Below are 57,671 nucleotides of genomic sequence, written 5' to 3' on the forward strand. Positions count from 1 at the left end.
GGGCGCTACCGGGTCAAGTTCCTCTTCGACCGCGACACCTGGCCCGCCGGCCGCGAAAGCAAATGGCTGCGCCAGGCCCGCGCCTACGCCGGCGACACCTACGGCCTGCACCTGCCACTGATCGCCGGCACCGAAGTGGCCATCGCCTTCGAACAGGGCGACCCGGACCGCCCCTACATCGCCCACGCCCTGCACGACGATCAGCACCCCGACCTGGTGACCCAGCGCAACGACCACCGCAACGTGCTGCGCACGCCGGCCAACAACAAGTTGCGCCTGGATGACACGCGGGGGCAGGAGCACATCAAGCTCAGTACCGAGTATGGCGGCAAGAGTCAGCTGAATCTGGGGCATCTGGTGGATGGCCAGCGGAAGAAACGTGGTGAAGGGTTTGAGCTGCGTACGGATGATTGGGGCAGTTTGCGCGCGGGCAAAGGCCTGTTCATCAGTGCCGATGAACAGGTCAAGGCCACTGACGATGTACTCGCCATGGCGCCGGCCACCAGCCAGATCGAAGGCGCCCGGCAGCAAATGGCCGATTGGCAGGAAATTGCCCAGTCCCATCACAATCGCCCCCCCGCCATCGACGGTCTGCACCAACTACAAGCGGACGCCAAAGACTTGTCCGCCCCGGCCATCCTCCTCAGCGCACCCAAAGGCATCGGCGCGGTCACACCGGCCGGTCTGTTGCTCAACAGCGGCGATGCGATGTACCTGCAAAGCCAGGACGAAATCAATCTCGCCGCCGACCAACGCCTGTCGGCACACGCCAGGAAAAGCATTTCCCTGTTGAGCCAGGAGGAAGGCATGCGCCTGGTCTCCGGCAAGGGCCCACTGGAAATCGAATCCCACGGCGATCTACTGAATCTGATTGCTCAGCAGGACATCACGATGCAGTCGGTGCAGGGCCATCTGCTGTTGACGGCCGCTAAAGGCATCACGTTGGCCAGTGGAGACAATTTCTTCCGCATCGACCCGAGCGACGGCATCACTCAGGAAAGCTCCACCAAGCTGACGTCTCGTGGGCAGCATATCTGGGAGGGGCCTGGCGGCCAGAGTTTTCCGTTGATGGTGTTGCCGAAGTCGGTGTGTGAAGAGTGTCTGAAAATTGCTCAAGCCGAGGCTGCCGGTGCAGTTATGCGCACGGTCAGTGGGAGATGATAAATGCAAGAAATTTATGAACAGTGGATCGACCAGTTGGAAGGCCTGTGCCGTGCAGCGGACCTCGATCATGTTGATTTAATCGTCGACCAAGCGGGCTCCGATATTTCCTTGCTGCCAGCACTTGAAGCCATCGAACCAGCCATTCCCTGGTTTTCATTTTTCAGTGCCACTCCAGAAGAAACGCTGTTACCTCATGCGCCGATCCTGATGCGCATCAGCCTGAACGATTGGCACCATAAAGCCTGGCTGGAAGAAATCATTGAGCAGATGGGACACATGCCGAGGCTCATGTTGTTGATTTCCCCCATTCCGTTCGATGTTCTGACCAAGACCCTGCAAGGGCTTTCACAGCTTGAATGGGGAGGACAGTCTGGCTTGCTGCGTTTCTACGACCCGCGTGTGCTTCCGCAATTGTTCGCAAGCGTCCTGGACTCGGAACAGAAACAACGGTTTCTGAGCCTGGCGCTGTTCTGGAGTTGGCTGGATCGGGATCAACGGATCGCCTGGCAACCGGGCACTTATGGCTCGGATCAGGTGCTCGAGGAAGTAAACACTCCGGTTGTACTGACGGATACGCAATTTGATCGGTTGGGCTGCATCAGTGATGCGCAAAAGTTGATCGGTATTGCAGTGAAAGCGTTTTCACAACTATCCAGTGAGGAGTGTTTTGTTCGTTGTTACCACGTTGTGCTTCAAGCAAGTTGCGAAAATTATTTCGGGGATTTGAATGCTTATGCGGTGGACAAATTTGCTGTGTTGTCTGGTGCGATTGGAGATGAACAAGAGTGACTAAGTTTATAGCGAAATTAATATTGGTGGGGCTGCTTGTCTCATCTCTTATGGGGTGCGGAACAAATGCGGCACGGGTTGAAAACTTGGGTTTGCCAGCGATGCAGATTATTACAGGGGGGTAGTAACAGATGTTTAGGTACTAACATTTAATGCGGATCTTGCATCCGTGCTTTGTTATATAACAATTGTTTGTCCGGTTGTCGTGCTGGCCAGTATTCCAGTCGATCTGGCAGTCGATACGCTGAGCATTCCCCATGACTACGCGCGTGCAGATAGAAAAGAAGAAATGACTGATATTCAGGCGAGAATGGAGCCGAATCATGGGTATATCAAGTTTGACTTTGGTGGTTCAAAAAGCTTCCGATCTTCTGCACAATCAATTAGGTATGGGGTAAGGTATAAGAATGGCACTAAAAAAGACCTGATATTATATGTTGAGGGTGCTTCCCTTGTTGATGCTTCGATGGCAGCTTATATACCGGCCTTCAAAGGGTACTTGCCTGATTCAATGTGGATGTATTATGGAGAGCGTTATGATGATGTAAAAATTAGGTTTATTTTTCCGGATAAGTTTTCTGCGTCTTCTGCCAATAGCTCAAAAGTAAACGATTGGCTGCATTCAAATAATAATACTTTTGTTTTTTATGATGGTAGGCAAGGGGTAGAAGACAAGGAAAGTAAAGTTTCAATTTCGCCAGCTATAAAATATCTGGATGTAAGGTTTTCGGTTGAGCCGCGCTGGAGTCCAAGTTCACATACGTATTAAGTGGGCGGGTTGTCTGTGGTTTAAAGGGTGTCTGTATCTACGCGTAGCCAATGTGTTTGTTGCGGGTATATGTAGGTTTTAAGCGAAAAAAATCATTCCAGGTGTTTGTCGTACGCGATTTAATAAACAGGGAAGCGTTTAATGAGTAAAGAAAAAGGGAATGTCAGGCGGCAATGGGCTGTCGGTAGTTTGCTGTTGTTACTGGCCGGGTGCTCTCCGGGGACGCCAAAATATTTGGGCGGTAATTTGAATGCGGTTAACCATACGTCCGCAGCCATCAATAGTTTTTCGGTAAATGGTTACGGGGGGGGCAATGCCAGTCCTAATGGGTACGGGGGGGGAGTGTGTTGTGTGATGTTGCCCAGCCAATGGTCGCCGGGTTTGAAGTTCAAAGTGGAGTGGGAAACCGACCCGAATCCAAACGCAAAAATAAAACGTAAAACATCGGGTTATGGATTCGATCCAGATGCATACGCCGAACATAAGGCCAAGTACCAGCAATACACTGCGATTGTGGAACTTCCGCCTTATGAAACAGAGAGTTTGTGTTCGTTAAAAATTCATTTTTTACCCTGTAATCAGGTTAGGGCCACCACGGCATGTATGGCTTACGGCCAGCCTGGATATCCAATTAACGATCCTTTAAATATGAAGGAGCCAGCCGTATGTCCGAAGTAAAGAATCGTGATTCTGTACATGTCCCGGCCCTGTTTCCCAACGCAGGACGTTTGCCCTGCGACCCTGAAACGGTGAGGGCCAATTACCAACGGCAAACGGCTGAGGTGGAGTTGTACCGTCAAAAATTAAATGCCCAACGCGGGTTTCGCGGCGCCTCCACCTGCGCGCGCGCCTTGCACATCAGCCTGTTTTTCGATGGCACCAAAAATAACGAGCCCTACGACACCCACAAGGCCAAGCCGCCCCATCCGACCAATATTGCGCGGCTGTTTCACGCCAGTCTGGATCGACCGGAAAACGGTTATTTTGGTTACTACATCCCCGGCGTGGGCACCCCCTTTCCTGAGATTGGCGAACTGGACTTCAGTACCATGGGCATGGCGTTCGCCAACCGGGGCGAGGACCGGATCAACTGGGGACTGCTGCGCATTGCCGATGCGTTGTCCTTCAGCCTCAACAACCAGCAGCGGCTGGATCTGCCGGTCGCCCAGACCAAGCTCAAAGCCATGGCCACCACCTGGCCCATGACCGCCTTGGGCAAAAGCAGCCGTCGCCAGGCTATGGCTTCGTTGCTGGAGCCGTTGCGGGCCAAGGTCGCGACGGCGCAACCCACGGTGCTGGCGATCAAGTTGTTCGTTTATGGCTTTTCCCGGGGGGCCGCCGAGGCGCGCACCTTCGTCACTTGGTTGAGCGAGCTGTTCGACACCCCGCAAGGCGCCGAACGCCCGGAGCAAAAGCTGTTGGGCCTGCCGTTGAGCATCGAATTCCTCGGCCTGCTCGACACCGTGGCCTCGGTGGGCAGCGCCCGTGCCGCGCCCTTTGCCGAAGGGCATATGGACTGGGTCGATGGCACGCAAGCGCTGCCCGATGTCGGGCGTTTCCCCGAATGGATCAAGGACTGCCGGCACTTCGTCGCCGCCCATGAGCAGCGTTTGTGTTTCCCGTTTCAAGAAAAGGTGGTGAACGAAAGTTGCCTGTCGCAGGCATTTTTCGTGCGCAACTTAATAAACAGGGAGGATTTTAATGAGTAATGAGAAAGGGAAGGCTGGGCGGCAGTGGGCTGTCGGTAGTTTGCTGTTGTTGCTGACCGGGTGCTCTCCGGGGACGCCAAAATATTTGGGCGGTAATTTGAATGCGGTTAACCATACGTCCGCAGCCATCAATAGTTTTTCGGTAAATGGTTATGGGGGGGGCAATGCCAGTCCTAATGGATACGGGGGGGGAGTGTGTTGTGTGATGTTGCCCAGCCAATGGTCGCCGGGTTTGAAGTTCAAAGTGGAGTGGGAAACTGATCCAGCCCCCTATGAAAAAATTAAACGTAAACCCGATGGGTTTAATTTTGATGAATCTGCATTGGCTAAACATGAAGCCAATTACGGAAGACACACTGCCATCGTGGAGCTTCCACCATATGAAGCAGAGAATTTGTGTTCGTTAAAAATTCATTTTTTACCTTGTAATCAGGTTAAGGCTACCACTGCCTGCATGGCTTATGGTCAACCTGCCTATCCGATCAAGGAACCTCTGAACATGCAGGAGCCAGCCGTATGTCCGAAATAAAGAATCGTGATTCTGTATATGTCCCGGCCCTATTTCCCAAGGAGCGGCGTTTACCCAGCGATCCTGAAGCGGTAAGGGAGAATTACCAACGGCAAACGGCTGAAGTGGAGTTGTATCGCCAGGAGTTAAATGCCCAGCGCGGATTTCGTGGGGCTTCCACGTGCGCGCGCGCGTTGCACATCAGCTTGTTTTTCGATGGCACTAATAACAACGAGCACAACGACACCCGTGTGGCCGAGCCGCGACACCCGACCAATGTTGCACGGCTTTTTCACGCAAGCATTCTTCAGCCGGAAAGCGGCTACTTTCGCTATTACATCCCTGGCGTGGGCACCCCCTTTCCTGAAATCGGCGAGCTGGATTACAGCATACTCGGCATGGCAGCCGCTAACCGTGGCGAGGATCGGATCAACTGGGGATTGCTGCGCATTGCAGATGCGTTGTCCTTTAGCCTCAACAACAAGCAGCGGCTGGATTTACCAGTCGCCCAGACCAAGCTCAAAGCCATGGCCACCACTTGGCCCATGACCGCCTTGGGCAAAAGCAGCCGCCGCCAGGCCATGGCTTCGCTGCTGGAGCCGTTGCGGGCCAAGGTCGCGACGGCGCAACCCAAGGTGCTGGCGATCAAGTTGTTCGTCTATGGCTTTTCCCGGGGCGCCGCCGAGGCGCGTACTTTCGTCACCTGGTTGAGCGAGCTGTTCGATACCCCGCAAGGCGTCGAACTCCCGGAGCAAAAGCTGTTGGGCCTGCCGTTGAACATCGAATTCCTCGGCCTGCTGGACACCGTGGCCTCGGTGGGCAGCGCCCGTGCCGCGCCCTTTGCCGAAGGGCATATGGACTGGGCCTATGGCACGCAAGCGCTGCCCGATATCGGGCGTTTCCCCGAATGGATCAAGGACTGCCGGCACTTCGTCGCCGCCCATGAGCAACGTCTGTGTTTTCCGTTTCAAGAAAAGGTGGTGAACGAAAGTTGCCTGCCGCAGGCATTTTTCGTGCGCAACTTAATAAACAGGGAGGCGTTTAATGAGTAATGAGAAAGGGAAGGTTGGGCGGCAATGGGCTGTCGGGAGTTTGCTGTTGTTGCTGGCCGGGTGTTCTCCGGGGACTCCGAAATTCCTGGCCGGGGATTTGAATGGGGTTAATCACACGTCGGCGGCTATTAATTACTTCATGGTGAATGGTTATGGGGGGGGCAATGCCAGTCCTAATGGTTATGGGGGGGGGGTGTGTTGTGTGATGTTGCCCAGCCAATGGTCGCCGGGTTTGAAGTTCAAAGTGGAGTGGGAAACTGATCCAAACTCTAATGCCCGATTACCACCCTTGGGAACTGATGAGTATCGGGCTGCTTATGCCGAGCATAAAACCAAGTACCAGCAACACACTGCGATTGTGGAACTTCCGCCCTATGAAGACGAACTGTGTGCGTTGGAAGTGCATTTTCTACCTTGTCATCAGGTCAAAGTGTCCACTTCCTGCTGGCGCTACCCGTCACCCAACAGTCCGATCAAGGAACCTCTGAACATGCAGGAGCCAGCCGTATGTCCGAAGTAAAGAATCGTGATTCTGTATATGTCCCGGCCCTGTTTCCCAAAGCAGGGCGTTTACCTAGCGACTCTGAAGCGGTAAGGGCTAATTACCAACGGCAAACGGCTGAAGTGGAGTTGTACCGTCAAAAATTAAATGCCCAACGCGGGTTTCGCGGCGCCTCCACCTGCGCGCGGGCCCTGCACATCAGCCTGTTTTTCGATGGCACCAATAACAACGAACCCTATGATACCCACAAGGCAGAGCCGCCTCACCCGACCAACATCGCGCGGCTGTTTCACGCCAGTATTCTTCAACCGCAAAGCGGTTATTTCCGCTATTACATCCCCGGCGTGGGCACCCCCTTTCCTGAAATTGGCGAACTGGACTTCAGTACCATGGGGATGGCGTTTGCCAACCGGGGCGAGGACCGGATCAATTGGGGATTGCTGAGAATCGCCGATGCGTTGTCTTTTGCGCTAGATAACAAGAAGGGCTTGGCGCTGCCGGTTGCCCAGACCAAGCTCAAAGCCATGGCCACCACCTGGCCCATGACCGCATTGGGCAAAAGCAGCCGCCGCCAGGCCATGGCTTCGCTGCTGGAGCCGTTGCGGGCCAAGGTGGCGACGGCGCAACCCACGGTGCTGGCGATCAAGTTGTTCGTTTACGGCTTCTCCCGGGGGGCCGCCGAGGCGCGCACCTTCGTCACCTGGTTGAGCGAGCTGTTCGATACCCCGCAAGGCGCCGAACGCCCGGAGCAAAAGCTGCTGGGTTTGCCGTTAAGCATCGAATTCCTCGGCCTGCTGGACACCGTGGCCTCGGTGGGCAGCGCCCGTGCCGCGCCCTTCGCCGAAGGGCATATGGACTGGGCCGATGGCACTCAATCACTGCCCGATACCGGGCGTTTCCCCGAATGGATCAAGGACTGCCGGCATTTTGTCGCTGCCCATGAGCAGCGTCTGTGTTTCCCGCTGGATTCGATCCGTTATGCCGATGGCCGTTACCCGCCCTATGCCACTGAAGTGGTTTACCCCGGCATGCATTCGGACGTGGGCGGTGGTTACCCGCCGGGGGATCAGGGCAAGGCCCGTGGCGGAGCAGGCGAGTTGTTGTCGCAGATTGTCCTGCACGACTTGTATGCAGCGGCCTTCGCAGCGGGTGCGCCATTAACAGTGCCCGAGGCAATGGTTCCAGATGAGCTGCAGCAGATTCAGCCATCGCGAAAGATGGAACCCGGTACCGGTAACGAATTCGACTTCAGCCCAACGCTTGTCAACCGCTTCAACGCCTGGCGCACCACCCTGGCTCTCGACGAAGACCCTACCTCACCTCCAACCACCAGCGACCCCCTTCGCCTTGGCCACAACCTGGAAGACACCATGGCCGCGCAACTGGCCTGGCTCACCGGTTGGCGCATCGAGCGTTTCGCCCGGGGCAGTTATGCCAATCAGCCTTTTTACGGCCAGGCCGTGCAAACCAACGCGACACTGCAAGCCGAGCAGAAAGCCAAACGGCAGGAGGAAATAGACAAGGCCAAAGAGGCCCGCGCGCGCGTCCGAGGCCAACCCGTCGAAACGCAAAATCTGGCCACCATTGCCGGCCGACCGCCTTACGAACCGGTGCTGGACCAACAGCAAATCCGCGAGGCCGCCGTCGAGTTCGAGCACGACTATCAGCAGTGGCGCCGCGATCAGACCAGCTTTGGAGGATTGGTATTCGATGGCGTGCTGAGGGACACGGTGTATCTGCTCAGCGAGGATGATGAGCAGCGCGAGTACGCGCAGATCAAGGCGGCCGGAGAGTTGCGCGCCAAGGAACTGTTCACCGAACACTGGGCCAATCAGTTTGAAGTGAGTGACTCAGCGCCAATGGCTGCGTTGGTCGCCTTGTTCGACGATCAGGTACACGACTCCCGCGCCTGGTTCCTGCATGACTTCATGAGCTCGCGGGAGATGTTTGGTGATTACTTCCGTTATCGCGCGGTGTATTTCGGCGATGAATCCAACAAGCGCCTGACGCCGGTCGTGGTGGCTGGACGCATGGTGGGCATTGCCCTGGTGTTGGGCGGGGCGTACAGCATTCGTCGTTACGGCGGCAAAGCCTTTGCCGGGACGATGGTCGCGGCATCAGTGGGTTATCAGGTGATCAACGCCGCCACCGGCGAGGTGGAACCCTTCCTGCCGGGCGCGGAGCAGATCCTGAAATCGACCTTGGCCATCGGCCAGGTCGTGGCGCAGCAAAAGCAGGCCATCATCAAAGCCGAAGACGCGTTGCGCATGGAGAACATGCTCGACTATCTGACCCGCAGTGGCGGGTTGGTCGAGCGGGTGAAGGAGGTGGTGTCATGATGCCCCTGGTGCGTAGGGGCGATCCGCTGCGCCCTTATGGCGGCGAGGTGCTGGAAGGTCACTTCGAAGCCTTCGGCATGCCGGTGGCTTGTATGGGCGACAAGGTGCGCTGCGACAAACACGGCATGACGCATATCAGCGAGGGCGCCTCGGGTTTCATCATGGAAGGCAAACTGTTGGCGCTGGATGGCTACCGCTGTGACTGTGGCTGCCGGTTGGTCAGCACCCTGGCGGTCTCTTCAATCGGGGTGGTGCCATGAATCGGCCCCCGGAGTACCCCGAAGTCGTGGCGCCCAGCGCGCCACGGTGGCGGCGCTGGTGGTTGGCTTTGCTGTGGCTATGGGGCGTGCAGGCGGTCGTCTTGCTGACGCTGTGGCCTGAGGAGCACCCACGGCTGGAGCTGTGGTTATGGAGCGCCGTGCTGCCGTTGTGTTGGGCGTTGGCATTGGCCCTGCGCGTGTTGGCATGGCAAATCGACCTGTTCGGCAACGGCGTGTATCACCGTACCGTGGACGCCTCGGTTCAGCGCTGGTGGAGGCGCCGCAGTCTGGGCTTGCCGGTGCAGCGGGTGTGGTTGATTGGTCCGGCGGGCGATGTTCAGGAAAATTACCAAGGGTTGATGTCGGGCACTTCTTTGCCGAAGCCATCGAAACTGCGGGAGGCCTCACAGGTACGGCTTTGTTGCCCGCTCTCGCTGAACAAAAACGCCCTGCGTGGCCCGGCGTTGGCTCGCTACCTGGCTCGGATGACCCTTGAACTTCCTGAATTGAAAGAACGTTGGCCGACATTGCGAGGTGTTGCCTGGATGGGGGATGAGGGCAGCCAGACCGCGTTCACAACGGCACTGGGCAAGGGGGGCGTGGTGCTGCCAGAAGTGCGCTTATCTTTGGGCGATCTGACCGATTTGGACGCCCTGATCGATGCCTTTTACCACGATTGTCGTGACAAGGATGATTGGGTGCTGTGCGCTGGCGTGATGTCGGTCGAAAGTGCTGAAGGCACAGTACTGCCCGGCGAGGCGGGCTTTCTCTGGCTGGTGAGTTGGCAGGGGCGCCAGGTGTTGCACCGGGGAGAATACTTGAATGAGACGCACCAGACAGCCATCGGCCTCTGTACACAAATGCAGCGATATGCCGGGATCGACTCGGCCCCCCCAGCCTGTCTTGCAATGGATAAGGAAAGCCAGGAAGCCTTCGTGGAAGGAGGGTGGTCCGCAGGTGAACATCAATTGGCAAGACACTGGGGGTTACTGGCGCATATCGCACCATTCATTGGTATGTCCCTGGCACTGTTGCAGGCGGGGAAGGCCGGACAGCCTTGCGGTTGGCTGAGTCAGGATGGAAACAAGCGATTGGCTATTGGAGTGGCGGTGCCTCATGGCAATGAATAACGCAAAGTACAAGGGTTCTTTGATTCGCGTGGGATTGGGGTATCTGCTGATCCTGGCATTACTGGTGATACTGGGTTGTCTGTTGTATGCCTTGAGTGGCACCCACTTCGGCTGGCCGCAACTGTCGCTCAAAGACTTGGCGCTGTACGGTTTCGGCATCTGGTTTGCCATCGGCTGGACCTGCCCGGCCATTCTGCTGGCTTGGGATCGGCTGGCAGTGACTCGGTCGAATCGGATAATCGGAACGGTCGCTGAAACACCGGTTCCACCCTTGAGCAAACCGACCGATTCCCCCGACATTTCGTGGCTCCCCGAATTAAAGGAGCACCTGCGCGAGAACTACAGTTTTCTCAAACGGCCAAAGGTCCGCTTTCTGTTGGTCGTCGGCGAATCCGAGCAGGTCGAAGCCATCGCCCCTGATCTGAAAGCAAAAAAATGGCTGGCCGGCCACGACACCATCCTGCTCTGGGGCGGCAATATCCAGAGCGAATTCGATGATGATCGCTTAGCCCCGTGGCAAAGCCTGACCCGCTGGCGCCCCCTCGACGGCGTCATCTGGGCCCTCAACAAACCACAAAGCGCCGACCCTCGCGCCATGGACCACGGCATACGCCACCTGCAAACCCTGGCACGCCGGCTGCGCTGGCAGCTGCCGCTGCACCTGTGGCAGGTCTGCGACAGCAAATGGAAACAGGACAAGCGCCCGACTCAACCGGTCGGTTGCCTGCTGCCCATCCCCGTGACGCCGCAGGCGGTGGAAGGCGCTCTGGACAACCTGGTACAACCCCTGCGCAACGCCGGCTGGGGGCAGATGCAAGATTCGATGGGTAACGACTTTCTGGTGCGTCTGGCCCGTGATCTGCAGGTCGAGGGCATTGCCCGCTGGCGTCAGGCGTTGGTGCCGATGTTTCGCATCTTTGCCCGGGGCGTGCCGCTGCGCGGCGTGTGGTTCAGCCTGCCGTTGCCGGCCGACGGGAAAGATGCCGGGCGTCTGTGGCATGTCACGCCGCCTTGGGAGGGCGTGCTCGGCGACAAAGCCGTGCACCGCCGCCGTCTGGGCTGGGGCGCCGTGCGCATCGGCTACGCAACGGTGTTGGGTCTGGCAGTGATCTGGGGCGCCGGACTGCTGCTGTCGTTCGCCACCAACCGCGTGCAGATCGCGCAGGTGCAGACCGTATTGACCACCCTTGAACAATCGCAAAGCGCTGATGAACAATTCCTCGCGTTCAATGAACTGGTGCGCGAGCTCGGGCGCCTGGATTACCGCGCCGAGCACGGCGCGCCGTGGTATCAGCGTTTTGGCCTGAATCAAAACGATGCGCTGCTGGCCGCGCTGTGGCCGCGTTACGTCGAGGCCAATCAACGCTTGCTGCGCGATCCGGCGGTGGCCCACTTGCAGGCGCGGCTCGACGCGCTGGTCAAACTGCCGCCGGACAGCCCCGAGCGCAGCAAGCGTGCCGGTGTGGCCTACGCGCAACTCAAGGCCTACCTGATGCTGGCGCGCCCGGAAAAATCCGATCCGGCGTTCCTGGCCCAGGCCCTGACCGACGCCGAGCCGCAACGCGCCGGGTTCTCGCCGGGGCTCTGGCAGGGCCTGTCGCCGACCCTGTGGCAGTTCTACGCGCAGCAACTGGCGCGCCATCCGCAGTGGCGCATCGAAGCCGACCCCCGGCTGGTGGCCCAGGCCCGCCAAGTACTGCTCGGCCAACTCGGTCAGCGCAATGGCGAAGCCAGCCTGTACCGCAAAATCCTCGATGACGCGGCCAACCATTATCCGGCGCTGAGCCTGCCACAGATGGTCGGCGACACCGAGGCAGCGGCGCTATTTACCACATCGGCCGAAGTGCCCGGCGTGTTCACTCGCCAGGCCTGGGAAGGCCAGGTGCGTCCGGCCATCGCCGCCATCGCCGAGGCCCGTCGCGAAGAGATCGACTGGGTGCTCAGCGACAATCCCGCCAGCCTCGCCGTCGAATTGAGCCCGGAGCAACTGCGCGAGCGCCTGACCGAGCGCTACTTCCAGGACTACGCCAACGCCTGGCTGGATTTCCTCAACCACCTGCGCTGGCAACCGGTCGACAGCCTGGGCGAGGTGATTGATCAACTGGCGCTGATGAGCGACGTGCGCCAGTCGCCGCTGATCGCCCTGATGAACACCTTGGCCTGGCAGGGGCAGGCCGGCACGCGCGGCCAGGCCTTGGGCGATTCGTTGATCAAGTCGGCGCAGAAGCTGATCGCCCAGGACGGCGTGCCGCCGATCGAGCAGTCGCTCGGCGGTCCGGGCGGTCCGCTGGACGCCACCTTCGGGCCATTGCTGAGCCTGCTGGGCAAGGACGTCGAGCGCACCAACGACAGCGAGCGCCTGAGCCTGCAGGCCTTCCTCAACCGGGTCACGCGGGTGCGACTGAAGCTGCAACAAGTGAGCAACGCGCCGAACCCGCAGGCGATGACTCAAGCCCTGGCGCAGAGCGTGTTCCAGGGGCATAGCGTCGACCTCACCGACACCCAGGCCTACGGCAATCTGCTCGCCGCCAGCCTCGGTGCAGAGTGGGACGGGATCGGCCAGACCCTGTTCGTGCAGCCGCTGGAGCAGGCCTGGCAACGGGTGTTGCAACCGTCAACGGCGGGCCTCAACAGCCAGTGGCAACGGGCGATCGTCAAGGACTGGCACGGCGCCTTCGCCGGTCGCTACCCCTTTGCCGCCACCGGCAGCGACGCCTCGCTACCGATGCTCGGGCAGATGATCCGCGCCGACGCCGGGCGCATCGACCAGTTCCTCCAGCAGCAACTGGGCGGCGTGCTGCGCAAGGAAGGCAGTCGCTGGGTGGCCGACGCCCGGCACAGCCAGGGCCTGCACTTCAACCCCAAGTTCCTCGCGGCGATCAACCAGCTCAGCCACCTCGCCGACGTGCTCTACACCGACGGCGGCATGGGCCTGAGCTTCGAGCTGCGTGGCAAGCCGGTGCGCGACGTGGTGCAGACCACCTTCATCCTCAACGGCGAAAAACATGAGTATTTCAACCAGAAGGAACGCTGGCAGCGCTTCAGCTGGCCGGGCTTCAGCCAGCATCCGGGCACGCGTTTGCTGTGGATCAGCGTGCTGGCCAACGAGCGCCTTTACGGCGATTACGAAGGCACCTGGGGCCTGATCCGCCTGCTCGAACAGGCAAAAATCACCGCGCTGAACGACACCGACAGCCAATACCGCGTGCAGCTTCGGGCCCCGGACGGCCTCGACCTGACCTGGCACCTGCGCACTGAGCTGGGCGCAGGGCCGCTGGCGTTGCTCAAGTTGCGCGGCTTTGAGTTGCCTGCGCAGATCTTTCTGGACAAGGGGGAAAAGGCGCCGCTTTGATTTCGATTGGTGGCAGCCGGTTTACGGCGAAGTCGGTGATGTGGTGGGTAGCGATCTCATCAGTCACTGGCCGCGCGGAACGGCTGCGTGTTCTGGGGGCGAATCCAGGGAGCGGATTGACGAAATGCGACTTGTTGGCGGGTAAATACATCAAGGAGAAATGCGCGATTGCGCTCCGTAGGAGCCGGCTTGCTGGCGATAGCGGCCTCAGGGTCGTGTTGTCCTTGAGGTCGTCATCGCTGGCAAGCCAGCTCCTACAGTTTTGCGTAAGGCAGGGTGATTACACGCGCTCGAAAATCGCCGCAATCCCCTGGCCACCACCGATGCACATGGTCACCAGTGCGTAACGGCCGCCGGTGCGGTGCAGTTCGTGGATGGCCTTGGTGGCGATGATCGCGCCGGTGGCGCCCACCGGGTGGCCCAGGGCGATGCCCGAACCGTTCGGGTTGACCTTGGCCGGATCAAGATCGAGTTCCTGGCTGACGGCACAGGCCTGGGCGGCGAAGGCGATGTTGGCTTCGATCACGTCCAGGTCGGCGACGCTCAGGCCGGCGCGCTTGAGCGCCAGGCGGGTGGCCGGGATCGGGCCCAGGCCCATGAATTCCGGTTCGACGCCGGCGTGGGCGTAGCTGACCAGGCGGGCGAGGGGTTTCAGGCTGTTGGCCTGGACCGCGTTGCCGCTGGCCATGACCAGTGCGGCGGCGCCATCGTTGAGGCCCGAGGCGTTGCCGGCGGTGACCGAACCGTCCTTCTTGAACGCCGGCTTCATGGCTGCCAGTTGTTCCAGGGACGTGGCGCGCGGATGTTCGTCGACGTTGAACAGCTTGACGCCTTTGCGGTCCTGGATTTCCACGGTCGCGATCTGCTCGCTGAAGTAGCCGTTGGCAATCGCATGGGCGGCGCGTTTCTGGTCTTCCAGGGCCAGGGCATCCTGCATTTCGCGGGTGATGCCGTTGCGCGCGGCGACGTTCTCGGCGGTGATGCCCATGTGGATGCCATGGAAGGGGTCATGCAGGATGCCGAGCATGTAGTCGATGACCTGGGCGTTGCCCATGCGCGACCCCCAACGGGCGGACGGCATCAGGTACGGGCCGCGGCTCATGGATTCGGCACCGGCACCGACGACGATGTCGGCATCGCCGAGCATCAGGGTCTGGGCAGCGTTGATGATGGCTTGCAGGCCCGAACCGCACAGGCGGTTGACGTTGTAGGCCGGGGTTTCCTTCGGGATGCCGGCGTTCATCGCCGCGACGCGGGAGATGTAGGCGTCGCGGGTTTCGGTCGGGATCACGTTGCCCATCACCAGATGGCCAACGAGCGCCGGGTCCACGGCGGCCCGCTCCAGGGCGGCTTTCACGGCCGTGGTCGCCAGGTCGGCCAGTGGTACGTCCTTGAGCGAACCGCCGAAGGTACCGATGGCGGTACGGGCGGCGCTGACGACGTAGATTTCTGGAGTGTTCATGGCTGGTTTCCTTTCGGTGGATTCTTATCTGTACTGCGATTGAGCAGGGCGTTCAAGGCGGTTTTCGCCTCGTCGGTGTTCAGGCGCTGAATGAACAGCGTGTTTTCTTCGCGCAGGGTGGCTTCCAGTTCGGCCAGGGAAGCCTGTTTCATCAGCTGCCGGGACTGGCGCAAGGCTTGCTGGGGCATGGCCAGAAAGCGCTGGGCGATCTTGAGGGCCGCCGCCAGGCACTGCTCGCCGTCGTCGAACGCTTCGTTGGCAATGCCCCAATTGACCGCTTCGTTGCCGTCCAGGCCGTTGCCCAACAGCAGCAGGCTCGCAGCGCGGGCATGGCCAAGGCGGCGTGGCAGCAACAGGCTGGCGCCGAATTCGGGGCACAGGCCGATGTTGACGAACGGCATGCGCAGCTTGGCGTTGCGGGTGACCAGCACCTGGTCACAATGCAGCAGCAACGTGGTGCCGATGCCGATGGCCGCCCCGCAGACTGCCGCGATCAGCGGCTTTTGCAGGCGCGTGACGACTTTCATCAAGTGGAACGCCGGGGCGTCCAGATGAGTGGGCGGATTCTGGAGGAAGTCCACCAGGTCATTGCCGCTGGTGAAGCAGGTCGGGCCGCCAGTGATGATGATCACGCCGGTCTGCTCGTCTTCGTCGGCGGCCTGCAGCAGGTCGGCCAGTCGCGTGTACATGGCGTTGTTCAGCGCGTTGAGCTTGTCCAGGCGGTCGATGGTCAGCGTCAACACGCCGTCGCGTTGCTCGTGTTTGATCAAATCTGTCATCGCAGGCTCCGCAGGGTCGGTTCAGGCTGCCACTTTAAGCGCCGGACCCAGCCCGATCTATGGCAAAACGGTTCAACTGCGCTGCCGCTTTTTGCCATGCCGGTGTGCCAAAAACGACACACACCCATTCGGGGTATGGTTGCGCCGGGTGAATCGACCAATAGTGAGGGCATCCGCTCATCCAGAGCCGAACTCGCTATAAGGTGCATTGGCTATGGGCAAGACACTGCTTAAGGTGATTTCCAGTCTGTTTGTTGTACCGCTGACCCTGAATGCCTACGCCGCTCAAGTGGACGAGGGCAATACGCTGCGGCTTTACAACTGGGCGGACTACATCGGTGAAAAAACCATCGCCGATTTCGAAAAGGCCACCGGTATCAAGGTGGTCTACGACACTTTCGATTCCTATGAAACGGTGCAGGCCAAATTGCTCACCGGCCATTCCGGTTATGACCTGATCGTTTTGAACGCCTCCCTGGCGCCGCCGCTGATCAAGGCCAAGGTGTTCCAGCCGCTGGATAAAAAGCAGTTGCCGGGCTGGACCAACCTCGACCCGCAGATCCTCGAGGACCTGCAAGGTTATGACCCGGGCACCCAGTACTCTGCGCCCTACACCTGGGGCAGCAACGGCGTCACCTACAACGTCGACAAGATCAAGGAGCGCATGCCGGACGCGCCGATCGGCTCGCTGGCGATGATCTTCGACCCGAAGATCGTTTCGCGCTTCGCCGATTGCGGCGTGACCCTGCTTGATGCACCGACCGAAGTCATCCCGATGGCCTTGACCTATCTGGGGCGCGACCCGAGAAGCGCTGCGCCCGCGGACCTGAAAGCCGCTCAGGAATTGCTGCTGTCTGTGCGGCCGTACATCCGCAAATTCGACTCGGTCAATTACCTGACCAGCCTGCCCAACGGCGACGTGTGCATGGCCATGACCTGGTCCGGCGATTACGCGACGGCCATGGCCCGCGCGGCGGAAGCCAAGAAGCAGATCAACCTGGCGTACTTCATTCCCAAGGAAGGCTCGCTGATCTGGTTCGACAACATGTACATCCCGGCCGACGCGCCCCACGTCGCCAACGCCCACAAGTTTCTCGAGTACCTGATGCAGCCGCAGGTGATGGCCGATGTGAGTGATTTCATCAATTACGCCAACAGTAACGCGGCGGCCACGCCGTTGTTGAACGCCGATGTACGCGACAACCCGGCGATCTACCCCGATGCCCAGACCCGCGAGCGTCTGTTCCCGCAGAAAACCCAGGATGCCAAGGACATGCGGGCGATTACCCGGGTCTGGAGCACCGTGAAAAGCGGCATCTGATTTGTTCGATCGTTAGTCAATTTCGGTTAGAGGTTTATTTATGGCGACGCCAACACGCACCGTTTTTTCCCCAGCGGACGAGTCCCGGCTGGTCAAGGCCGACAAGGCTCACCATATGCACGGCTATCACGTGTTCGACGAACACGCCGAGCAGGGCTCGTTGAACATCGTCGCCGGTGATGGCGCCTACATCTACGACACTCAGGGCAACCGCTTTCTCGATGCGGTGGGTGGCATGTGGTGTACCAACATTGGCCTGGGTCGCGAGGAAATGGCCGAGGCCATCGCCGATCAGGTGCGCCAGCTGGCCTACTCCAATCCGTTCTCCGACATGTCGAACAATGTCGCCATCCAGTTGTGCGAAAAACTCGCCAGTCTGGCCCCCGGCGACCTCGACCATGTGTTCCTGACCACCGGCGGCTCCACCGCCGTGGACACCGCGTACCGGCTGATCCAGTACTATCAGAACTGCCGGGGCAAACCCGAGAAGAAGCACGTCATCGCGCGTTTCAACGCCTATCACGGCTCCACCACCCTGACCATGTCGATCGGCAACAAGGCCGCCGACCGCGTGCCGGAGTTCGACTACGCCAACCCGCTGATCCACCACGTCTCCAACCCGAACCCGTACCGCGCGCCGGACGGCATGGACGAGGCACAGTTCCTCGAGTTTCTGGTCAAGGAGTTCGAAGACAAGATCCTCTCGATTGGCGCGGACAAGGTCGCCGGCTTCTTCGCCGAGCCGATCATGGGCTCGGGCGGGGTGATCATTCCGCCCCAGGGTTACCTCAAGCGCATGTGGGACGTGTGCCAGCGCTACGACATTTTGTTCGTCGCCGACGAAGTGGTGACCTCGTTCGGTCGTTTGGGCAAATTCTTTGCCTCCTACGATGTATTCGATGTGCAGCCGGACATCATCACCACCGCCAAGGGCTTGACCTCGGCTTACCTGCCGCTGGGCGCGTGCATCTTTTCCGACCGCATCTGGAAGGTCATCGCCGAGCCGGGCAAGGGCCGCTGCTTCACCCACGGCTTCACCTACAGCGGCCATCCGGTGTGCTGCACGGCGGCGCTGAAGAACATCGAAATCATCGAACGGGAAAACCTGCTGGCCCATGTCGACACGGTGGGTGCCTATCTGGAAGAGCGCCTGGCAACCCTGCGGGATTTGCCGCTGGTGGGGGATGTGCGCTGCCAGAAACTCATGGCCTGCGTGGAGTTCGTCGCCGATAAACGCACCAAGGCGCTGTTTCCCGACGCGATCAACATCGGCGAGAAAATCCACGTGCGGGCCCAGGCCCGGGGGTTGTTGGTGCGGCCAATCATGCACCTGAACGTGATGTCGCCACCGCTGATCCTGACGTTTGCCCAGGTCGATGAAATCGTCGAGACCCTGCGCGAGTGCATTGTCGAAGTGGCAGCGGAGCTTCAGGCCAGCGGTCAGTATGGCGGCCAATGAATTCGCCACACAGGCTGTTACCAAGGGGCTGCACTCCCGCTAGACTGCGGGGCATGAGCAAACCAAACGACGATACGCTGATCGCAATGCCCTTCGGGGCATTGCACAAATGGCATGGGGGAATGCGCGAGGCATTCGCCCATATCGATGAGCCTGACGCCCTGCAATACCTGGCGTCAGCGTTGGCGCAGCTGGTGTCCGTCGAGTCGATGATGATCAGCCTGGAGCGCAAGGACCGCGCGCCACAGTTGCTGCATCAGCGCGGGATTGCGCAGGAATATCAGGTCTCGATTCTTGAACGCTATTTTGCCGGGGGCTATTTGCTCGACCCGTTCTGCCTGGCGGTGGAGCAGGGATTGGCGCAAGGCTTCTATCACCTGGAGGAAATTGCCCCGGACAATTTCTTCGACAGTGACTATTACAAATCCTATTACCTGAAGGCGGGCTGCTCGGAAGACAGCTACTACATCGTCGATACCGGCAATGACACGAAGATCTCCGTCAGCCTCTATCAGGGTTTCGGCGGTGAATGTCTCAGCGTCGAACAGTTGAATCTGTTGCGCGCCGTCGAACCGCTGGTGCGCGAATTCATCAGCGAATTCAGCCAGCGCGGGATGCTGCGCAGTCACGAGATCCAGTGCGATAAAGACCAGGGCCTGCGCGATGATCTCAAGCACCGGGTGCAGTCGGCGTTCGAGCATTTCGGCAGTGACTTGCTCACCGAGCGCGAGCGGGAAGTGGCACACATGATCCTGCGAGGGCATTCGGTGAAATCCACCGCCAGCCAGATGAACATCTCGCCGGAAACCGTACGCATGCACCGCAAGAACCTGTATTTGAAGCTGGAGGTGGGCTCGCAGTCGGAATTGTTTGCGCTGTTTATCGAGTGGTTGCGCAAGCACTGATCACAACCCAGAGCCAACGTAGGAGCAAGCTTGCTCGCGAAAAACCCAAGAGCACCGCGTTCATCCAGAAAACGCGTGCCATCGTTCACGTCCATCGCGAGCGCTCCTACAGTTGTAATTGATCGACCACAGATTTTTCAGCCATCCCGGAACCCTGTAGGAGCGAGCTTGCTCGCGAAGAACCTGAGAACAACGCGTTCATCCAGAAAGCGCGTGCCATCGTTCACGACCATCGCGAGCAAGCTCGCTCCTACAGGTGTAATTGATCGACCACAGATTTTTCAGCCAACCCGGAATTCTGTAGGAGCGAGCTTGCTCGCGAAGAACCTGAGAACAACGCGTTCATCCAGAAAGCGCGTGTCATCGTTCATGACCATCGCGAGCAGGCTCGCTCCTACAGTTGTAATTGATCGACCACAGATTTTTCAGCCAACCCGGAATTCTGTAGGAGCGAGCTTGCTCGCGAAGAACCTGAGAACAACGCGTTCATCCAGAAAGCGCGTGCCATCGTTCACGTCCATCGCGAGCAGGCGTTGCGTCAGTCTTCGCGTTTTACGACCAAGGTGAGAATGTCATAGCTCGCCACCAACTCACCCAACTGGTTGGTCACTTCCACATCCCACGCCACCACCCCTTGCGGGATGCCCTGCGGGCTCTTCTTGCCCTGGTCGATCTTGCGTTTGCAGGTCAGGCGCGCCTGGATGGTGTCGCCGATGCCTACCGGGTTGATGAAGCGCAGGGTGTCCAGGCCGTAGTTGGCCAGTACCGGGCCGACGCCAGGGGAGACGAACAGACCGGCAGCCGCCGACAGCACGAAGTAGCCGTGGGCGATGCGCTTGCCGAACTGCGATTCCTTGGCGGCGATGTCGTCGAAGTGCATGTAGAAGTGGTCGCCCGACAGGCAGCCGAAGTTCACCAGGTCCGCTTCGGTGACGGTGCGGCGGTGAGTCAGCAGCGATTCGCCGATCTGCAGGTCCTGGAAGTAGCGACGGAACGGATGCACGTCGGTCTCGATGACCTTGGCGCCGCGCACGAACTCGCCGGTGACCGCCGCCAGCATGGTCGGCGAACCTTGCACCGCCGCGCGTTGCAGGTAGTGCTTCACCGCACGCAGGCCGCCGAGTTCTTCGCCGCCGCCGGCACGACCCGGGCCACCGTGCTTGAGCTGCGGCAACGGCGAGCCGTGGCCGGTGGATTCGCCGGCGCAGTTGCGATCCAGCACCAGCAGGCGCCCGTGCAGGGCTGCCGCCACCGGAATCGCCTTGGCGGCGATTTGTGGGTCCTTGGTCACCAGGCTGGCCACCAGGCTGCCTTTGCCGCGAGCGGCCAGGGCCAGGGCTTCGTCCAGATCGTCGTAGGCCATCAGGGTGCTGACCGGGCCGAATGCTTCGATATCGTGGGCACCGCCCTCGGCATGCGGGTCGCGGGCTTGCAACAGGGTCGGGGCGAAGAACGCACCTTTGTCGACATTTTCACCACGCGGTTCAAAACCGTCACGGGCGCCGAACAGCATGTCGCTGCTCTGCAACAGGGCTTCCAGACGCTCGGCCACGTCTTTCTGCTGATCGTGGGAGGCCAGCGCGCCCATGCGCACGCCTTCCACCGACGGATCGCCAACCACCACCTTGGCCAGACGATCACGCAGGCGCGTGGCGACCGCATCAATGTGCTTGGCCGGGACGATGGCGCGGCGGATGGCGGTGCATTTTTGCCCGGCCTTGGTGGTCATTTCCCGGGCGACTTCCTTGATGAACAGCTCGAATTCTTCGTCATCCGGGGTCACGTCCGGGGCGAGGATCGCGCAGTTCAGCGAGTCGGCCTCGGCGGTGAACGGCACCGAGTTGCGGATCAGGTTCGGGTTGACCCGCAGCTTGGCCGCGGTGTCGGCGGAACCGGTGAAGGTCACCACGTCCTGGCCTTGCAGGCGGTCGAGCAGGTCGCCGGTGCCGCCGATGATCAGTTGCAGGCTACCCGCTGGCAGCAGGCCCGATTCGTCCATCAGGCGCACCACGGCTTCGGTCAGGTAGCTGGTGGCGCTGGCGGGTTTGACGATGCACGGCATGCCGGCGAGGAAGCTCGGCGCGAACTTTTCCAGCATGCCCCAGATCGGGAAGTTGAAGGCGTTGATGTGCACCGCCACGCCACCGCGCGGCACCAGAATGTGCGTGCCGGCGAAGGTGCCCATTTTGCTCAGCTGCAGGGCCGGGCCTTCGTGGACGACATTGCCCGATGGCAGTTCTCGCGAGCCGAGACTGGCGTAGGTGAACAGCGTGCTGTTGCCGCCTTCGATGTCGATCCAGCTGTCGGCGCGGGTGGCGCCGCTGTGGTGGGAAATCGCGTAGAGCTGTTCCTTGCGCTCGCTCAGGTACAGGGCCAGGGCCTTGAGACGCTGGGCGCGCTGCTGGAAGTCCAGTGCCATCAGGCCGCTGATGCCCTGGCGACGGCCGTGCTCGACTGCCTCGGCGAAGTCCGGGCGCTCCTCATGGGTGCGGGCGATTTCATGGCCGTCGATGGCGCTGCGCAGCACTTGTGCGCCGTGTTGGCCGATCCAGCGACCGGCGATGAAACTCTGCAGGGTAGGGGCATGCAGTGTAGGTGAAGAGGACATCACGATTGCTCCTGATTGTGAACGGTTGTGGCGCGGTCGCGACCGCGCCCTTTCGGAATTACCAAAGCGCCAGGGTGTAACCGACGATCAGCCGGTTTTCATCGAGGGCGGTCGTCAAGCCATCGCCGGAGCGGAAGGTCACGTTGCGCCAGCGCAGGCTGACGTTCTTCAACACACCGCTCTGGATGACGTAGCTGATATCGGTGTCGCGCTCCCATTCGCTTCCGTTGTCGACGCTGCCTGCCTTGACGTGGCGGCCGTCGGTGTAGCGGGTCATGAAGGTCAGGCCGGGAATGCCTTGCGCTGCGAAGTCATAGTCGTAACGCAGCTGCCAGGAATCTTCTTCGGCGCGGGTAAAGGTGTTGAAAGTCACCAGGTTGACCACGTACGGATCGCCGCCGTTGAGGAACGGAAAGGCGCTGTCGCCGGACAGTTGCTGGTAGGCGGCACTGACCTTGTGGGCACCGTGGGACAGGGTGAACATGCTGTTGAAGTTGCGGTTGTCGATGCGCCCGGCCCGTTCGGCACCGTCGCTCCGGCTGTCGAAGTAACGCAGGTCGCTGCGCAGGTTGAAGCCGTTGCCCAGTGGCTGCGTATGCACCAGTCCGGCGAATTGCTGGCGATAGATCTGGTCGAGCTTGCCGTAGTAGTAGCTCAGGTTCAGTTGCGGACTGAACGCGTAGCTGCCGCCACCGAAGTCGAAGTGATCGCTGCTGGCGGCGGCGTAGCCGATGTCATCATTGCTGGACGAGTCGCGCAGGTTGGCCTTGGTCAGGCGTCCGGCATTCACCGTCAGGCCGTCGATTTCCTGGCTGGTCAGCAAGCCACCTTCAAAGGTCGAGCCCAGCAGGCGTGTGTCGTTGTAAGTCGCCACTGGCAACAAGGGTTGCAGGGTGCCGAGTTTCAACACGCTCTTGGATACCCGCACTTTGCCGGTCAGGCCCAGTTCACTGTACTCGTCGTCGGGTTCGTGGCTCTGCGGGCCGAACGGCAGCAGCCCGGTGCCACGGCGATCCGGGCTGGAGTCGAGTTTCAGCCCCAGTTCGCCCAGCGCGTCGAGACCGAAACCGAAGGTGCCGTCGGTGAACCCGGATTCCACACGCGCAGTGAAGCCTTGGGCCCATTCTTCGGCCTTGGATTGTGGGGCGTTGTCCTGGCGGAAATCGCGGTTGATGTAGTGGTTACGCATTTCGATACGGGCCTTGCTGTCGCCGATGAAGTCGGCCATGGCGCTGGTGGCGACCATGGGCAGACTCAATGCGGCGGCCAGCGAAAACAGTGATTCAAAAGGTGCAGTACGAGCGGGTCTCATTATTTTTATTCCCTGCCAACTGGTCGGTCGTTGTTAGTGTTTGCTGGCGCCGGAGGCACCGATGCCGGTCATCGAACGGATGAACTGCGCCAGGTAACGGCCACGCTCAAGGGCTGCACGGGGCGAGGTGTCGGTGACGGAAAACAGCCATGCACTGAAGAACGCCAGGCTCATGGAAAACAGGGCCGGGTTGGAGTACGGGAACAGCGCCTTATCGTGATGCATTACGTTGACCCACACCGCTGGGCTCAGTACCAGCAGGACAATCGCCGAGACCAGTCCGGACAGACTGCCGATGACTGCGCCGCGGGTGGTCAGGCCTTTCCAGTACATCGAAAGGAACAGCACCGGGAAATTCACCGACGCGGCAATGGCCAGCACCAGGCCGGAGAGGAAAGCAATGTTTTGCGATTCGAACAGCAGGCCGAGGATGATCGCCAGCACACCGATGCACAGGGTGGCGATACGCGATACGCGCATCTCTTGTTGCTCGCTGGCCTGGCCCTTGCGTATCACGCAGGCATACAGGTCATGGGACACCGCCGAGGCGCCGGACAGTGCCAGCCCGGCAACCACCGCCAGGATGGTGGCGAAGGCGACCGCCGAGATGAAACCGAGGAACAGGTTGCCACCCACGGCCTGGGCCAGGTGTACAGCAATCATGTTGCCGCCGCCGATGATCGCACCGCTGGCGTCGCGGAACGTCGGGTCGGTGCCGACCATGACGATGGCGCCGAAGCCGACGATGATCAGCAGCAAGTAGAAGTAGCCGATGAAACCGGTGGCGTAGAACACGCTTTTACGCGCTTCCTTGGCATCGCTGACGGTGAAGAAACGCATCAGGATGTGCGGCAGACCAGCGGTGCCGAACATCATGCCAAGCCCTAAGGAAATCGCATCGATCGGGTTGGACAGCAAACCGCCGGGCGCCATGATCGCGTTACCCTTGGCGTGCACGGCGGTGGCGCCGGCAAACATCGCTTCAGTGCTGAAGCCGAAATGCTTGAGCACCATGAATGCCATGAAGGTGGTGCCGAACAGCAGCATCACCGCCTTGATGATCTGCACCCAGGTGGTGGCGAGCATGCCGCCGAAGGTTACGTAGAACACCATCAGCACGCCGACCAGCATCACTGCATAGAGGTAGTCGATGCCGAACAGCAATTCGATCAGCTTGCCAGCGCCGACCATCTGCGCCACCAGGTACATCAGGGCCACGGTCAGGGTGCCGAAGGCCGAGGTCAGGCGCACCGGCGTCTGTTCCAGGCGATAGGAAACCACGTCGGCGAAGGTGTATTTCCCGAGGTTGCGCAAACGCTCGGCAATCAGGAACAGGATGATCGGCCAGCCGGCCAGCACGCCCAGGGCGTAGAGCAAGCCATCGTAGCCATTGAGGAACATCATCGCGGAAATGCCCAGGAAGGACGCCGCCGAGATCATGTCGCCGGCAATCGCGAGGCCGTTCTGGAAGCCGGTCATGCCTCCACCGGCGGTGTAGAAGTCGCTGGCGGAACGGGTACGCAGTGCCGCCCAGCGCGTCACGCCGAGGGTGAACAGTACGAATACCAGGAACATGCCGATGGCGTTCCAGTTCAGTGGGCGGGACGCGCCGTCGGCGGCCAGCGCAACATCAGTGACCACCGCCAGCGGCAGCAGGAACAAGGCAAGAAGGCGGCTCATCGGGCGCACTCCTGCTTGAGTTTTTCATTCAGCGGGTCGATCACGTTGTTGGCGCGATAGACATAGAAACCCGTCAAGGCAAAGGCCAGCACCACGATCACCACACCCACCAGCATGCCTACGGTGGTCACGCCGCCGCTCAGGGATTGGCCGAGGGTGGAGGGCGAGAACGCCACCAGCAACACGAAGCCGAAGTAGATCACCAGCATGATCAGCGACAACGACCAGTAGAGTTTCTGCTTGCGTCGCACCAACTGGATGAAGTTGGGGTGTTGGTGGATGAGTTCTATGTCTTGCGGGCTCATGGTGACTCTCCTTTGTTGTTTTTGTTGTGGGTGAAACGGTGTATTCGGGTTGGAACCGGACCCCTGTAGGAGCGAGCCTGCTCGCGATGGACCCGAGATCGCCGCGGGGTATCAGGCATCCAGCGTTATCGTTGACGACCATCGCGAGCAGGCTCGCTCCTACAGGGGGTTGTGTTGTTTCAGAGCTGATCGAAATCCAGCACAACCTTGTCGCTGATCGGGAAGGCCTGGCATGACAGCACGTAGCCGGCGGCCACTTCGTAGTCTTCCAGGGCGTGGTTGCTGTCCATTTCCACTTCGCCTTCGATGACCTTGCACTTGCAGGTCGAGCACACGCCGGCCTTGCACGAGTAAGGCAATTCGGCGCCTTGGGCGTTGCCCGCGTCGAGGATGCTCTGGCTGTTGCGCGGCAGGTCGAAGGCCAGCGCGCGGCCGTCGCTGATGACGGTGATCTGGCTGACCGCTGAATCCACTTGGCGCGCCGCCTCACGGGCTTCGCGTTTTTGCTGGCTGCCGGCGGCGGCGAACAGTTCGAAATGGATGCGCTCAGGCGCCATGCCCTTGGCCTTGAGGCGGTCGCGCACGGTCTCGGTCATTTCCTGCGGGCCGCAAATGAAGGCGGCGTCGAGGGTTTTGACATCGAGCCAGCGGCTGAACAGTTGCTCGCACTTCTCGGCGTTGATCCGGCCGTTGTACAGGTCGACGTCCTGCTGCTCGCGGCTGAACACGAAGATCAGGTTCAGGCGTTGCAGGTAGCGGTTCTTCAAATCTTCAAGCTGCTCGCGGAACAGCGCGCCGGAGCTGGAACGGTTGCCGTACAGCAGGGTCACGCGGCTGTGGGGCTCGGTTTCCAGGGTGGTCTTGATGATCGACAGGATCGGCGTGATGCCACTGCCCGCCGCCACAGCCAGGTAATGACCGTGGCGTTGCGGGTCGAGTTCGACGCAGAAGTGCCCGGCGGGTGGCATCACTTCCAGGACGTGCCCGGCCTTGAGCTGATCGTTGGCAAACGCGGAAAAACGACCGCCGGCCACACGTTTGACGGCGATGCGCAATTCACCGTCGTTGACTCCGGTGCAGATCGAGTAGGAGCGGCGCACTTCTTCGCCGTCCAGTTGCGTGCGCATCACCAGGTGCTGGCCCTGGGTGAAGTGAAAGCTGTCTTGCAGGTCCTGCGGAATGTCGAAGGCGATGGACACCGCGTCACGGGTCTCGGCGCGCACGTCCTTGATGGTCAGGCTGTGAAATTTGCTCATTGTTGTTCTCCAGCTGGGACGGCCGATTCGCCGCTCAGATGCACTTGAAATAGTCGAACGGTTCCCGGCAATCGACGCAGCGGTACAGGGCCTTGCACGCGGTGGAGCCGAACTCGCTGAGCACCTCGGTGTGGGCGCTGCCGCATTGCGGGCACACAACCTGCGGGCTTTCGCCAAGCAGGCTGCGCTTGCTGGTGCTGCCTTCGGGCGGCGCAATGCCATAGGCGCGCAGGCGCTCGCGGCCGCTGTCGCTGATCCAGTCGGTGGTCCAGGCCGGGGTCAACTTGCGCTCAAGTAGCGGCGCCTTGAATCCGGCGAGTTCCAGGGCTTCGCGGATATCGCTCTCGATCACTTCGGTGGCCGGGCAACCGGAGTAGGTCGGCGTGACCACCACGTGAAGGTGACCGGCCTGCCAGTCCAGGTCGCGGACGATGCCGAGGTCGACCACGCTGACCACCGGCACTTCCGGGTCCATGACCTCTGCCAAAATCGCCCACGCGGCGGCCAGGTCGGTCGGTTGAGCCGGCCGGGCGCCGAGGTCGCTGGCGATCAGCTCACCAGGTTGCATCGGGGTACGCTCGTGGCAGGAACTGCATTTCGGCCAGCAGGATGCCCAGGTGTTCGGTGTGCAGGCCCTTGCGTGCATTGAGGTAGAAATAGCTCGGTGCGGCGGGCAGGGGCAGGGTGGCGCTGGTGAAGATCTGCTGAACCTTGGCCTGCCACTGCGCGGCGACGCTGGCGATGTCCGGCGTGATGCCGGCGTCGCACAGGCGCTGTTCGCTGTCGTCGGCGGCAATCAGTTCGACGGTGAAACGCCAGACTTCGGGAATCGCCGCGAGCATGCGCTGGTGGCTTTCCTCGGTGCCGTCGCCCATACGTTCGATCCACTCGCCGGAGCGGCGCAGGTGATAGGTCACTTCCTTCACGGCTTTGGCGGCAATCCCGGCAATGCGTTCGTCGCTGGACTGGCTCAGGCCCTGCAGCACCGGCAAATGCCAGGCGTCATAGAGGAACTGCTTGAGCATGGTCACCGCGAAGTCGCCGTTGGGTTGTTCCACCAACAGCAGGTTGCGGTAGGCGCGCTCGTCACGACGGAACGCCAGGTGATCGGCATCGCGGCCGTCGTCCAGCAGTTCGGCGGCGTATTCCAACCAGTTGCGTGCCTGGCCCACCAGGTCGAGGCCGACGTTCATCAGCGCCAGCTCTTCTTCCAGTGCCGGGGCCTTGCCGCACCATTGGCACAGGCGCTGGCCCTGGATCAGGGCGCTGTCGCCGAGGCGCAACAGGTATTCGATCAGATCAGTCTTGTTGTCCATGGTCGACCTCACATGTGCCCGACTTCGGCCGGCAGCTCGTAGAAGCTGGCGTGGCGGTAAACCTTGTCGTCCGATGGATCGAACAGCGGGTCTTTTTCATCCGGCGACGAAGCCGTGATCAGTGCCGAAGGCACCACCCACAGGCTTACGCCTTCGCTACGACGGGTGTACAACTCGCGCGCGTTCTCGATGGCCATGGTGGTATCGGCGGCATGCACGCTGCCGACATGCTTGTGGTTCAGGCCGTGCTTGCTGCGCACGAAGACTTCGAAGAGGGTCCACTCGGACATTTCAGTTACTCCACATCAGGTGGCCGGATCAGGCGGCGTTCTTGTTTTGTTTTTTGCGGGCGTGGGCGACGGCGGCTTCACGGACCCAGGCACCGTCTTCAATCGCCTTGCGGCGGGTGGCGACGCGTTCCTGGTTGCACGGGCCGTTGCCCTTGAGCACTTCGTAGAATTCGTTCCACTGGATTTCGCCGAAGTCGTAGTGGCCGCGTTCGGCGTTCCACTTCAGGTCCGGGTCGGGGCAGGTGCAGCCCAGCAGCTCCAGCTGCGGGATGGTCTGGTCGACGAAGCGCTGGCGCAGTTCGTCGTTGCTCTGGCGCTTGATCTTCCAGGCCATGGACTGGGCGCTGTTGGGCGAGTGTTCGTCGCTTGGACCGAACATCATCAGCGACGGCCACCACAGGCGGTTGATCGCGTCCTGGACCATGTCTTTTTGCGCCTGGTTACCGTGGCGCATCATGGTCAGGAGGATTTCGTAGCCCTGGCGCTGGTGGAAGCTCTCTTCCTTGCAGATGCGCACCATGGCCCGGGAGTAGGGGCCGTAGGAGGTGCGCTGCAGCACCACCTGGTTGACGATCGCCGCACCATCCACCAGCCAGCCCACCGCGCCCATGTCGGCCCAGTTCAGCGTCGGGTAATTGAAGATGCTCGAATACTTGGCCTTGCCGCTGTGCAGCTTGGCGACTTCTTCATCACGGTCGGCCCCCAGGGTTTCCATGGCGCTGTACAGGTACAGGCCGTGGCCGGCTTCGTCCTGAATCTTGGCCATCAGTTGCAGTTTGCGTTTGAGCGACGGCGCGCGGGTGACCCAGTTGCCTTCGGGCAGCATGCCGACGATTTCGGAGTGGGCGTGCTGGGAAATCTGCCGGATCAGGGTCTGGCGGTAGGCATCTGGCATCCAGTTCTTTGCTTCGATCTTGATTTCTGAATCGATTTTTTCCTGGAAGGCGCGTTCCTGTTCGGACATTTCCGAGAGGTCCTTGATGCGCTTTACGCCTGTTTCTACTAGCTGTGCGTACATTTTGAGTTCCCGCCTTGAATCTGTTCTGGGGCATGGGGAACTTTATAAGCGATACATAAATTAATATCAAACACAAAATGACGTGTCGTATTTGTTTTTTGTATCTCTTTGGGGGAGTGGTCTGTTTTTTTTGGGGGGGCAGGGTGGTCGGTGTACATATCCATTCCTGCGGTAACGGCGGCTTATGGTTTTGCCCTTACGGCGAGTCCCTTTTGGCAAACGCCGAACGCCACAAAAGGAACCAAAAGGTCTCGCCCCGAACGTACGGCCCCTCGCTAAGGCTCGGCGTTCCTTCGCTCCGGCATTCATCCGGGGGCATCGCCCTCCGGTTGGCTTCGCTGGCACCTACATGCGATGAGTTCGACTGCGTCGAACGGCGCTGCGCGCCAATCCCCGGATGAACACCGGAACGAGGCCTTCCGATGGGGCGGGTGGATCAAGATCAAGAGCTGCAGGCGAGCTAACGCTCGGCCTGTTGAGTGGTGAGGAGCGTCTGTTTACGCCGATCTGCTGTGCTCTTCTGTGGGAGCGAGCCTGCTCGCGAAAAACGTCCGGACAACGCGTGCTTCCAGACAGTTCGCGTAATCGTTGACCTCCATCGCGAGCAGGCTCGCTCCCACAAGGGATGTGTGTCGCTCACAAGACCTGTAGGAGCCGGCTTGCCGGCGATGGACTCCCGTGTGTCGCGTTTGTCCGGTTCTCTCGCGTCATCGTTGACGACCATCGCGAGCAGGCTCGCTCTCACAAGGGATGTGTGTCGCTCACAAGACCTGTAGGAGCCGGCTTGAACTGGTCAAGTAATCCCGGACACCGATTACGGTGTTTATGCCGCTTTTTGCTCCATAGCTATTGGCGACAGGTAGTTGTTATAGCTGTGGAGCCTGGTGCGGTTGTAGTACATGAAGAAGCGCACCATGTCGGTTTTTGCTTCCTCGACCATGCTGTAGCCGCTGCGGGGAACCCATTCTGATTTCAGTGTGCCGAAAAAACGCTCTGTTGGAGCGTTGTCCCAGCACTGTCCGCGATGACTCATGCTTTGCAAAATGCCGTGGCGGGCCAGTTCTTCTTGAAACTTGCGGCTGGTGTACTGACAGCCCTGATCCGAGTGGAACATCAGCCCCGGCGGGCAGGTTCGTACCTCTGTCGCCATGCGTAGCGCCTTGCTGACCAAGTTGGCGTCATTGACTAGAGAGAATGCCCAGCCAATGACTCGACGAGCAAACAGGTCAATTACGATGGCCAGGTGAACCCAGCGCTTGCCCACCATCAAACTGGTAACGTCGCCACACCAGACCTGATCAACAGCAGTCGGTTTGAAGTTGCGTTTGAGTCGATTAGGCGCAACAAATGCTTCAACCCCCTTGGACCTGAATGGATGCGGCTGGCGTTGTTTACTGACAATGTTTGCCTCCCTCATCAGCGCTCTGACAAGACTCCTTCCGACCGCTATGTTTTGCGAATTCAGGCCCTTGCTGATCATCCTGGAGCCCATGGCTTCACGGCTTTCGCTGTGAAGCTCAACCACTTTCAGCTTGAGCTCCTCGCGTCTGACCTGCGGCTTGGCGAGCCGCTGAAGCCACTCATAAAAGCTGCTGCGCTTCACATCGAAAACACGACACAGCAAGGCGGTCGGGAATGACTCTCTAAGCTCCGCAATCATCGAAAACGATCGGGATCCGACATCAAGAGAGCGGTAGCCTTTTTTAAGATCTCGGCTTCCATCTCCATGCGCTTGATCTTGGCTTTTAACTCCTGGATCTGGCGCTGATCCTCGGTAATCGCCTTGGTGCCTTTGACTGGCTGTCCCTCGCGTTCCTTGCGAACCTGATCGACCCAGCGCCGTAAAGCGGTGGGCCCAATATCCAGCGATGCACAAACATCTGGAACCGGACAGTTATCATCAAGCACCATGCTGGCAGCCTGAAGCTTGAACTCGCGGGTGTAGACCTTTCTTTCGTTCATGGAACCTCCAAGTTGGCGAAATCATATCGCCCTTAAGAGGTGTCCGGAATAATTAGGCCAGTTCAGCTTGCCGGCGATGGACTCCCGTGTGTCGCGTTTGTCCGGTTCTCTCGCGTCATCGTTGACCTCCATCGAGAGCAGGCTCGCTCCCACAAGGGATGTGTGTCGCTCAAAAGACCTGTAGGAGCCGGCTTGCCGGCGATGGACTCAAGTGCGCCGCGTTTGTCCGGTTCACACGCGTCATCGTTGACGTCCATCGCGAGCAAGCTCGCTCCCTCAAGGGATGTGTGTCGCTCACAAGACCTGTAGGAGCCGGCTTGCCGGCGATGGACTCAAGTGCGCCGCGTTTATCCGGTTCACACGCGTTATCGTTGACGTCCATCGTGAGCAGGCTCGCTCCCACAGAAAAACTGATGGGTGTGCACCCAATGCCCAAAAAAAGCCCCGCAAAAGCGGGGCCATAAAGGGTGCAGCAGTCATGCTTTAGGAAGTCATGCTTTCGGACGCTTATCCACCACGTGGCAAGCCTTGCCTTCCGAGCGCTTGATCGAATGGAAAGGCTGCAAAACGATCCGCGAACTGATCCCGATATACGTCTTGATGTGCTTGCTCAACTCCCCACAAACAGCCTTCTGCTGCTCATCGGTCAGGTGCTGATGCTCAGCCTTGAGCTCAACATGCACATCAACGCTGTCCAGGTTGCCATTGCGATACAGATGGATCTCATAGCACTCGGCAAGTTGTTTAACTTTGAGGACCTGTTCCTCGATCTGCGTCGGAAACACGTTGACCCCACGGATGATCAGCATGTCATCGCTACGCCCGGTGATCTTGTCGATACGGCGCATCGGCCGCGCCGTACCCGGCAGCAGGCGGGTGAGGTCGCGGGTGCGGTAGCGGATCATTGGCAGGGCTTCTTTGCTGAGCGAGGTGAACACCAGTTCGCCCATCTGCCCGTCGGGCAGCACTTCGCCGGTCACCGGGTCGATGATTTCCGGGTAGAAGTGGTCTTCCCAGAGGGTCGGGCCGTCCTTGGTTTCGGCGCATTCCATGGCGACACCTGGCCCCATGATTTCCGACAGACCGTAGATGTCCAAGGCGGTGATGCCCAAGCGTTGCTCGATGGCGCTGCGCAGTTCGGCGGTCCACGGCTCGGCACCGAAGATGCCCAGGCGCAGGGCCAGTTTGTGCGGGTCGATGCCCTGGCGCTCGATTTCATCGGCGATGTTGAGCATGTAGGACGGCGTGACCATGATGATGTCCGGCTGGAAATCCTTGATCAATTGCACTTGTTTCTCGGTCTGGCCACCGGACATTGGAATCACCGTGCAACCCAGGCGTTCGGCGCCGTAGTGCGCGCCGAGGCCGCCGGTGAACAGGCCGTAGCCGTAGGAGATGTGCACCTTGTCGCCACGGCGGCCACCGGCGGCGCGGATCGAGCGGGCGACGACGTTGGCCCAGGTGTCGATGTCGTTCTGGGTGTAGCCGACCACGGTCGGCTTGCCGGTGGTGCCGCTGGACGCGTGCAGGCGCACGATGTCGTTCATTGGCACGGCGAACATGCCGTAGGGGTAGTTGTCCCGCAGGTCGGATTTGGTGGTGAAGGGGAATTTCGCCAGGTCGTCCAGGGATTTGATGTCATCCGGGTGCACGCCCAGTGCATCGAAGCGCTGACGGTACAGCGGCACGTTGTTGTAGGCGTGGTTCAGGCTCCAGCGCAGGCGCTCCAGTTGATGCTGGCGCAGCTCGTCGATGCTGGCGGTTTCCAGCGGGTCCAGCACAGGGTTCAGCACGGCTTGGGCAATTGGCATGTTCATGTGTTCACTCGAATTGTTTTTGTGTTCCAGCCCTTTTGCACAAGGGCTTTGAGTGCATGCCCCAAGGATACCTCTCGGCTCCTTGGGAATCGCGATTCTTTAGTGGGATAGACGCTCGATGATCAGCGCGATCCCTTGGCCAACGCCGATGCACATGGTGCACAGGGCGTAGCGGCCATTACGTTCTTCAAGCTCATGCAGGGCGGTGGTGACCAGGCGTGCGCCACTCATGCCCAGCGGGTGGCCAAGGGCGATGGCGCCGCCGTTGGGGTTGACCCGTGGATCGACGTCGCTCAAGCCCAATTCGCGCAGTACGGCAAGGCCCTGTGCGGCGAAGGCTTCGTTGAGCTCGATCACGTCCATGTCGGCCAGGCTCAGGTTGGCCACTTCCAGTACTTTGCGGGTCGCGGGTACCGGGCCGATGCCCATGATCCGGGGTTCGACACCAGCAGTGGCCATCGCCACGACCCGGCCACGGGCGGTCAGGCCGTGGCGTTTGGCGACTTCCGGGCTGGCCAGCAATAGCGCGCAGGCACCGTCGTTGACCCCGGAGGCGTTGCCGGCGGTGATGCTGCCGCCTTCGCGGAACGGCGTGCCGAGTTTCGCCAGCTGTTCAAGGGTCGTGTCGCCGCGCGGGTGTTCGTCGTGCTCGACCACTTTGGCCGGGCCTTTGCGCTGGGGGATTTCCACCGCGACGATTTCCTTCGCCAGGCGTCCGCTCGCCTGGGCGGCGGCGGCGCGTTGCTGGCTGCGCAGGGCGAAGGCGTCCTGGTCGGTCCTGGAGATGTTGAACTGTTCGGCGACGTTCTCCGCCGTTTCCGGCATGGAATCGATGCCATAGGCCTTTTTCATCAACGGATTGACGAAGCGCCAGCCGATGGTGGTGTCGAAGATCTCGGCCGAACGGGAAAACGCCTGCTCCGCCTTGCCCATCACCAGCGGCGCGCGGGACATGGATTCGACGCCACCGACCAGCATCAGCCCGGTTTCGCCACTGCGAATCGCCCGGGCGGCGGTGCCGATGGCATCCAGCCCGGAGCCGCACAGGCGATTGAGGGTGGTGCCTGGCACGCTGACCGGTAACCCGGCCAGCAGCGCCGACATGCGCGCGACGTTGCGGTTGTCTTCACCGGCCTGGTTGGCGCAGCCGTAGATCACATCGTCGACCGTGTTCCAGTCCACTTGCGGGTGACGGCGCAGCAGTTCGCGCAACGGCACCGCGCCGAGGTCGTCGGCACGCACGCTGCTCAGCACGCCGGCGTAGCGGCCAATCGGGGTGCGGACTGCGTCGATGATCAGGGCGTCATTCATTCGGGGTCTCCTGCGTCAGCACCGGGCCGCGCACTTTGTAGGATTTGCCATGGAACAGGGCGATCAACTGGCCCTGCTGGTTTTCGATGCGCACGTCGTAGTTGCCGGTGCGACCGGAACGGCTCTGCTCGATGCAGTCGGCGTTCAGCGTGTCGCCCAGGCGGGCCGGGGCGATGTAGTCGATGCTGCAACCGATGGCCACGGTGGCTTCGTTGTAGCTGTTGCAGGCAAAGGCGAACGCCGAATCGGCGAGGGCGAACAGGTAGCCGCCGTGGCAGGTGCCGTGGCCCTGGACCATGTCGGCCCGCACCGTCATGCCCACTCGCGCGCAGCCGGGGCCGGCGCAAAGCAGGCGCATGCCCATGGCCTGGCTGGCGGCGTCGCGCTGGAACAGCGATTGCGCGCATTCACTGGCCAGGGACATGGCTTCATGGTTAGTCATGGAAGTTTCTCCCTTCGGCAACCCGGCGGCGCAACAACAGCGACGGCCGGTAACGTTCTTCGCCATAACTGGCTTGCAGGTTTTCCAGCGTTTTAAGAAGGTGCGACAGGCCGATGGCATCGGCCCAGGCCAGCGGCCCTTGTGGGTAATTGACCCCGGCGCGCATGGCCAGGTCGATGTCGGCGGCCGAGGCCACGCCTTGCAGCAGGGCGTCGGCGGCTTCGTTGGCGAGCATCGCCACGGTGCGCAGTACGGCGAGGGCCGGGCTGTCGCTGAGCAGGCTGATCTTGAGGCCGGCTCGTTGCAGCAGGGCAACGCCTTGTTCAAGTGCCTGCGGGTCGATACCGGCCGCGTAACTGATCGCGATGCGCTGGGCTTTGCCGAAGTCGAATGCCAGGTCCAGCAGGATCAGATTGCGCAGCCCGTCTTCGCGAGCCCGCTGGCAGGCCATGCGCCCGTCGCTCAAGGCCAGCACGGCGTCACCGACGCGCAGCAAGCCTTGACCGTCGCGCTGGATGATCTCGACGCCTTGTTCACGCAAGCGAGCAATCAAGCCTTGGGCGATGCCCAGGTCGCCTTCGACAACGCACGCGTCTACGGTGGCATCGCTACTGATTTGAGCGGCTTGCGGTCGCTGCGCGCCTTGGGCGTAGCTGTAGAAACCCTGACCGCTCTTGCGCCCCAGACGCCCGCCGTCCACCAGATCTTTCTGGATCAGCGACGGCAGGAAGCGGGTGTCCTGGTAATAGGCGTCGAACACCGAGCAGGTCACGGCATAGTTGACGTCGTGGCCGATCAAATCGGTCAGTTCGAACGCGCCCATGGCAAACCCGCCGGCTTCGCGCATCAGCGCATCCAGGGTTGGGCAATCGGCAGCGCCTTCCTGCAACAGCCGCAGGCTTTCGGCATAGAACGGCCGGGCCACGCGGTTGACGATGAAACCCGGCGTCGAACGGGTGTGTACCGGCTTTTTACCCCAGGCCTTGGCCGTGTCGTACAGGCACTCGGCGAGTGCCGGATCGCTGGCCAGCCCGGAGACGATTTCCACCAGCGCCATCACCGGCGCCGGGTTGAAGAAATGCAGGCCGAGCAAGCGCTTCGGATGTTCAAGCTGCGCGGCGATGCTGGTGATCGACAGCGACGAGGTGTTGCTGGCCAGAATGCAGTGTTCGCCGCAGATGCCTTCGAGCTGGCGGAACAGCGCGCGCTTGACCTCAAGGTTCTCAACGATGGCTTCGATGATCAGGTCGCAGTCGGCCAGGGCCTCGATGGTTTCCACGGCTTGCAGGCGAGCAATGGTTGCGCTGCGCGACTCGGCGGACAGCTTGCCACTCTCGACCCGTTTGCCCAGTTGCCGATCGATGCCTTCAATGCCCTGAGCGGCAGCGCCTGGGCGATTGTCCAGCAGCAGCACCGGATGCCCGGCCTGTGCCGCGACCTGGGCAATCCCCGCGCCCATGGCTCCGGCGCCGATCACCGCGATGCGTGCAGAAGTGTTCAGTGCAGTCATGACTCAGCGTCCCTTGAAACTTGGGGTGCGTTTTTCCATGAAGGCGCCGACGCCTTCGCGATAATCCTCGCTGCGCCCGGCCAGGCGTTGCAGGTCGCGCTCCAGTTCCAGCTGTTCGTCGAAGCTGTTGCTCAGGCTGGCATTGAGGCTGCGTTTGATCAGCGCCAGGCCGTAGGTCGGCTGAGTGGCGAGGTGACGGGCCAGTTTCAAGGCTTCATCGCGCAGCTCGGCGTCTTCCACGCAGCGGTAAATCAAGCCCCATTGCTCGGCTTGTTCAGCGCTCAGGCGATTGCCGAGCAAAGCCAAAGCCTTGGCGCGGGCCATGCCGACCAGGCGCGGCAGGGTCCAGGTGCCACCGGAATCCGGGATCAGGCCGATCTTGCAGAACGCCTGGATGAAACTGGCCGAACGGGCTGCCAGCACCAGGTCGCAGGCCAGCGGAATGTTGGCGCCGGCGCCAGCGGCAACGCCGTTGACCGCGCAAATCACCGGCAGCGGCAGGTCGCGCAACTGGCGGATCAGCGGGTTGTAGAACTTCTCGATGGATTCGCCCAAGTCCGGCACGGCGCTGCCTGGCGCGACATTGCGGTCGCTCAGATCCTGCCCGGCGCAGAAACCACGGCCTTCGCCGGTCAGCAGCAGTACGCGCACGTCCGGGTTTTGCCGCACTTGCTTGAGCGCTTCCTTCACTTCGCCATGCATCTGGGTGTTGAAGCTGTTGAGCTGGTCTGGCCGGTTGAGGCTGAGCAGGGCGACGCCGGCCTCGATGGAAAACAGGATGTGTTCGAAGTTCATGGTCTTGGCGCTCTCTTGGAGGTCATTCGAATTCGGAGTTCAGTGGCCGCTTTATTGCCCGGTGAAAGTCGGGCTGCGTTTTTCCTGAAAGGCTGCAATGCCTTCATCGCGGTCGCGGGTGCCGGCCAGCACGGTGAAGGCATGGCGCTCGAAGCGCAGGCCGCTGGCCAGGTCGGTGTCCATGGCCTTGAGCAGTGCTTCCTTGGCCAGGCGCACCGCCAGCGGTGCCTTGGCGGCAATGCTGCGGGCGATGTGCAGGGCGCGCTCGACGGTGAACTCCGGCTGGGTCACTTCGCTGACCAGGCCGGCGCGCTGGGCCTGGCGAGCGTCGATCGGCTCGCCAGTGAGCACCATCTGCATGGCCATGGATTTACCGACGGCGCGCAGCAGGCGTTGGGTGCCGCCGGCGCCGGGCATGATCCCGAGGTTGATTTCCGGCTGGCCGAAGCGCGCGTCTTCGCCGGCAATGATGATGTCGGCGTGCATCGCCAGTTCGCAGCCACCGCCGAGGGCGAAGCCGTTGACGGCGGCGATCAGTGGTTTGCTGAAGCGGGTGATGGTTTGCCAAGAGGTCTGGCGCGGGTCGTCGAGGATGCCGACCAGGTTGCGTTCGGCCATTTCTTTGATGTCGGCGCCGGCGGCGAAGGCCTTGCGGCTGCCGGTGAGGACCACGACGCGGGTGTCCGGGTCGGCTTGCGCGATGTTCAGTTCATTGGCCAGCTCGCCCAGCAACTCGGTGGTCAAGGCATTCAGGGCTTGTGGGCGCTGCAGGGTAATCAGGCGGACGCCAGGCTCGATCAATTCGATGGCAAGGGTTAGAGGCATGGCGGATGCCCTCACGGTGCACGCTCGGCGTGGTGCCGGCTCGTTGTTGGATCGGCCGCAGGGGCCGGTTTTGCCCAAGTATAGCTATAACGTGATACGTAAAAGCAATACGAAAATAGATTTAATGTGTCTTATTGGTGAGGGTTTCTATTTTAATGTCTGCTGTTCTATCGGCGCTTGTAGTGGTTTTTACTCAGTGTTTATTGGGTTTTATCTCGATTTTTGCGCCTTGTTCGCATTCGTCGGAAAGCGCTATTTTAAGTGATACGCTTTTTAGTCTTTGTGCTTGTAAAAGTGATGTGATACAAAATGAGTCATTATTTGCATCGCTTTGTGAAGGACGCTTTCATGACCTGTTACAGCCTTGATGGCCTGACTCCAGTGGTTGACCCGAGCGCCTATGTGCATCCATCCGCCGTATTGATCGGTGACGTGATCATCGGCCCCCATTGCTATGTCGGTCCGCTGGCCAGCCTGCGCGGGGACTTCGGGCGGATCGTGCTGGAGGAGGGCGCCAACCTGCAGGACACCTGCGTGATGCACGGTTTCCCCGAGAGCGACACCGTGGTCGAGCGCAACGGTCACATCGGTCACGGCGCGGTGCTGCACGGTTGCCGGATCGGCGCCGACGCATTGGTGGGCATGAATGCGGTGGTCATGGACAACGCCCGGATCGGCCCGCGTTCGTTCGTTTCGGCGGCAGCGTTCGTCAAGGCCGGCTTCGAATGCCCGGAACAGTCGCTGGTCATGGGCGCACCGGCCAGCATCAAGCGCCGCCTCAGCGATCAGGAAGTGGCTTGGAAGCAGGCCGGCACCCGGGAGTATCAGCAACTGGCCCAGCGTTGCCTTGAGCAGATGCAGGTGTGTGAGCCGCTGAGCGAACCGGAGCCGGATCGCCCGCGTATCAGCGACAGAGGGTTGCGGCCAAAGGGCAGCGCCTTGTGAATACGGCCCCTTGTAGGAGCGAGCCTGCTCGCGAAGGTGGGTCAGCTACCCTGGCGTTGGCTGACACACCATCGCCAGCAGGCTGGCTCCTACAAGGGATTGGGCTTAACGAGCTGGCATTCGGTATATTCCTTTTCTTTTTTCGCACGGAACGCCCATGTCGTCCCTGACTCCCTTGAACCATCTGATTACCCGCTTCCAGGAGCAGACGCCGATCCGCGCCAGTTCCTTGATCATCACGTTGTACGGGGATGCCATCGAACCCCATGGCGGCACCGTGTGGCTGGGCAGCCTGATTCAATTGCTCGAACCCATCGGCATCAACGAGCGGTTGATCCGCACCTCGATTTTTCGCCTGACCAAGGAAGGCTGGCTGACCGCCGAGAAAGTCGGCCGCCGCAGTTACTACAGCCTGACTGGCACCGGTCGCCGGCGTTTTGACAAGGCGTTCAAGCGGGTCTACAGCACCACGATGCCGGCCTGGGATGGTTCCTGGTGCCTGGTGATGCTCTCGCAGCTGACCCAGGACAAACGCAAACAGGTGCGCGAGGAACTGGAGTGGCAAGGCTTCGGCGCGATTTCGCCGGTGGTTCTGGCCTGTCCGCGCAGTGACCGTTCCGATGTCAACGCGACCCTGCTCGACCTGGGCGTCCAGGAAGACACCATCGTCTTCGAAACCACTGCCCAGGACGTGCTTGCCTCCAAGGCCCTGCGCCTGCAAGTGCGCGAGAGCTGGAACATTGAGGAGTTGGCCGCGCACTACAGCGAATTCATCCAGTTATTCCGGCCACTCTGGCAAGCCCTGCGCGAGCAGGAAAACCTGCAACCGGCCGACTGCTTCCTGGCGCGGGTGCTGTTGATTCACGAGTACCGCAAGCTGCTGCTGCGCGACCCGCAACTGCCGGACGAGTTGTTGCCCGGCGATTGGGAAGGCCGCGCCGCTCGCCAGTTGTGCCGCAACATTTACCGATTGATTTACGCCAAGGCCGAGGAATGGCTGAACGCTGCTCTGGAAACGGCCGACGGCCCGTTGCCGGATGTCGGTGAAAGTTTCTATCGGCGTTTTGGCGGACTGAAATAGCACGTCATTGTTCAGGGACTGGTGCGGTTCAGGAGACTCGAAGCATCCGATGTCGTGTGGATTGACGTAGACAATAAAAATAAGCCTGCGTGAGGCCTGACATGATTTCTACAACAGCACAGCGCCATGATGGGTTCGACCAGTGGATCCATCAGATCAACCAGATCTGTGGCGCCTTCAACGCACAACCCCTGGGCAGCGAATTTGCCGGGCGCATCCGCGAATACCAGAGCGATGCGCTCAAGCTCAGTTTCGTCGATGCATGCCAGGCGCGGCTGTTCCGCACGCCGCAGGAAGTCGCGGCGGGCGAGGGCGGCAAGTACTTCGCGGTGTTCCAGCTCGACGGCACGGCGGGCATGGCCCAGGGCGACGACAAAGTCCTGCTGTCCCCCGGCGACATCACGCTGATCGATGCTGCGCGGCCCAGTGACTTCACCTACAGCGAAAACTCCCGGCAGTTGTCGCTGATCCTGCCGTATCAACTGGTCGAGCAAACCCTGCGCTTCAATCAGGTCAAGTGCGGCCACCGGATTGCCGCGACTTCGCCCATCGCGATGCTCTCGCACCGGCTGATCCTCGATGCCACTCGCCAGCCGCACCTGACCCGACAGGAAAGCGAAGCGACCCTGGAGGCGATTGTCAGCCTGCTGCGCCCGGCCATCAGCCAGGCTGAGGATGGCGAGGATTCCCATGAGCGCATCTTCCGCAAGACGCTCACCTGCATCGACGAAAACATTCGCTCCGAAGACCTGTGCCCGGAATGGCTGGCGCGCGAAGTGGGCATGTCCACCCGCGGCCTGTACCGGATGTTTGCCAAGAAGGGATTGGTGGTGGCGCGCTACATCAAGAACCGTCGCCTGGACCTGTGCGCCGAATCCCTGCGCCGCTCAGGGAGGGAGCAGAAGTTGTCGGTGCTGGGGTATTCGTGGGGCTTTTCCGATTCGAGTTACTTCTCTACCGCGTTCAAGTCGCGCTTCGGCATTGCGCCGGGGGAGTATCGCAAGCGGTATGCTTGATCGGTTGCCTGAGCACCGCATAACCCTGTGGGAGCGGGCTTGCCCGCGCGGACCGGGCTCAACAGTGGGCTCTTTTGTAGCAGGCGTTCGGGTCGGCCACGGCGTCGAAGCGTTGCAAGGCTCCGGCACCGCTATCGGCCTGTTGTGTCCCCCTCAAGGTTTCGCTGAGACGACTGTGCAAGTCGAGGAATACCCGGTTGCGTATCAGTTCGAAGGAGCCGTGCTTGGCAGGAAAAAACGAAGCTCAGCCAGGGGGGTGGCCTCCAACACACAGTGTGAGCGGTATCGGGTGCAACCCGTCGATGCGAATCCCCCCTCGGCATCGCTCAGGCCAACGTATTCCGGCGCACAGTCTGCCCGGGTGGCATCGTTCACCGCTGGATAAGGAGAATTCGCCAAGGGGGCACCATACTCATCCAGCAACTGAAACTCGATCCAGTGCTGTATTTGTTTGCCGCAAACAACCGCCTTGTTTGGGTTAAGTGTATCCGTACGGTGGAGGGTGTCGTTCATGTTATCCATTCATGAATATATATGTTCAGCCACTAAATGCGGCCACACTTCATGGCGAGCATGCTCTGGTATTAGGGCGCTTAAAAATTATTCAGGTGTGCGCCTATTTTTTTTGGCATCGCAGAATGGAGTAATCGTCACTCCGTCAGGTAAATGGGTATATTCAAAATACTTGAAGCCGCCACCGTGGTTTTCCCCGGCACAAAAGACCACTCTGTAAGTATCGTTCGTTCCAGAAGACTCGGTTATTCGAAAAACATAAGTTCTATTTTCTTCAAATTTTAACGCGCGCTCATTCAATCCAAGACCTTCTAACTCGTACTCCTCCGGCACGGCGCCGTATACAAAACACTCACCCGACCTCAATACTAATGGGCTCGCATTTAATTTAAGTGCCACCCCCCAAAAACCTCCTTTCTGCGCGTAGCTTTCGGATATTACAGCCCACCCAACCGAAAACGAACGCTTTGCATCGGATGGCAAGCATATAGCCGGATTACCATCAACTGATTCGAAAACACCATATACCGTGCGTCCTAAGGGGGTTGCATGCGCTGAAAACCCAACCACACCGCACAGCCAAGCAACTATCAATGTATAAAGATTCATATATAAACAAACCTACTCCGGAAGATTTGATTTATCGAATGGATTTGCAAGAAGTTTTTCAAGCGTGGTGGTAAGTAACTCGCGACTCATCCCTGTATTGCTTCTATTCCAAACACTGTCTGGCTTACCCTCGATACTTATCATGTAATAATCGGAAATGATTTCGCCTTGCTGTTCCATGTTGTAATCGGACAGCTTTCCATTTTTTTTCAAAGAGTACCTATAAGCCTCCGCCCCCCGGCTGGACACCGTCAGGCCAGCTTTCTTGACCGGATAACCCAGTTGGTACTGCCACACATGAGTCATTTCATGCATGAACAGCGCCTTATCTCTATGGTCATCTGAGTTATAAAAATCATCCTTGTAGAGCTCAGTACTTTCCGGAAAATACATCTCCCCATTCGGCGTCACCGCCGTGTTCTGAAACCCGACAAACAACCACCATCCGCCGTGATGCACTTTGACCTTGCTGTAATTGACCGCATCTTTAAAGACGGTTCGGGCCATGGCAATTTCGCCAGACGTCAGAGAGCGCTTCTTGCCTTTAGGCAGGGGAACATCTTTTGTCGAGCGGCCCACGTCCGTATCGTTGGTCGAAACATCACTGGAGGTCAGGTCAATCTGCATCGGCGTTTGGGCGTTCTGCGCCGCGCAGCAAAATGGTTGCGCATCCTCTGGGGGAAACAGCAGCAATTGGGTGATCTGCGTCGGCTGCTCGGTCACCAACCGCTGCGTGTAACCTTGCTCATCAGTCACCCCATCCAGGATTCGGCCGTCAGCCAATGTGGCCGAGTACTTGAGGTTGCTTGCCAATTCGCCGTTCGGGCCGAGCAGTCGAAGTTGTTCGTCATAGAAGGTGGAATCCGGAAACTCAATCTTCAGCCCACCCGGCAACAAGGTATGAGCGCTCATGGTTCGCCCTTCCTTGTCGGTTACGCCGTTAAACACCTCGCCCTGTTCAGTGGTGATCCGGTAGCGTGTATATGCCAACGGTGCCTGGGCCTCATCTTTCAGGACGTATTTCGCGGAGTAACCTCCGGGTAACGGTGTTGCCGGCGTATCCAGCCTGGCGCTGCCAAGCTTTTGCACATGCTTGGCCCGTTGATAGATATTGCCGGGGGCGCCCTGGTCGAGGTCGCCGTCTTTCAAGCGGACGAAGACCCCTCCGCATTCCAATATCAGCTCTTTCTCAGCGCGGATGTGCACCCGGCCATCCACGCTCTCAATCTTGATGTCGCCCTTGGCCAGGGCGTGCAGAAGGCCTTCCAGAGCATGCAAATCGATGTTGCCCTTGGCCGCCTTGAGCTGCATGTCCGCGCTGTGCGCGAGCAGGCTGATGCCGTCCTCGGCGGTGGCGGTGATGTTCTGCCCGGCGCTGAGATCGATGTTGTGCGCGGCGACGATGCCCACGCTTTCGCTTCCCGAGGACAGGCACACCGCCTCCGGGCTGACCATGCCTATACCTGCCGGGGCGTGCAGCAACAGACCCGGTTGCTTCAAGCCATCGAGGACTTGTCTAAGCCGTTCCTGGCTGGCGGTGTCGCCGGGAGTGGCTTTGGTCGCGCGAGCCGCATCGGCCAGAGAACGCGCCAGTGACAAGGCACTTTCCAATTGGGCGACGGCAGCCTCCATGTCGAGTTGCGCACCTTGGGCTTTCTCCTGTTTGTCCGCGCTGATGAAAAGGCCCTTGCCGCCACGAATGGCGCCCCAATCATCCGTACGCAGCTCAAACCCTTCCCCCCGCTTCTTCCGCTGACCATCCACCAGATGCCCCAGATTCAGCTGACTCTTGCCGCCATACTCGGTACTGAGCTTGATGTGCTCCTGCCCCCGCGTATCGTCCAGGCGCAACTTGTTGTTGGCCGGCGTACGCAGCACGTTGCGGTGGTCGTTGCGCTGGGTCACCAGGTCGGGGTGCTGGTCGTCGTGCAGGGCGTGGGCGATGTAGGGGCGGTCCGGGTCGCCTTGTTCGAAGGCGATGGCCACTTCGGTGCCGGCGATCAGCGGCAGGTGCAGGCCGTAGGTGTCGCCGGCGTAGGCGCGGGCCTGGCGCAGCCATTTGCTTTCGCGGCCGGCGGGCCAGGTGTCGCGGTCGAAGAGGAACTTGACCCGGTAGCGCCCTTGCATATCGATTTCGGTGTACAGCGGGTTGCTCTGGGGGTGGGTGATGCGCGCCGGCAGGGTGCCGGCGATTTGCGGTTTGGCTAGCAAGGGTGGGCGAAAGCACAGGCGCAGGGCGTAGGGCATGGCTTCGAAATCGCAGGTCAGGCTGCGGTCGCGGGCGGCGCGGATGGTGGTCTTTTTGATCACCACGCGGGGGGTGAAGGCCTTGGGTACGTCGCCGCTGATGGTCAGGACCTGACCCGGGGCCAGGGTGGCGCTGCTGCTGGTGCCGCTGAGGTGGGTCTGGTTGTTGAGGTAGCGTTCGTGGCGCAGGCGCGCGTAGAAAAAGCCGCTTTCGCTTTGCAGGTCTTCGTCGCGCAGGTGGGACTTGCCGAGCACGCGGTAGGGTTCGGCGTAGTGGTAGGCCTCGCCGTAAGTGTTGTCGGCGACGCCGCGGGTCGTGGCCACGCCGTGGGTGGTGGGCTCGCCGAGGGTCTGGTCGACCTCGCCGTCGAGGTAGGCGCGGCTGTCGTCGGGGTGATAGGCGCGCACGCTGACGTGCTGTTCCACCACCCGATGGCGGGTTTTCAGGGCCCAGACGCTGTCCTCGACGCTGTTGCTGAAGCCCGACGGCGAGCGCAGCGGCAGTTCGACGTCGAACTGGTAGCAGCGCTGGTCGTCGCAGAACTCGACGACGTCGAAGGCGAGCTCTTCGTGCTGGATACAGCGGTACCAGATGCCGACGTCGGCGAGGATCCGGCTGATGAAAGCCAGGTCACTTTCCTGGTACTGCATGACCTGCTCGCGCGGCGGGTACTCGCGCTTGAGGTTGAAGCGAAAGTGCCCGGTGTCGAGACCATGGCGGTCGCGCAGGATGCTTTTGACGATGTCCGGCACGGACTGGCGCTGATAGATCCGCGTTTGCTGGCCGCGATCGAGCAGGGCCAGGCGCGGTTGCAGGGTGACTTCGTAGCGGGCTTCGTCGATTGAGCTGGACAGGCGCTGGCAGGCAGTGATGCGGCCATACAGGGTGCGCAACGGTGTGGGTGGCTTGGGCACTTCCCAGTCGAACACGGGTACGTTGGAGGGGGCGGCGTACAGGCTGAATTCGGCGTACTGGCCGATGATTTTTTCCGCGCCGATATCGAGGTCGCTGGCGGTGAATTCGATGCGGTAGAGGTAGGGTTGGCTAAGGTACTCATGGCCCTCGAAGGCGAGGACGTCGAGGTGGGTGTCGAGCTGGTCGATCTTGAGTGTGTGGCGGTTGTGGTCGAAGAAGACGGGCAGAATGGTGTTCAAGTACGGACCTCCCTGGGACATTGGGGGAGGCTTCATTTCCATCCCCGTTCAAGCGCTCGACAGCTTTCAGGAAGGAAAAAAAGGTTGATATAGGATGCTTCCGGCGCACTCGTAGGATGTGTCCGAGTGTTGACGCCCATAACCTGTAGGACCGTTCGCCATCTTGTCGGCGCCCAGTGCCGCGGCTGCTATTTGACCGGGTTAAACCGTTCGGGTCGAACGCTACTCCAGAGCGCAAAACCTGCTTGTTTAAAAGGCCTCAAGGTTACTTCGTGAAAGCCACAGCGCCTTGCGTCGTTGCCTACACATACTCCAGAATCCGCCGGCTTGTGCGCTTGGGGGGCGCTCGGTAACTTGATTCGCGTCACCGATTGTCGGTGATCGGGTTTAGTAGCCCTAGGTTGTTAGTAAGGTGCATAGCGTCCCCTTCAGTCAGGTATTCATATACCTGTATTCGATGGTGGCTGTGCGCAGGGCGCTTCGGCGCGCCGGTAAATGCTAACTCCCCGGTCTACTAACCTGCGTACAGCCGCCACCCTTCGTTTAGTAGCCAGGTGGTCGCGGCTCCATCCAGGAGTTTGCAAATATGTTCAAGGTCACACCGAATCCGCCGGACACTGATCCGACATCCTCATCAATAGATTCCGACTCAATTTCTCCCGACCGCATCCCCTCAGCCGCCGACATCCGCGCCACTCCACGCAAACTGTGCACGATGTTTTTCGTCAATCCGGAACTCGACATCGAAACCCTGCTAGCCCATGCCTGCGAGTCACTGGCATCGGCAAACGTCATGACCATGGATCTGGCGGATCGTACGGAGGGGACAAGTCGCAATACCCTGCTGGGGATTGCGCAGGTGATCCTGTTGGGGGAACTGGCGGTGAACCGGGTGTTGGATCGGGTGGAGTTGGGTGGGTAGGTATCAAGCATGTTGCCTGAACACCACTAAACCTGTGGGAGCGAGCTTGCTCGCGATAACGGTGTATCAGAGACAATTATGTCGACTGACGCGCCGCCATCGCGAGCAAGCTCGCTCCCACAGGAGTTGCCCCCACAGGTCTTGTGTGTTGCCTGGTTACTTCGGTGCGTTGAGGTTCAGCGTCGGTGTTTCATCGAAGAAGTTCCACGGCTTGAGCAGCACATGCACCCATTCGGTCGGCATGATCGGCCATTCTTCGGCGCGGGCGATGTGGGTGGTGCCGGTGGTCAGCCAGACCACGTCGTCGGTGTTCTCGATGGAGTGGTTGTCCTGGGTGAACTGGCCCAGGCCCGAGTCTTTGTCCGAGCGGTTCGGATACTTGCCTTCCGGGTATTTTTCCTCGGGGTTGTATTGGGTCACCCACAGCTGCTTGTCCATGAAACTCAGGCGGTGGTAGAGCCATTCGTCCTTGCCGAAGTTGGCGCCCTTGGCCACCGGGTGCGTGCCGCCGGCATACGGAATCAGCTGATAGGAAACCGGGTTGCCGACCTTGTTCTCCTTGCTGAAGTTGGTCAGCAGGCGCACGGTCGACGGGTCGAATTTCTGTGCCGCCTGTTGCTCGGTGCCGACCACTTTGGTTTCGGTCTGCATGGTGCTGGTGCGCGGGCCGCCACGGTCGTTGGGCAGCACCACCGGGTTCACTTCCACCAGTGAGTTCTGCTCGCCGTCCACGTCCATGTCGAGGCGGAAGTTGTAGATGTGCTGGTGCGTGGTGCCGACGATGTTGTGATCGAGCAGGGTGCCGTAGCGCGTGTCTTCCTTGGCGGTGTCTTCGTGCATGGTCTTGGACTTCACGCCCTTGACCGCTTCGATGCCAGTGGCGCCGGCGTCGATGCCGATGGTGCCGTTCTGCTGGAAGACCCAGTCGAAGATGTAGTCGTAGTTGCCCACGGTGCTGATCCAGCGCACCACCAGTTCACGACGCTCGGTGCTGAGGTTGGGCTGGCCCATTTCCTGGTGTTTGTATTCCGGCCCTGCATAGCGCTCGAACACCGCCATGGCGCGCGGGATCGCGGTCGGTGCGCCGGTGTAGTCGGCGATGGTGGCGTCCAGCAGCACGGCGTTTTGCGGGGCGTCTTTGCCGCGGGCAATCGGTGAAGTCAGGGTGCCCATGCCGTAGTCGCCGGAGTCGAGGTAGGCCTTGAAGTACCAGCCGATGTCCGGGTCGCCGTAAGGCACGATCATGCCGCCCAGCGAGCCTTCGTACATGATTTTGCGTTTCTTGCCCTTGTCGTCGTAGGTGACGGTGGACAGGATCGGGCCGACCCGCGAATCGAGGCGAACGTGGAAGTCCCAGTTCTGCCAGTGAATGCTGTTGCCGCTGATGGTGTAGTTCTTGCCCTCGGGCTCGATGATTTCCAGCGGTTTGACCGCCACGCCCTGGCGTCCGCGACCGTCATAGGGCGTCGGCTTCATTGGCACCGGAATGAGCGCTTCGTCTTCGATCTTGATCAGTTTCTTCTGTTCCAGGTCGACAATTGCCACCAGGCCTTCGATCGGGTGCGCCCAGTAGTTGCCGTCATCGGTGTTGAGGTAGCTGACGATTTTCAGCAGGCGCTTGTCTTGCGCCAGCCCGTCCTTGCCGTCGAAGTAACCGACGGTCAGCGGCGTGGCCACGACCTTCTTCACGTCATTGATGCCGCGCTTAGCCAGGGCCTGGGCGTATTCCGGACTGTTTTCAACGGCCGATTGCACCGTGGCGAAATCGTCCAGCAGCACCATGCCGTGGGCGCCTTCGATCGGCTTCCAGGACTTCAGTTGTTTAGTGTCCAGATCCACCAGCGCTTCGATCACGTGCTTGCCGTCGAGTACCACGATCGAGGCCTCACGCGGCTGGGTGACGTTCTGCCCGGTAAACACGAAGTTCCACACCTGATCCTTCGGTGGCGCCTTGATCGAGACTTCGGTGAAGCGCAAACCAGGTTTGTAGTTTTCCGATTGCTTGACGATGTCCACGGCCGTGGTGATTTCAGCCGCGCTCAGGGGATTGAGCGGGTTGGGGCGGGTCTCGACGACGAAGGTCTTGTCCAGCCCGGACTGGAACACCTGGTTGATGAAGTCGGTGGACATGAACGCGGTGTGATCCTTGAACACCACCGGCACCGTCAGCTCGATACGCTTGCCGTTGAGCATCGCCACTTTGCTGTTGGGCTTGACCTTGAGATAGACCCCGTCCTTGGCAATGGTGAACAGGTTGGCGTAATCGTCCCATTTCACCGTGGCACCAAATTCCTCAAGACCCGCCTGCAGCGGCACCATGTCGGCGTGACCGCCGTGGGCCTGGGCATTGCCCGCCCAGAAAGGCAGGCCGAGGGTGCTCAGGGTGATGGCCAGCGCGAGCCGGGCAAGCGGGGTTCTTTTGGGCGATGCTTTGGAGCTGAACATGTGTGAATTCCTGGGGAAAAGCCGGGTACGGGCATTCCTGAACTTTGTTACAACTCGTCAATGGATGCTTTTGAATGCCTGCCAGATTTCTTTGGTTGCGTGCCGCCATCCAGCTTTGCTGACGAAATGCACAATGGCAAGCGGACGAAGTGCCCGACCAAGGGGGACTGCTAACCATTGCCTCAAGTTAATAGGAAGCATTACTATTCACGCCCCGTCTCCACAGCACACCGCAATGACCCTCAAGCTGCCCCGCAGACACGGCTTTTTCGAGCATTACGAAGAGTTGGTTGGCACCTGGACCCGTCGCCTGAGAAACCGTCAGCAGGCCGAGGACCTGGCCCACGACACCTTCGTGCGGGTGCTTGAGTCCGATTCGGCGGCGGTGCAACAGCCTCGGGCGTATTTGCACCAGACCGCGCGCAACATTGCCGTGGATGGTTATCGGCGTGAGGACCGGCGGGGCGCCATGGAGTCAGAGGCGGTTGATCTCAGTGAGTCGCCGACCGGCGACCCGGAGCATTTCATGCACGCGATCCAGTTGGCGGATTCCATCGAGCGGGCGCTCACCGAACTGCCGGTCAACTGCCGCAAGGTGTTTGTCTGGCAGAAAATCGAAGGCCTGACCCAGGCCGAAATCGCCGAACGCCTTGGACTGTCCAAGAACATGGTGGAAAAGTATATGATCCGCACGCTTCGGCATCTGCGTGATCGCCTGGACGGGTTGCAGTCATGATTGCCCCTGCCTTCTCCTCCCCAGCCAAACAGGAACTTCCATGATGGATACTCGTGATTGTGCGTGCGGGCAAACTACGGTTCGCGACGATGCGGCGCTATGGTTTGTGCGTTTGCAGGAGCCTGCCGTCGATGTCGAACTGCGTCACCGGTTTCAGGCCTGGCTGGACGAACACCCCCAACACCGAAACGAATTCGAAATGCTCCAGGATCTGTGGCGCGCCGCCGACCTGGTGCCGGCGGCGCGTCTGCGTGCCCTGTGCGAAACCCCGCCAGCCCTGAAAAAATCTCGTCCCGTGCTGCGTTATGCAGTCGCCGCCAGCGTGCTCGCGGTGGCGTTCGGGCTGGGCTTGTTCAGCGCTCTGAATCATCCGGCGCCTTATACCGCCGAGTTTTCAACGACCCTGAATGAGCGGCGCCAAGTGGCGTTGCCGGACGGTTCGGTGGTGGACCTGGACAGCCGCAGCCGAATTCAGGTGCGCTTTGAACAGGACCGACGCAACGTTGAGCTGAGCGAAGGCGAAGCGATGTTCAGCGTCGAGCACGACACCAACCGGCCTTTCGTGGTCGCGGCGGGCAGCGGCAAGGTCACGGTCACCGGCACCCGTTTCGATGTGCGTCGCGGCGCCAGCGAAACCCGGGTGGTGGTGGAGCAGGGCACCGTCAGGGTCCAGGGACGCGACGCCGCCGACAACGACTTCATCAATCTGACCGCAGGCCTTGGCAGCCACGTCGATGCCCGGGGCAAGGTTGCCGCCGCCTACGCGGTCAACCCGGCGGAAATGACCGCCTGGCGCAGTGGCAAACTGGTTTTCAACAACGCCAGCCTGGCCGACGTCGCCGAGCAGGTCTCGCGTTATCGGGAGAAGCCGCTGAAGGTCGCAAGCGCAGCGGTGGGCAATCTGCGCCTGACCAGCGTGTTCAAATCCGACAATACCGACGCGCTGCTCAAGGCCTTGCCGAACATCCTGCCGGTGGCCGTGCGCACCCTTGGCGACGGCAGCCAGGAAATTATTTCTAAATAAAATTCAGGTTTTTTTCGAGTTCATCGTCTTCCTGTTCAACTGCAACTGGTTTGCATTAACAAGCGCACACTCTTGCGATCCACAGGACTACGTTCGACGTGAAAAACTCCACCGCTAAAAACAACAAACTCCCCTGGTTGCCGTTGGCCCTTGCGCTGGCGGTCAACGTTGCGCTGCCCCAGGCCTTTGCCGCCGATGGCATTCACATCCCGGCGCAACCCTTGGGACAGGCCCTGAGTCAGTTGGGCCAGCAAACCTCGCTTCAGGTGTTCTTCAGCCCTGAACTGGTTGCCGGCAAACAGGCTCCGGCGGTGGATGGCAACCTTTCCCCGGAAGACGCGCTGCGCCAGTTGCTGCAAGGCAGCGGCCTGCAATACCAGATCGATGAAGGTTCGGTGACGTTGATGCCTGCGCCGGCTTCGGCGGCCAACGGTCCATTGGAACTGGGCGTGACCGACATCAAGGTGGTCGGTGACTGGCTCGGTGATGCCGATGCCGCCGTGGTGCAGAACCACCCGGGCGCGCGGACGGTGGTTCGTCGCGAAGCCATGATCGAGCAGGGCGCGATGAACGTCGGCGACGTGTTGAAACGCGTGCCGGGTGTGCAAGTGCAGGACGCCAACGGCACGGGTGGCAGCGATATTTCCCTCAACGTCGGCGTGCGCGGCCTGACCTCGCGCCTGTCGCCTCGCTCTACCGTGCTGATCGACGGTGTCCCGGCAGCCTTCGCTCCCTACGGTCAGCCGCAGCTGTCCATGGCGCCGATTTCCTCCGGCAACCTCGACAGCATCGACGTGGTGCGCGGTGCCGGTTCTGTACGCTACGGACCACAAAACGTGGGTGGCGTGATCAACTTCGTGACCCGCGCGATCCCGGAACAAGCTTCGGCTGAAATCGGCACTACCCTGGAAACGTCGCAGCACGGTGGCTGGAAGCACATCGACACCGCGTTCATGGGCGGCACCGCCGACAACGGCATGGGCGTGGCGCTGTTGTACTCCGGCGTGAACGGCAACGGTTACCGTGAAAGCAACAACGGCAACGACATCGACGACGTGATCCTCAAGACCCATTGGGCACCCACCGATGTCGACGATTTCAGCCTCAACTTCCACTACTACGACGCCAAGGCCGACATGCCCGGCGGTCTGACCCAGGCGCAGTACGATGCCGACCCGTTCCAGTCGGTGCGCGACTACGACAACTTCAGCGGCCGCCGCAAAGATGTGTCGTTCAAGTGGATTCGGCAAATCGACGATCGCACCCAGGCCGAAGTGCTGACCTACTACACCGACAGTTTTCGTGGCAGCACCATCGCCGCCCGTGACCAGAAGACCCTCAGCTCTTATCCGCGCACTTACTACACCCTCGGCATCGAGCCCCGGGTGTCCCACGTGTTCGATGTCGGCCCGACCACCCAGGAAGTCAGCGTCGGTTACCGTTACCTGAAAGAAGCCATGCACGAGCAGTCGAGCCGTCTGGCCCTGGTCAACAACGTGCCGGTGGTTACCCCGACGTCTGATGGTCATGTGTTCCAGGACCGCACCGGTGGTACCGAAGCCAACTCGGTCTATGTCGACAACAAGATCGACGTCGGCAACTGGACCGTCACGCCGGGCATCCGTTTCGAACACATCAGCACCGACTGGCACGACCGCCCGGTGCTCGACACCGCGGGCAAGCGCGTGCCGGAGAAGAACCGCAGCATCGAAAGCAACGAGCCGCTGCCGGCCCTGAGCGTGATGTATCACATGTCCGATGCCTGGAAACTGTTCGCCAACTACGAAACCTCGTTCGGCGCGTTGCAGTATTTCCAATTGGGTCAGGGCGGTATTGGCGACAACACCGCCAACGGCCTGGAGCCGGAAAAGGCCAAGACCTACGAAATCGGTACGCGCTACAACGATGACGTGTGGGGCGGTGAGGTGACGCTGTTCTACATCGACTTCGACGACGAACTGCAATACATCAGCAACGATGTGGGCTGGACCAACCTTGGCGCGACCACGCACCGCGGCATCGAGGCGTCGGTGCACTACGACATGGCAGCACTGGACCCGCGCCTCGACGGCCTGACCGCCAATGCCGGTTACACCTACACCCGCGCTGTCTATGAAGGCGATATTCCAGACTTCAAGGGCCGTGACCTGCCGTTCTACTCGCGTCAGGTAGCGACTGCGGGGCTGCGTTATGACATCAACCGCTGGACTTACAACCTCGACGCCTTCGCCCAGTCCAAGCAGCGCTCGCCAGGCGTCGCGGTGAATGCCGACGGTAGTTTCAGCAACAACTACATCACCGAAGGCACCGCCGACGGCCAGTACGGTGACATTCCGGGTTACGTGACCTGGAACGTCCGTGGCGGCTATGACTTCGGTCCGCAGGTGTCGAACCTGAAACTGGGCGCCGGGGTGAAAAACATCTTCGACAAGCAGTACTTCACTCGTTCCAGCGACAACAACTCGGGCATGTACGTCGGCGCGCCGCGCACGTTCTTCGTGCAGGCCAGTGTCGGGTTCTGATAGACCGAGTGCACTTCATCGCTGGCAAGCCAGCTCCTACAGTTGATCAGTGGCGTACACAAATAATGTGTTCGCAGGATCCCTTGTAGGCGCTGGCTTGCCAGCGATGCTTTTCAGACCTTCAACACTCTCCCGCCAATCGCCACCGCCACCAGCAGCACCGCCATCAAGGCAAAGGCAAAACTCAGACTACTGCCATGGGCGATGAAGCCGATCACGGCGGGGCCTGCCAGGATGCCCGCATACCCCAGGGTGGTAATGGCCGGCACGGCGACGCTCTCGGGCATGACCGTCTGCTTGCCGACCGCGGTGTACAGCACCGGCACGATGTTCGAGCAACCGGCACCGAGCAGCGCGTAACCCACCAGCGCCGCCTCCCAGCTCGATGCGAATGTCGCCAGGAACAAACCGGCGGCGGCCGTCAGCCCGCCGAACACGATCACCCGCGTCGCGCCCAACCGCCGTACGATGTTGTCACCGGTCAACCGCCCGGCCGTCATGGTCAAGGCAAATGCTGCATAGCCGAGTCCAGCATAGGCTGTGTCGATGCCACGTTCCTGGGCCAGGAACACGGCGCTCCAGTCCAGCGCCGCGCCTTCGGCAAGGAATACGATAAAGCACATGCCGCCGATGAACAGGACGATGCCATGGGGCACCGCGAACGCCGGTCCCGATCTCTCGCTGCCGTAGGGCAACAGGTGCGGTACGGCCTTGGCCAGCGCGATCAGCAGCAGCACGATCACCACCAGCGTGGCCCCCAACGGTGAAATCCCCAGGCCAAGCAAGCCGCTGACACCCGCCGCGCCGACAATCCCGCCGAGGCTGAACAGGCCATGGAACCCCGACATCATGTTTTTGCCACTGGCGCGCTCGACGATCACCGCTTGCAAGTTGACCGTCGAATCCACGGTGCCGAGGCCGGCGCCGAACATGAACAACGCGGTGATCAGGGCCGGCATCGACGACACCGTCGCCAGCAGCGGCAGGGCGGCGCAGATCAGCAAGGTCCCGCCGGTCGTCACCCGCCGGCAACCGAAGCGCGTGGCCAGGATCCCGGCCAGTGGCATCGCCAGAATCGAACCCACACCCAGGCACAGCAGCAACAGTCCCAGGGTGCCTTCATCCAGCCCGGCCCGAGCCTTGGCATAGGGCACCAGCGGCGCCCACGCGGCGATGCCGAACCCGGCGATGAAAAAGGCGATGCGCGTGGACATCTGTTCCAGGCGACCGGGAACGAAGGTGGTTTGGCTATTGAGGCTGGTCATAACAATCCTTGGCAGAAAGCGTCGCGTCCTCAACGGACAGTGATCGACCGGCGAGGGTTCGATCAGTGCCCGGAAAGTTTTGCGGTCAGACAGGGCAACATCGTTGCACAGCGCCGGTGTGTTTCGCGATATGTTGAGCCATTCCAATGACACACGGAGGGCGCCATGGCGCAGCGGTACGATGCACGGGGCAATATTTACATCGTGGTAGCGCCCGAAGAATTGCGCCGTCAGGGCATCGATTTGCCCGATCAGGCCAGCCAGGCCGCGCAAACCCTGGAAGCCTGGGCGCTCGCGGCCATCGAGGCGTGCTGTAGCTGGGCGCCTGGCACTCAACCACCCGGCAGCAAGGATCATCGCAGTGACGGTTTGCTGGTCGGGCCCTTCCAGTCGTCGCCACCCTTTGATCTGTTGATCGTCAACACAGACGGCACCCTGGCCGAGCGCAGCGGCAACGGGCTGGCGATCTTTTCCCAGGCATTGAGCGATCAAGGGCTATTGCCGGAGAACGAAGCCTGTCTGCTCAGGGTTCACCATGACAAGGCTGATACGCCTTCGCCGGGGCAGACTTCAGTGAAAGCCGCAGAGGTCGATGGCGTGTGCGGTTTCTGGCTCGATCTGGGGCAGCTCGGGTTCGGGCCGTCGGCGGTCAGTGCCCACGGGGTTGAAGCTGTGGTGTTCAACGGTCGTGAACTCAGCCACGTTGAACCATTGGCGGCACTCAATGGCGCATGGTCACGCAGCCAGTTCGCGCGGGTCGGCAATCCCCATTGCGTGACACTGGTGGACAGTGCCGAGGATCTGCCGAGCAACGAGCAGATGCGAGAAGCAGGATTGGGTGAGGGGCTGACGCGAATCGCCTACGCCATGCCGGTCGGTGCAGGCAAACCGTGCCCGGCGGGGATCAATCTGCAATGGGCGATGCGCTTGTCCGAAGGGCATATCGCCGCGCGGGTGTTCGAGCGGGGCGAGGGGCCGACGGCGTCCTCGGGGACCAGCGCCAGTGCGGTGGCCAGTGCGGCGTGGCGGGTGGGTTGGGTCAGTGCCGGGGAGGTGAGGGTGACGATGCCCGGTGGCACGGCGCCGATTTTGCTGGAAGAGGAACGGGGGGAGTTGAGTCGGGTCAGTCTGTTTGGTACGGCTCGAATGGTGGATTGAATGTGATATAGCCATCGCTGGCAAGCCAGCTCCTACAGTGGATCGGTGTCGTCCACAAATCCCCTGTAGGAACTGGCTTGCTAGCGATGGCGTCCGCCCGGTCAACACCAGACTCAGCTCAGTCCAGCGAACTCCACCACCGGCATCGTCCGCTTCATCAACACCTTGCCCTCGCGTATCGAATACAGTGGCAACCCCTGGCTGCGGATCACTTCGTAATCACTCTCCGCCGACAGAATCAGCAGATTCGCCGGCCGCCCGCGCTCCAGGCCATAGCGCTCGCCGAGGTTCATGGCTCTGGCGCTATTGTCCGTCACCAGGTCCAGCGCGCTCTGCAGGTTGCGATAACCGAGCATGTGGCAGATGTGCAGCCCGGCTTCCAGTACCCGCAAAATATTGCCATTGCCCAGCGGATACCACGGATCGACGATCGAATCCTGGCCGAAGCACACGTTCATGCCCGCTTCCAGCAACTCGTTGACCCGGGTCACGCCCCGGCGTTTCGGGAAATTATCAAAGCGCCCTTGCAGGTGAATGCTTTCAGTGGGGCAGGAGACAAAGCTGATGCCGGAGTGCCCGAGCAGGCGAAACAGTTTGGCGCAGTAAGCGTTGTCGTAGGAGCCCATGGCGGTGGTGTGGCTGGCCGTCACCCGCGAACCCATGCCGCGGCTGCGGGCCTCTTCAGCGAGCACTTCAAGGAAGCGCGAATGCGGGTCGTCGGTTTCGTCGCAATGCACGTCCACCAGGCAACCGCTGCGCTCGGCCAGGTCCATGAGGAACTTCACCGAGCTGACGCCCTGATCACGGGTGTACTCGAAATGTGGGATGCCACCGACCACATCGGCGCCCATGCGGATCGCTTCTTCCATCAACTCGCGACCATTGTGGTACGACTCGATGCCTTCCTGAGGGAACGCGACGATTTGCAGATCGACCAGGTGCCGGCTTTCCTCGCGCACTTCGAGCATGGCCTTGAGCGCGGTCAGTTGCGGGTCGGTGACGTCGACGTGAGTGCGCACATGCTGGATGCCGTGGGCGGCGAGGGCCTGGATGGTTTTCTTCGCCCGGGCCTTGGTGTCTTCCTGGGTGATGGTCGCCTTGCGCTCGCCCCAGCATTCGATGCCTTCGAACAGCGTGCCGCTCATGTTCCAGCGCGGCTCGCCGGCGGTCAGGGTCGCGTCGAGGTGGATGTGCGGCTCGACAAAGGGCGGCACTACCAGGTTGCCGCAGGCATCCAGATCGCCAGGGCCCAGGGTCGGAGCCTCGGTCTGGCGGGCGATGCTGCTGATCAGGCCGTTTTCCAGGTTCAACTCATGCAGGCCTTCCTGGTTGCGCAGACGGGCGTTGATGATGTGCATCGGGTGAGTCCTTATAGAGAACCGTGTAGACGATATCCCTACGTTAGCTCGGCATCGGCAATCCCCGCCAGTTCAAAATGTGGGAGCGAGCCTGCTCGCGAAGAGGGAGTGTCTGTCACTGTACATGTCGTCTGACACACCGCTTTCGCGAGCAAGCTCCCACAGGTTATTGGTGATGTCTGAATTACTCACCGCGATAGATGCAACCGCTGGTGCACGTCTCGTGGATACGGATCGCGCTGAGCTCCGGCAGCAGGGGCTTCAATTCCTGCCAGATAAACTTGGCCAACACTTCGCTGGTCGGGTTTTCCAGGCCGGGAATGTCGTTCAGGTAATTGTGATCCAGACGCTCATACAGCGGCTTGAAGATCGCCTTGATTTCCGAGAAGTCGCGGATCCAGCCGGTGTGCGGGTCGAGGTCGCCGCTCAGGTGGATTGCCACTTTGAACGAGTGACCGTGCAGGCGCCCGCACTTGTGGCCGTCCGGTACGTGGGGCAGGCGGTGGGCGGATTCGAAAGTAAATTCCTTGAAGATTTCCACAGTGTTTTCGGCTCTGTTCAGGTGGCGTTCGCCGCAGCGATTCGGGCAGGTGGCGAGTTTATCAGTTTGTCCTGACTAAAGGGTCAGCAAGCGCTCGCCGAGGCGACCGTTGGCGGCCAGTTCGAGGAATTCGTCGCCCATGCGGCGGCTTTCCTCCATGGTCGTGCGCCAGTACTTCTGCCGGCTC

General features: G+C 60.6%; 50 protein-coding genes (1 of these 50 running past the window's edge). 23 read left to right on the forward strand and 27 right to left on the reverse strand.

Annotation, left to right across the window (positions count from 1 at the left end; genetic code table 11):
* The 12 genes from B0D71_RS13955 to B0D71_RS14010 form a co-directional block, all read left to right on the forward strand.
* On the forward strand, positions 1-1,161 hold a 1,161-nt coding region (locus B0D71_RS13955), incomplete at its 5' end, for a type VI secretion system Vgr family protein (protein WP_133160937.1).
* Positions 1,162-1,164: 3 nt separating this feature from the next.
* Positions 1,165-1,953, forward strand: coding sequence for a toxin Tle1 chaperone Tla1 (locus B0D71_RS13960; protein WP_103395277.1), 789 nt, complete (start codon positions 1,165-1,167; stop codon positions 1,951-1,953).
* A gap of 169 nt (positions 1,954-2,122) precedes the next feature.
* The gene (locus B0D71_RS31460; RefSeq protein ID WP_205886001.1) at positions 2,123-2,722 is read left to right on the forward strand and encodes a YceK/YidQ family lipoprotein; all 600 of its coding nucleotides are present in this window, start codon (positions 2,123-2,125) and stop codon (positions 2,720-2,722) included.
* Positions 2,723-2,863: 141 nt separating this feature from the next.
* Entirely contained in the window at positions 2,864-3,400 is a 537-nt protein-coding gene (locus B0D71_RS13970; RefSeq protein WP_103395278.1) for a Tli1a family immunity protein, read from the forward strand.
* A complete protein-coding gene (locus B0D71_RS13975) occupies positions 3,388-4,431 on the forward strand; it encodes a phospholipase effector Tle1 domain-containing protein (RefSeq protein WP_103395279.1) in 1,044 nt (347 codons plus the stop codon). Before B0D71_RS13970 ends, B0D71_RS13975 begins: the two co-directional genes overlap by 13 nt.
* On the forward strand, positions 4,424-4,960 hold the full coding sequence (locus B0D71_RS13980) for a Tli1a family immunity protein (RefSeq protein ID WP_103395280.1): 537 nt from the start codon (positions 4,424-4,426) through the stop codon (positions 4,958-4,960). Before B0D71_RS13975 ends, B0D71_RS13980 begins: the two co-directional genes overlap by 8 nt.
* The gene (locus tag B0D71_RS13985; RefSeq protein ID WP_103395281.1) at positions 4,948-5,991 is read left to right on the forward strand and encodes a phospholipase effector Tle1 domain-containing protein; all 1,044 of its coding nucleotides are present in this window, start codon (positions 4,948-4,950) and stop codon (positions 5,989-5,991) included. The genes B0D71_RS13980 and B0D71_RS13985 overlap by 13 nt, the downstream gene beginning before the upstream one ends.
* A complete protein-coding gene (locus tag B0D71_RS13990; protein WP_103395282.1) occupies positions 5,984-6,511 on the forward strand; it encodes a Tli1a family immunity protein in 528 nt (175 codons plus the stop codon). The genes B0D71_RS13985 and B0D71_RS13990 overlap by 8 nt, the downstream gene beginning before the upstream one ends.
* Positions 6,499-8,832, forward strand: coding sequence for a T6SS phospholipase effector Tle1-like catalytic domain-containing protein (locus B0D71_RS13995; RefSeq protein WP_103395283.1), 2,334 nt, complete (start codon positions 6,499-6,501; stop codon positions 8,830-8,832). Before B0D71_RS13990 ends, B0D71_RS13995 begins: the two co-directional genes overlap by 13 nt.
* Positions 8,829-9,092, forward strand: a complete 264-nt coding sequence (locus B0D71_RS14000) for a PAAR domain-containing protein (protein ID WP_103395284.1) — start codon at positions 8,829-8,831, stop codon at positions 9,090-9,092. Before B0D71_RS13995 ends, B0D71_RS14000 begins: the two co-directional genes overlap by 4 nt.
* 140 nt (positions 9,093-9,232) lie before the next feature.
* The gene (locus tag B0D71_RS14005; RefSeq protein ID WP_103395744.1) at positions 9,233-10,222 is read left to right on the forward strand and encodes a hypothetical protein; all 990 of its coding nucleotides are present in this window, start codon (positions 9,233-9,235) and stop codon (positions 10,220-10,222) included.
* On the forward strand, positions 10,215-13,574 hold the full coding sequence (locus B0D71_RS14010) for an ImcF-related family protein (protein ID WP_103395745.1): 3,360 nt from the start codon (positions 10,215-10,217) through the stop codon (positions 13,572-13,574). Before B0D71_RS14005 ends, B0D71_RS14010 begins: the two co-directional genes overlap by 8 nt.
* Before the next feature lie 280 nt (positions 13,575-13,854).
* On the opposite strand, the gene B0D71_RS14015 is transcribed toward B0D71_RS14010, so the two are convergent.
* Together B0D71_RS14015 and B0D71_RS14020 are read right to left on the reverse strand one after the other, a co-directional pair.
* Entirely contained in the window at positions 13,855-15,036 is a 1,182-nt protein-coding gene (locus B0D71_RS14015) for an acetyl-CoA C-acyltransferase family protein (RefSeq protein ID WP_103395285.1), read from the reverse strand.
* Complete coding sequence (locus B0D71_RS14020; RefSeq protein WP_103395286.1) at positions 15,033-15,815, reverse strand: enoyl-CoA hydratase-related protein; 783 nt, start codon at positions 15,813-15,815, stop codon at positions 15,033-15,035. Before B0D71_RS14020 ends, B0D71_RS14015 begins: the two co-directional genes overlap by 4 nt.
* A 214-nt stretch (positions 15,816-16,029) precedes the next feature.
* Here B0D71_RS14020 and B0D71_RS14025 point away from each other — a divergent pair, with 214 nt between their 5' ends.
* Genes B0D71_RS14025 through B0D71_RS14035 form a run of 3 tightly spaced genes read left to right on the forward strand, consistent with a single transcriptional unit; the run spans position 16,030 to position 19,500 of the window.
* Positions 16,030-17,136: a polyamine ABC transporter substrate-binding protein gene (locus B0D71_RS14025; RefSeq protein WP_103395287.1), complete on the forward strand. Its 1,107-nt coding sequence runs from the start codon at positions 16,030-16,032 to the stop codon at positions 17,134-17,136.
* Between the two features lie 40 nt (positions 17,137-17,176).
* Positions 17,177-18,595, forward strand: coding sequence for an aminotransferase (locus B0D71_RS14030; protein ID WP_103395288.1), 1,419 nt, complete (start codon positions 17,177-17,179; stop codon positions 18,593-18,595).
* Complete coding sequence (locus B0D71_RS14035; RefSeq protein WP_103395289.1) at positions 18,592-19,500, forward strand: helix-turn-helix domain-containing protein; 909 nt, start codon at positions 18,592-18,594, stop codon at positions 19,498-19,500. The genes B0D71_RS14030 and B0D71_RS14035 overlap by 4 nt, the downstream gene beginning before the upstream one ends.
* A 538-nt stretch (positions 19,501-20,038) precedes the next feature.
* Here B0D71_RS14035 and paaZ read toward each other — a convergent pair.
* The 17 genes from paaZ to paaF form a co-directional block, all read right to left on the reverse strand.
* On the reverse strand, positions 20,039-22,108 hold the full coding sequence (gene paaZ / locus B0D71_RS14040) for a phenylacetic acid degradation bifunctional protein PaaZ (RefSeq protein ID WP_103395290.1): 2,070 nt from the start codon (positions 22,106-22,108) through the stop codon (positions 20,039-20,041).
* Between the two features lie 58 nt (positions 22,109-22,166).
* A complete protein-coding gene (locus tag B0D71_RS14045) occupies positions 22,167-23,420 on the reverse strand; it encodes an OprD family porin (protein ID WP_103395291.1) in 1,254 nt (417 codons plus the stop codon).
* A gap of 33 nt (positions 23,421-23,453) precedes the next feature.
* Positions 23,454-25,100 (reverse strand): cation acetate symporter, encoded by a 1,647-nt coding sequence (locus B0D71_RS14050; RefSeq protein WP_103395292.1) that lies wholly within the window; start codon positions 25,098-25,100, stop codon positions 23,454-23,456.
* A complete protein-coding gene (locus B0D71_RS14055; protein WP_103395293.1) occupies positions 25,097-25,405 on the reverse strand; it encodes a DUF485 domain-containing protein in 309 nt (102 codons plus the stop codon). Before B0D71_RS14055 ends, B0D71_RS14050 begins: the two co-directional genes overlap by 4 nt.
* 179 nt (positions 25,406-25,584) lie before the next feature.
* Positions 25,585-26,661, reverse strand: a complete 1,077-nt coding sequence (gene paaE / locus B0D71_RS14060) for a 1,2-phenylacetyl-CoA epoxidase subunit PaaE (protein ID WP_103395294.1) — start codon at positions 26,659-26,661, stop codon at positions 25,585-25,587.
* A gap of 34 nt (positions 26,662-26,695) precedes the next feature.
* Positions 26,696-27,229 (reverse strand): 1,2-phenylacetyl-CoA epoxidase subunit PaaD, encoded by a 534-nt coding sequence (gene paaD / locus B0D71_RS14065; protein ID WP_103395295.1) that lies wholly within the window; start codon positions 27,227-27,229, stop codon positions 26,696-26,698.
* Positions 27,216-27,977: a 1,2-phenylacetyl-CoA epoxidase subunit PaaC gene (gene paaC / locus B0D71_RS14070; RefSeq protein ID WP_103395296.1), complete on the reverse strand. Its 762-nt coding sequence runs from the start codon at positions 27,975-27,977 to the stop codon at positions 27,216-27,218. Before paaC ends, paaD begins: the two co-directional genes overlap by 14 nt.
* An 8-nt stretch (positions 27,978-27,985) precedes the next feature.
* The gene (paaB, locus tag B0D71_RS14075; RefSeq protein ID WP_007943393.1) at positions 27,986-28,267 is read right to left on the reverse strand and encodes a 1,2-phenylacetyl-CoA epoxidase subunit PaaB; all 282 of its coding nucleotides are present in this window, start codon (positions 28,265-28,267) and stop codon (positions 27,986-27,988) included.
* Positions 28,268-28,295: 28 nt separating this feature from the next.
* Entirely contained in the window at positions 28,296-29,285 is a 990-nt protein-coding gene (paaA, locus tag B0D71_RS14080) for a 1,2-phenylacetyl-CoA epoxidase subunit PaaA (protein ID WP_103395297.1), read from the reverse strand.
* An 823-nt stretch (positions 29,286-30,108) separates the two neighbouring features.
* A complete protein-coding gene (locus B0D71_RS14085; RefSeq protein WP_240635652.1) occupies positions 30,109-30,945 on the reverse strand; it encodes an IS3 family transposase in 837 nt (278 codons plus the stop codon).
* A complete protein-coding gene (locus tag B0D71_RS31835; protein WP_240635653.1) occupies positions 30,942-31,247 on the reverse strand; it encodes a transposase in 306 nt (101 codons plus the stop codon). The genes B0D71_RS14085 and B0D71_RS31835 overlap by 4 nt, the downstream gene beginning before the upstream one ends.
* Before the next feature lie 491 nt (positions 31,248-31,738).
* A complete protein-coding gene (paaK, locus tag B0D71_RS14090; protein WP_103395298.1) occupies positions 31,739-33,064 on the reverse strand; it encodes a phenylacetate--CoA ligase PaaK in 1,326 nt (441 codons plus the stop codon).
* A 99-nt stretch (positions 33,065-33,163) separates the two neighbouring features.
* Positions 33,164-34,375 (reverse strand): 3-oxoadipyl-CoA thiolase, encoded by a 1,212-nt coding sequence (pcaF, locus tag B0D71_RS14095; RefSeq protein ID WP_103395299.1) that lies wholly within the window; start codon positions 34,373-34,375, stop codon positions 33,164-33,166.
* Positions 34,368-34,817 (reverse strand): hydroxyphenylacetyl-CoA thioesterase PaaI, encoded by a 450-nt coding sequence (gene paaI / locus B0D71_RS14100; protein WP_103395300.1) that lies wholly within the window; start codon positions 34,815-34,817, stop codon positions 34,368-34,370. Before paaI ends, pcaF begins: the two co-directional genes overlap by 8 nt.
* Complete coding sequence (gene paaH / locus B0D71_RS14105) at positions 34,810-36,327, reverse strand: 3-hydroxyacyl-CoA dehydrogenase PaaH (RefSeq protein WP_103395301.1); 1,518 nt, start codon at positions 36,325-36,327, stop codon at positions 34,810-34,812. The genes paaI and paaH overlap by 8 nt, the downstream gene beginning before the upstream one ends.
* Before the next feature lie 3 nt (positions 36,328-36,330).
* The gene (gene paaG, locus B0D71_RS14110; protein ID WP_103395302.1) at positions 36,331-37,122 is read right to left on the reverse strand and encodes a 2-(1,2-epoxy-1,2-dihydrophenyl)acetyl-CoA isomerase PaaG; all 792 of its coding nucleotides are present in this window, start codon (positions 37,120-37,122) and stop codon (positions 36,331-36,333) included.
* Positions 37,123-37,173: 51 nt separating this feature from the next.
* Complete coding sequence (paaF, locus tag B0D71_RS14115; protein ID WP_103395303.1) at positions 37,174-37,947, reverse strand: 2,3-dehydroadipyl-CoA hydratase PaaF; 774 nt, start codon at positions 37,945-37,947, stop codon at positions 37,174-37,176.
* A 348-nt stretch (positions 37,948-38,295) separates the two neighbouring features.
* Here paaF and paaY point away from each other — a divergent pair, with 348 nt between their 5' ends.
* From paaY to feaR, 3 genes are all read left to right on the forward strand, one after another.
* A complete protein-coding gene (gene paaY, locus B0D71_RS14120) occupies positions 38,296-38,892 on the forward strand; it encodes a phenylacetic acid degradation protein PaaY (protein WP_103395746.1) in 597 nt (198 codons plus the stop codon).
* A gap of 157 nt (positions 38,893-39,049) precedes the next feature.
* On the forward strand, positions 39,050-39,973 hold the full coding sequence (gene paaX, locus B0D71_RS14125; RefSeq protein ID WP_008003007.1) for a phenylacetic acid degradation operon negative regulatory protein PaaX: 924 nt from the start codon (positions 39,050-39,052) through the stop codon (positions 39,971-39,973).
* A gap of 101 nt (positions 39,974-40,074) precedes the next feature.
* The gene (gene feaR, locus B0D71_RS14130) at positions 40,075-40,989 is read left to right on the forward strand and encodes a transcriptional regulator FeaR (RefSeq protein ID WP_103395304.1); all 915 of its coding nucleotides are present in this window, start codon (positions 40,075-40,077) and stop codon (positions 40,987-40,989) included.
* Positions 40,990-41,193: 204 nt separating this feature from the next.
* Here feaR and B0D71_RS14135 read toward each other — a convergent pair whose 3' ends face one another.
* The 3 genes from B0D71_RS14135 to B0D71_RS14140 form a co-directional block, all read right to left on the reverse strand.
* A complete protein-coding gene (locus tag B0D71_RS14135) occupies positions 41,194-41,502 on the reverse strand; it encodes a hypothetical protein (protein ID WP_205886002.1) in 309 nt (102 codons plus the stop codon).
* Positions 41,503-41,589: 87 nt separating this feature from the next.
* The gene (locus tag B0D71_RS31240; RefSeq protein ID WP_133160938.1) at positions 41,590-42,111 is read right to left on the reverse strand and encodes a hypothetical protein; all 522 of its coding nucleotides are present in this window, start codon (positions 42,109-42,111) and stop codon (positions 41,590-41,592) included.
* 12 nt (positions 42,112-42,123) lie between these two features.
* Positions 42,124-45,534, reverse strand: a complete 3,411-nt coding sequence (locus B0D71_RS14140) for a type VI secretion system Vgr family protein (RefSeq protein WP_103395305.1) — start codon at positions 45,532-45,534, stop codon at positions 42,124-42,126.
* A 565-nt stretch (positions 45,535-46,099) separates the two neighbouring features.
* Here B0D71_RS14140 and B0D71_RS14145 point away from each other — a divergent pair.
* Positions 46,100-46,435 (forward strand): DUF6124 family protein, encoded by a 336-nt coding sequence (locus tag B0D71_RS14145; protein WP_103395306.1) that lies wholly within the window; start codon positions 46,100-46,102, stop codon positions 46,433-46,435.
* 156 nt (positions 46,436-46,591) lie between these two features.
* On the opposite strand, the gene tynA is transcribed toward B0D71_RS14145, so the two are convergent.
* Positions 46,592-48,880 carry a primary-amine oxidase gene (gene tynA / locus B0D71_RS14150; protein ID WP_103395307.1) on the reverse strand — a complete coding sequence of 763 codons (2,289 nt, stop codon included), beginning with the start codon at positions 48,878-48,880 and terminating at the stop codon, positions 46,592-46,594.
* A gap of 235 nt (positions 48,881-49,115) precedes the next feature.
* Between tynA and B0D71_RS14155 the strand changes: the two genes are divergently transcribed.
* The 3 genes from B0D71_RS14155 to B0D71_RS14165 all read left to right on the forward strand — a co-directional run bounded on the left by B0D71_RS14155 (position 49,116) and on the right by B0D71_RS14165 (position 53,162).
* Positions 49,116-49,616, forward strand: coding sequence for a sigma-70 family RNA polymerase sigma factor (locus B0D71_RS14155; protein WP_103395308.1), 501 nt, complete (start codon positions 49,116-49,118; stop codon positions 49,614-49,616).
* Between the two features lie 40 nt (positions 49,617-49,656).
* Positions 49,657-50,640, forward strand: a complete 984-nt coding sequence (locus B0D71_RS14160) for a FecR family protein (RefSeq protein WP_103395309.1) — start codon at positions 49,657-49,659, stop codon at positions 50,638-50,640.
* A gap of 98 nt (positions 50,641-50,738) precedes the next feature.
* Positions 50,739-53,162: a TonB-dependent siderophore receptor gene (locus tag B0D71_RS14165; RefSeq protein WP_103395310.1), complete on the forward strand. Its 2,424-nt coding sequence runs from the start codon at positions 50,739-50,741 to the stop codon at positions 53,160-53,162.
* Between the two features lie 113 nt (positions 53,163-53,275).
* Here the strand turns inward: B0D71_RS14165 and B0D71_RS14170 are convergent, their stop codons facing one another.
* Positions 53,276-54,427 (reverse strand): MFS transporter, encoded by a 1,152-nt coding sequence (locus B0D71_RS14170; protein ID WP_103395311.1) that lies wholly within the window; start codon positions 54,425-54,427, stop codon positions 53,276-53,278.
* A 165-nt stretch (positions 54,428-54,592) separates the two neighbouring features.
* Between B0D71_RS14170 and B0D71_RS14175 the strand changes: the two genes are divergently transcribed.
* A complete protein-coding gene (locus tag B0D71_RS14175) occupies positions 54,593-55,585 on the forward strand; it encodes a diaminopimelate epimerase (protein WP_103395312.1) in 993 nt (330 codons plus the stop codon).
* A 113-nt stretch (positions 55,586-55,698) separates the two neighbouring features.
* Here the strand turns inward: B0D71_RS14175 and codA are convergent, their stop codons facing one another.
* The 3 genes from codA to B0D71_RS14190 form a co-directional block, all read right to left on the reverse strand.
* Complete coding sequence (gene codA, locus B0D71_RS14180; RefSeq protein WP_103395313.1) at positions 55,699-56,943, reverse strand: cytosine deaminase; 1,245 nt, start codon at positions 56,941-56,943, stop codon at positions 55,699-55,701.
* A gap of 184 nt (positions 56,944-57,127) precedes the next feature.
* Positions 57,128-57,484 (reverse strand): 6-carboxytetrahydropterin synthase QueD, encoded by a 357-nt coding sequence (gene queD / locus B0D71_RS14185; RefSeq protein ID WP_046042818.1) that lies wholly within the window; start codon positions 57,482-57,484, stop codon positions 57,128-57,130.
* 75 nt (positions 57,485-57,559) lie between these two features.
* On the reverse strand, positions 57,560-57,671 hold the 3' portion of the coding sequence (locus tag B0D71_RS14190; RefSeq protein ID WP_103395314.1) for a patatin-like phospholipase domain-containing protein. 968 nt of this gene lie beyond the right edge of the window; 112 of the gene's 1,080 nt are visible here — the last part of the coding sequence; its start codon lies off the right edge, out of view; the stop codon is at positions 57,560-57,562.

Origin of the sequence: Pseudomonas laurylsulfativorans, assembly GCF_002906155.1 — a bacterium.
Classification (GTDB): domain Bacteria; phylum Pseudomonadota; class Gammaproteobacteria; order Pseudomonadales; family Pseudomonadaceae; genus Aquipseudomonas; species Aquipseudomonas laurylsulfativorans.

Bases quoted from the DNA above. Each gene is read 5' to 3' on its own strand.
- B0D71_RS13960 (WP_103395277.1), top strand. From the start codon at position 1,165: ATGCAAGAAATTTATGAACAGTGGATCGACCAGTTGGAAGGCCTGTGC.
- B0D71_RS13970 (WP_103395278.1), top strand. From the start codon at position 2,864: ATGAGTAAAGAAAAAGGGAATGTCAGGCGGCAATGGGCTGTCGGTAGT.
- B0D71_RS13975 (WP_103395279.1), top strand. From the start codon at position 3,388: ATGTCCGAAGTAAAGAATCGTGATTCTGTACATGTCCCGGCCCTGTTT.
- B0D71_RS13980 (WP_103395280.1), top strand. From the start codon at position 4,424: ATGAGTAATGAGAAAGGGAAGGCTGGGCGGCAGTGGGCTGTCGGTAGT.
- B0D71_RS13985 (WP_103395281.1), top strand. From the start codon at position 4,948: ATGTCCGAAATAAAGAATCGTGATTCTGTATATGTCCCGGCCCTATTT.
- B0D71_RS13990 (WP_103395282.1), top strand. From the start codon at position 5,984: ATGAGTAATGAGAAAGGGAAGGTTGGGCGGCAATGGGCTGTCGGGAGT.
- B0D71_RS13995 (WP_103395283.1), top strand. From the start codon at position 6,499: ATGTCCGAAGTAAAGAATCGTGATTCTGTATATGTCCCGGCCCTGTTT.
- B0D71_RS14000 (WP_103395284.1), top strand. From the start codon at position 8,829: ATGATGCCCCTGGTGCGTAGGGGCGATCCGCTGCGCCCTTATGGCGGC.
- B0D71_RS14010 (WP_103395745.1), top strand. From the start codon at position 10,215: ATGAATAACGCAAAGTACAAGGGTTCTTTGATTCGCGTGGGATTGGGG.
- B0D71_RS14015 (WP_103395285.1), bottom strand. From the start codon at position 15,036: ATGAACACTCCAGAAATCTACGTCGTCAGCGCCGCCCGTACCGCCATC.
- B0D71_RS14020 (WP_103395286.1), bottom strand. From the start codon at position 15,815: ATGACAGATTTGATCAAACACGAGCAACGCGACGGCGTGTTGACGCTG.
- B0D71_RS14025 (WP_103395287.1), top strand. From the start codon at position 16,030: ATGGGCAAGACACTGCTTAAGGTGATTTCCAGTCTGTTTGTTGTACCG.
- B0D71_RS14030 (WP_103395288.1), top strand. From the start codon at position 17,177: ATGGCGACGCCAACACGCACCGTTTTTTCCCCAGCGGACGAGTCCCGG.
- B0D71_RS14035 (WP_103395289.1), top strand. From the start codon at position 18,592: ATGAATTCGCCACACAGGCTGTTACCAAGGGGCTGCACTCCCGCTAGA.
- paaZ (WP_103395290.1), bottom strand. From the start codon at position 22,108: ATGTCCTCTTCACCTACACTGCATGCCCCTACCCTGCAGAGTTTCATC.
- B0D71_RS14045 (WP_103395291.1), bottom strand. From the start codon at position 23,420: ATGAGACCCGCTCGTACTGCACCTTTTGAATCACTGTTTTCGCTGGCC.
- B0D71_RS14050 (WP_103395292.1), bottom strand. From the start codon at position 25,100: ATGAGCCGCCTTCTTGCCTTGTTCCTGCTGCCGCTGGCGGTGGTCACT.
- B0D71_RS14055 (WP_103395293.1), bottom strand. From the start codon at position 25,405: ATGAGCCCGCAAGACATAGAACTCATCCACCAACACCCCAACTTCATC.
- paaE (WP_103395294.1), bottom strand. From the start codon at position 26,661: ATGAGCAAATTTCACAGCCTGACCATCAAGGACGTGCGCGCCGAGACC.
- paaD (WP_103395295.1), bottom strand. From the start codon at position 27,229: ATGCAACCTGGTGAGCTGATCGCCAGCGACCTCGGCGCCCGGCCGGCT.
- paaC (WP_103395296.1), bottom strand. From the start codon at position 27,977: ATGGACAACAAGACTGATCTGATCGAATACCTGTTGCGCCTCGGCGAC.
- paaB (WP_007943393.1), bottom strand. From the start codon at position 28,267: ATGTCCGAGTGGACCCTCTTCGAAGTCTTCGTGCGCAGCAAGCACGGC.
- paaA (WP_103395297.1), bottom strand. From the start codon at position 29,285: ATGTACGCACAGCTAGTAGAAACAGGCGTAAAGCGCATCAAGGACCTC.
- B0D71_RS14085 (WP_240635652.1), bottom strand. From the start codon at position 30,945: ATGATTGCGGAGCTTAGAGAGTCATTCCCGACCGCCTTGCTGTGTCGT.
- B0D71_RS31835 (WP_240635653.1), bottom strand. From the start codon at position 31,247: ATGAACGAAAGAAAGGTCTACACCCGCGAGTTCAAGCTTCAGGCTGCC.
- paaK (WP_103395298.1), bottom strand. From the start codon at position 33,064: ATGAACATGCCAATTGCCCAAGCCGTGCTGAACCCTGTGCTGGACCCG.
- pcaF (WP_103395299.1), bottom strand. From the start codon at position 34,375: ATGAATGACGCCCTGATCATCGACGCAGTCCGCACCCCGATTGGCCGC.
- paaI (WP_103395300.1), bottom strand. From the start codon at position 34,817: ATGACTAACCATGAAGCCATGTCCCTGGCCAGTGAATGCGCGCAATCG.
- paaH (WP_103395301.1), bottom strand. From the start codon at position 36,327: ATGACTGCACTGAACACTTCTGCACGCATCGCGGTGATCGGCGCCGGA.
- paaG (WP_103395302.1), bottom strand. From the start codon at position 37,122: ATGAACTTCGAACACATCCTGTTTTCCATCGAGGCCGGCGTCGCCCTG.
- paaF (WP_103395303.1), bottom strand. From the start codon at position 37,947: ATGCCTCTAACCCTTGCCATCGAATTGATCGAGCCTGGCGTCCGCCTG.
- paaY (WP_103395746.1), top strand. From the start codon at position 38,296: ATGACCTGTTACAGCCTTGATGGCCTGACTCCAGTGGTTGACCCGAGC.
- paaX (WP_008003007.1), top strand. From the start codon at position 39,050: ATGTCGTCCCTGACTCCCTTGAACCATCTGATTACCCGCTTCCAGGAG.
- feaR (WP_103395304.1), top strand. From the start codon at position 40,075: ATGATTTCTACAACAGCACAGCGCCATGATGGGTTCGACCAGTGGATC.
- B0D71_RS14135 (WP_205886002.1), bottom strand. From the start codon at position 41,502: ATGAACGACACCCTCCACCGTACGGATACACTTAACCCAAACAAGGCG.
- B0D71_RS31240 (WP_133160938.1), bottom strand. From the start codon at position 42,111: ATGAATCTTTATACATTGATAGTTGCTTGGCTGTGCGGTGTGGTTGGG.
- B0D71_RS14140 (WP_103395305.1), bottom strand. From the start codon at position 45,534: ATGTCCCAGGGAGGTCCGTACTTGAACACCATTCTGCCCGTCTTCTTC.
- B0D71_RS14145 (WP_103395306.1), top strand. From the start codon at position 46,100: ATGTTCAAGGTCACACCGAATCCGCCGGACACTGATCCGACATCCTCA.
- tynA (WP_103395307.1), bottom strand. From the start codon at position 48,880: ATGTTCAGCTCCAAAGCATCGCCCAAAAGAACCCCGCTTGCCCGGCTC.
- B0D71_RS14155 (WP_103395308.1), top strand. From the start codon at position 49,116: ATGACCCTCAAGCTGCCCCGCAGACACGGCTTTTTCGAGCATTACGAA.
- B0D71_RS14160 (WP_103395309.1), top strand. From the start codon at position 49,657: ATGATGGATACTCGTGATTGTGCGTGCGGGCAAACTACGGTTCGCGAC.
- B0D71_RS14170 (WP_103395311.1), bottom strand. From the start codon at position 54,427: ATGACCAGCCTCAATAGCCAAACCACCTTCGTTCCCGGTCGCCTGGAA.
- B0D71_RS14175 (WP_103395312.1), top strand. From the start codon at position 54,593: ATGGCGCAGCGGTACGATGCACGGGGCAATATTTACATCGTGGTAGCG.
- codA (WP_103395313.1), bottom strand. From the start codon at position 56,943: ATGCACATCATCAACGCCCGTCTGCGCAACCAGGAAGGCCTGCATGAG.